Here is a 57671-nt window from a genome sequence, read left to right as displayed (position 1 = left end):
CGCCAGCGGCTTCGATCTTGGCAATTGCTGTCTTGGTAAAGCCATTGGCTTTTACAGTAAGAGCCTTAGAAAGTTCGCCGTTGCCGAGAATGCGCACCCCGTCATAGACGTTTTTTAGAACGCCAGTTTCTACTAAAACAACTGGATCAATGACTGTGTCCGCATCAAAACGGTCCAGGGTTGATACATTCACTTCAGCAAATTTTAAAGCATGAATATTTTTAAAGCCCCGTTTTGGGAGTCTTAAATACAAAGGTTTCTGACCACCTTCAAAGCCAGGACGAGTACCGCCGCCGCTCCGAGAGTTTTGGCCTTTATGACCTTTCCCGCTGGTTTTACCAAGACCGCTGCCGAGTCCACGCCCAACACGGGTACGACTTTTCTTTGATCCTGGTGCAGGAGATAATTCATGTAATTTCATCAGTAACACCTCCTTAAAACTAGTCTTGTGATTCTTCTACCGTTACAAGATGCTCCACTTTATGAATCATGCCTTTAATGGCCGGAGAATCTTCTTGAATAACGGACTGATGCATTTTTGTCAGTCCCAAAGCTTTAACAGTAGCTCTTTGGTCCACAGGTCTGCCGATAAGGCTTCGGGAAAGAGTAATTTTCAGCTTAGCCACTTTTTTATTCCTCCTTAACCCAAAAGTTCCTGAACGGTTTTTCCACGAAGTTCAGCTACTTTCTCAGCACGCTTTAATTGTTCCAAGCCGCTAAGAGTTGCACGAACCATATTATTAGCATTTGAAGAACCGAGCGATTTTGTCAAGATGTCACGAATACCGGCAAGTTCAAGAACGGCACGGACAGGACCTCCTGCAATAACTCCAGTACCTTCAGAAGCCGGTTTCATTAAAACTCTACCTGCACCAAATTCGCCAATAATTTCATGAGGAATGGTGGTTTTTACAATTGGAACTTCGATAAGATTCTTCTTGGCATCTTCAATTCCTTTACGAATGGCTTCAGGCACTTCGCCGGCTTTACCAAGACCCATACCAACATGACCGTTTTCGTCTCCAACAACAACTAATGCACTAAATGAAAAACGACGACCGCCTTTTACTACTTTGGCAACACGGTTAATAAAAACGACTTTTTCTTTTAAGTCAAGACTGGCGTATTCTATTCTGGCCACTTGTATCCCTCCTTTTCTTAGAACTGAAGCCCTGCTTCACGAGCACCTTCAGCAACAGCTGCAATCCGACCATGATAAATATAACCGCCACGGTCAAACACAACTTTCTCAATACCCTTTGCTAGTGCACGTTTCGCTACTTCTTTACCGATCAATTTAGCTGCTTCAATATTTCCGCCCTTTTCGATAGTCGCACGCAATTCTTTATCAAGTGTACTAGCCGAAACGAGAGTCATACTTGTTTCATCATTGATGATCTGAGCATAAATATTATTTAAACTGCGGAAAACATTTAGGCGCGGTCTTTCAGCCGTACCAACAACATCTTTACGCATTCTGTAATGACGCTTTAAACGGGCATCATTTTTCTTGTGTTTACGAAGCAAGGTAGTCACTCCTTTCTGTATCGCAATTACTTCTTACCTTTACCGCCGGCTTTACCAATCTTACGGCGGATATGTTCACCTTCGTACTTAATGCCTTTACCTTTATAAGGTTCAGGTTCACGGAAAGAACGAATATTAGCAGCAATAGCGCCAACCGTTTCCTTATTAATACCTGAAACAATAATCTTATTCGGAGCAGGAACATCAAGCGTAATACCTGCGGGGGGCTCAACGACAACAGGATGAGAAAAACCTAATGTAAGATTTAAATTTTTTCCTGCTTTTGCTGCTCTATAACCCACACCGGCAATTTCTAAAGTCTTTTTATATCCTTCAGTAACACCTATGACCATATTTGAAATCAAAGTCCGTGTCAAACCATGTAAGGATCTGTGTTGCTTATTTTCACTGGGACGCTCTACAACGATGGTGTTATCTTCCATTTTGATAATCATATCAGGATGGAGAGTACGGGTAAGTTCGCCTTTCGGCCCTTTAACCGTCACCACATTGTCTTCCATCTTCACGGTTACACCGCTGGGAATGGCAATAGGCATGCGACCAATTCTAGACATATTTGCACCTCCTAGTCAAAAAAATGATTACCAGACATAAGCGATAACTTCGCCGCCAAGTTTTTCTTTCCGGGCTTGTTTATCCGTCATAATCCCTTTGGATGTTGAAATAACGGCAATACCCAAACCACCTAATACACGAGGCAGATGGTCATTTTTTGCATATACACGCATACCGGGTTTGGAAATACGTTTAATACCGTTAATTACCTTTTCCCGGTTAGGACCATATTTTAAGCTGACACGCAAAATTCCTTGTTTACTATCAGTAATCATTTCAACTTCTTTAATAAAGCCTTCGGATTTCAAAATTTGCGCGATAGACTGTTTAATATTTGAAGCCGGAATTTCAACCTTTTCATGATAAACCGAGTTAGCATTGCGGATACGGGTTAATAAATCGGCAATAGGGTCGGTCATAACCATTTCACATTACCTCCTTTCGTAACTATTTACCAGCTAGCCTTGGTGACTCCAGGAATGGCACCTTTATAGCTTAATTCTCTGAAGCAGATACGGCACATTTCAAATTTGCGGATATAGCCGTGGGGCCGGCCACAAATTTTGCATCTATTGTATTTCCGAACACTGAATTTCGGCTCACGCTTCCATTTTTCAATCAATGCCTTTTTGGCCACGAGTGACCCTCCTTCTTTTGTTATGCGCTAAATGGCATACCCATCAGTTTCAAGAGCTCGCGAGCTTCCTCGTCGGTTTTGGCAGTTGTCACAATGATGATATCCATTCCGCGAATTTTATCGATTTTATCATACTCGATTTCCGGGAAAATCAGTTGTTCCTTGACGCCCAGCGTATAGTTGCCACGGCCATCAAAAGCACGAGGACTGATTCCGCGGAAGTCACGTACACGAGGAAGTGAAACATTAATCAGTTTATCTAAAAACTCATACATTCTACTTCCACGAAGCGTAACTTTCGTTCCAATCGGCATACCTTGACGAATCTTAAATGCAGCAATAGACTTTTTCGCCTTAGTAATGACGGGTTTCTGACCAGTAATTTGTGCAAGATCACCCACAGCATTATCTAATACTTTCGGATTAGCTACAGCTTCACCAACACCCATGTTAATAACAACTTTGTCAACAACCGGAATTTCCATTACGTTTTTATAACCAAATTTCTTTACTAATTCTTGCGTAACTTCATTTACATACTTATCTTTCAGGCGGGTCATGTGTCGTACCTCCTTTCCGCGTTATTTATCTTGATCAATAATTTCATTGCACTTCTTGCAAGTCCGGGCAAGTACGCCATTTGCAAGAGCCGTCTTTTTAATACGAGTAGGTTCTTTACATGATGGACAAACGAGCATTACTTTTGCGGAATGAAAAGCGGCTTCTTTTACTACGATACCGCCTTGAGGCATTTTCGCACTTGGTTTGGTGTGGCGTTTTACTTTATTGACGCCTTCCACAACAATTTTGCCTTTTTTCGGCAGTGCTTGAATGACTTTTCCTTCTTTACCTTTATCTTTACCAGACAATACTTTTACTGTATCGCCCTTTTTTACATGCATTTTAACGGTCTCGGACAAAGCAGGACACCTCCTATACTAGTACTAGATTACTTCTGGTGCCAGGGAGATGATTTTCATGAAATCTTTATCACGAAGCTCTCTGGCTACTGGTCCGAAGATACGCGTGCCTCTTGGGCTCTTATCATCTTTAATGAGCACAGCGGCATTTTCATCAAAACGGATATAAGAACCATCTGGACGACGCAGACCTTTTCTGGTACGAACGACAACAGCCTTCACGACCTCGCCTTTCTTTGCCGTTCCGCCTGGCGACGAGTCTTTTACAGCAGCGACGATAACATCACCAATGTTGGCATATTTACGATAAGAACCGCCTAAAACGCGGATACACATAATTTGTTTCGCGCCCGTGTTGTCAGCTACATTTAACATACTCTGTTGTTGGATCATCGTTATCCCTCCTTATCCACGATTTACCGATTATTTAAGATTATTTCGCTTTTTCCAGAATCTCAACGACTCTCCAACGTTTATCTTTAGATAATGGGCGGGTTTCCATGATTTTTACTGTATCGCCAATATGGCTCTCATTATTTTCATCATGGGCTTTAAACCGAGTTGTTTGTTTTACGGATTTTTTGTAAAGCGGATGCTGTACAAGACGCTCAACTGTTACAACAACAGTTTTTTCCATCTTATCGCTCACGACTTTACCAATTCTTACTTTACGGTCACTGCGTTTATCTAACACATTATTTTCATCCAACACGTGTTATAATCCCCTTTCCTTAAATATCTTTATCTGATGGCCAACGTTTTCGGGGCCTAACTAAGCTAGGATTACGCTTGCGATGCGTTTAATTCGCGTTCACGTTGGATTGTTTTTATGCGGGCGATCGTCTTTTTGATCTCACGAATACGAACTGGGTTTTCTAGTTGTCCAGTTGCATGTTGAAATCTAAGGTTAAAAAGCTCGTCTTTTAGCCCAGCTAATTTCTGTTCCAATTCAGTTGCGCTGAATTCGCGGATGTCTTTAACCTTCATTATTCGTCACCACCCACTTCTTGTTCCGGGGCCACTGTATCTTCACGTTTAACAAATTTTGTCTTGATCGGCAATTTATGTGCTGCAAGCCGCATTGCTTCACGTGCAATTTCTTCAGACACGCCAGCCATTTCAAACATGACGCGACCTGGTTTTACAACAGCTACCCAATATTCCGGCGATCCTTTGCCGCTACCCATACGAGTTTCAGCTGGTTTGGCCGTAACTGGTTTATCCGGAAATATTTTAATCCAAACTTTACCGCCACGATTGATATAACGAGTCATTGCAATACGGGCAGCTTCAATTTGACGATTTGTAATCCAAGACGGTTCAAGTGCAACAAGACCGAACTCGCCATGGCTTACTGTGTTACCACGCATAGCGCGGCCTTTCATCCGTCCGCGAAACTGCTTACGATGTTTTACTCTTTTCGGGATTAGCATTAATTTTCGCTCCCTTCTTGAGCAACAGGGGCTACTTTTTTCGCTTCAGGCAAAATCTCGCCTTTATAGATCCAGACCTTAACGCCAATACGACCATAGGTAGTATGAGCTTCGGCAGTTCCATAGTCGATATCAGCACGAAGTGTATGAAGTGGAATACTCCCTTCACGGGTACTTTCGCTGCGAGCAATTTCTGCTCCGCCCAAGCGACCACCACACATGATTTTAATGCCTTTGGCACCCATTCTCATTGTCCGGCCGATGGATTGTTTCATAGCCCGTCTGAAAGCAATACGTCTTTCCAACTGGGAAGCGATGTTTTCAGCAACTAAAGTAGCACTCAGTTCAGCATGCTTAATTTCAGCAATGTTGACATCAATCGATTTGCCTGTTAAAGCTTTTAAGTTTTTGCGGAGCTCTTCAATGCCGCTGCCGCCACGACCAATAACCATACCTGGTTTGGCTGTATGAATCGTTACTTTCGTCCGATTGGCTGCCCGCTCAGTTTCGATTTGGGAAACACCGGATGCATAAAGTTTCTGTTTAATAAATTTACGAATTTTTAAATCTTCATGGAGATTAGTAGCATAGTCTTTGTTGGCATACCATTTCGCATCCCACGTTTTGATGACACCAAGGCGAAGACCATGCGGATTAACTTTTTGACCCACTTTTATTCCCTCCCTCGCCTGTTATCTTTCTTTGACTACGATGCTCACGTGACTAGTGTGTTTCAAAATTTTAAACGCCTGTCCACGAGAACGCGGATGGATCCGCTTCAAAGTCGGGCCTTGATCAACATAGGCCTCTGAAATATAAAGATTATCAGCATTCATATCACAATTATGTTCTGCATTTGCAACTGCTGATTTGAGTACTTTTTCTAAAACTTCCGATCCAACTTTCGGCACATGCTTTAAAATTGCGAAGGCTTCGCCTACATTCTTACCGCGAATTAAATTCATTACGATGCGAATTTTGCGAGGAGCAATTCGGATGTGCTTTGCCAGTGCTTTGGCTTCCATAGTTTAACCCCCTCTCGCTCTTTACTTCAAGCCTGATGTTTTTTCGCTGCCGGCATGGCCCTTAAACGTACGGGTTGGTGCGAATTCACCAAGTTTATGACCTACCATATCTTCCGTTACGTAGACTGGCACATGTTTACGTCCATCATGAACGGCAATGGTATGCCCCACGAAAGCCGGGAGAATAGTTGAACTGCGTGACCACGTTTTAACAACTTTCTTTTCGTTGTTTTCATTCATGACGCTGATCTTTTTCATCAAGCTTTCTTGAACGAAAGGTCCTTTTTTTATCGATCTGGACACCGCTTTGGCCTCCCTTCTCTACTGTCTATTTCGTACGTCTCTTCACAATCAAGCGATCAGACGCCTTTTTAACACGTGTTCTAGCACCATAAGCATCTTTACCCCAAGGAGTAACTGGATGTTTACGACCAACAGGCGAACGTCCTTCACCACCACCATGTGGATGGTCACAAGGATTCATGGCTACACCGCGGTTAGCCGGACGAATGCCAAGCCAGCGTGAACGGCCAGCTTTACCACTTGTAATGTTCTCATGTTCCAAATGGCCAACTTGGCCAATGGTTGCACGGCAATTCACATGAACTTTGCGGATTTCACCAGAAGGTAAACGAAGCATGGCATAGTCGCCTTCTTTGGCCATAAGCTGTGCTACAGAGCCAGCACTACGAACAAGTTGTGCACCTTTACCAATTTTAAGTTCCACATTATGCACGGAAGTACCAACAGGAATATTTTTTAGTGGCAAGCAATTGCCTATTTTAATATCGGACTCTGGGCCACTTGTAATAATATCACCCATTTTTAAGCCGTTTGGTGCAATAATATAACGTTTTTCACCGTCTGCATAATTTAAAAGAGCAATACGGGAAGAACGGTTTGGATCATATTCTATCGTAGCCACTTTGGCTGGAATATTGTCTTTCGTACGTTTGAAGTCGATCAATCGGTACAATCTTTTGTGTCCACCGCCTTGATGACGAACAGTAAGACGTCCTTGATTGTTACGACCAGCATGTTGAGCAAGCCGTTCAAGTAATGACCGTTCTGGCTTATCTGTTGTAATCTCAGAAAAATCAGCAACTGTCATAAATCTTCTGGCTGGAGTATAAGGTCTAAAACTTTTAACTGACATAAGTGTCCCTCCTTTACATCAAATTGTTACTTACAGAACACCTTCGAAGAATGGAATGGTTTCGCCTGGTGCCAAAGTAATAATCGCTTTTTTATAATCAGCGCGTTTTCCTTGGGTTTTGCCCATGCGTTTCACTTTACCAAGTACACGAACCGTATTCACTTTAAGAACTCTTACTTTAAATATTTCTTCAACCGCCTGGCGGATTTCAACTTTGTTTGCTGTCAGTCTGACAACAAAAGTAAATTTGTTATCCTGCATCAAGCTCGTCGTTTTTTCCGTAATTAACGGGCGAACGATAATATCACGTGCGTTGGACATTATGCGAGCACCTCCTCAATCTTGGCGACTGCACTTTTCGTGACAAACACCTTATCATGATATAAGAGGTCAACTACGTTAAGGCCCATCGATGTAATCGTTTTAACTCCTGGAATGTTGCGTGAAGACTTTTCGACATTGTCATTCTGGTCAGCCGTAATAATCAGGGATTTTTTCTCTGATTTTAGGTTTTTCAGCATAGCAACTGCGTTTTGAGTCTTTGGTTCAGCAAATTCAATTTCTTCGAGAACAGTAAGTTCCCCATCTTGCAGTTTGGCTGTAAGAGCACCTTTAATTGCAAGACGACGTGCTTTTTTCGGCATCGAAAAAGCATAGCTTCTCGGATGGGGGCCAAAAACCGTACCGCCGCCAACCCAAATCGGTGAGCGCGTACTTCCTGAACGAGCCCGGCCAGTTCCCTTTTGCTTCCAAGGTTTTCTGCCGCCACCACGTACAAATCCTCTTGTTTTCGTTGAAGCATTGCCTTGACGTTGGTTTGCTTGCTGCATCATCACGGCTTGGTGAAGAACAGCGTCAAGAACTTCTACGTTAAATACATTATCATTTAATTCTAACTCACCGGTCTGTTCGCCGGCGATATTATATACTGCTACTTTCGGCATGTAGTTCATCCTCCTTTCTTACAACTGGCAGTTATTTTAACGGTTTCACTGTATTGCGAATGACAACGAAACTGCCTTTAGGACCTGGAATTGCACCTTTAATGAGAATCAAATTACGTGCATCATCAACGCGTTGAACAGTCAAACGCTGAATAGTCACTTGTTGACCGCCCATATGACCTGGCAGCTTTTTACCTTTAAATACATGACCGCCGCCGCCACTTGTCATTGGACCTGTTGAACCAGGTTCACGATGAGACTTGGAACCATGACCCATGGGTCCACGACTGAAATTATGACGCTTAATTGTACCAGCAAAGCCTTTACCTTTGGCTGTGCCTGTTACATCAATGACTTCACCTTCGGCAAAAGTATCCACACCAATTGTTTGGCCTACTGAATATTCCGAAGGACCTGCTAAACGCATTTCACGAATGAACTTAACGGGTTTTACACCGGCTTTATCAAAGTGACCTTTCATGGGCTGCGTCACATGTTTATCTTTAGCAGCGCCAAAACCTAGCTGCACTGCATTATAGCCATCGTTTTCAATTGTTCTATTTTGAAGTACAACGGTATTTCCTGCTTCCACAACTGTAACAGGAACGACTTTACCTTCTGCAGTAAAGATTTGCGTCATACCAAGCTTCTTACCTAAAATTGCTTTAGCCATCCCTAACACCTCCTCCTACAGCTTGATTTCAATGTCCACACCGGCTGGAAGATCCAAACGCATTAACGCGTCAACAGTTTTCGCTGTTGGTTCCAGTATGTCAATAAGACGTTTGTGCGTGCGCATTTCGAATTGCTCACGAGAATCCTTATTAACATGAGGTGAACGTAAAATCGTGAAAATATTTTTTTCTGTCGGAAGAGGAATAGGACCTGATACAAGTGCTCCACTTCTCTTTGCAGTATCGACAATTTTGACTGCACTTTGATCTAATGCCTTGTGATCATATGCTTTTAAGCGAATTCGAATCTTTTGCTGTTTCGCCATTTTTTATTGCCTCCTTATCGCCCAGTTTCATTGAACGGACAGTTCTCAGTGGAAATTCCCCTGTTTCCAGCAACCTTCCACCTCATCGCCTTGATCCCAAGAGGTCTAACAATAAGGGTGCCCCAGCACCCTTATTTGCCTCGGTTGTAATTTCCTTATGCATTAATTGCTGAAACAACGCCGGCGCCTACAGTACGGCCACCTTCACGAATTGCAAAACGAAGTCCTTCTTCCATTGCAATCGGTGTAATAAGCTCAATATCCATGCGAATATTGTCGCCAGGCATTACCATTTCTACGCCTTCTGGAAGCGTCGTCACACCCGTTACGTCTGTTGTACGGAAGTAGAACTGCGGACGATAGCCATTAAAGAACGGCGTATGACGGCCTCCTTCTTCTTTCGTCAGTACATAAACTTGTGCCGAAAATTTCGTGTGAGGTTTAATTGAAGCTGGTTTTGCAAGTACTTGACCACGTTCAATTTCTTTTCTTTCAACACCACGCAGCAGTACGCCAATGTTGTCTCCTGCTACAGCGCTGTCTAACAGTTTTCTGAACATTTCAAGACCTGTTACAACCGTTGCTTTTGGTTTTTCTGTCATTCCGACGATTTCAATAGTATCACTTACTTTGATTTCGCCTCTTTCTACACGACCTGTAGCAACTGTGCCACGACCGGTAATTGTGAAGACATCTTCTACTGGCATCAAGAACGGTTTGTCCGTGTCGCGCGTAGGTGTTGGAATGTATTCATCAACAGCATCCATTAATTCATGTATCTTACCGCACCATTCGCATTCGCGTTTACCGCAGCCACATTCAAGTGCTTTAACAGCGGATCCTGTAATAATTGGAATATCATCACCAGGGAATTCATAGCTTGATAACAATTCACGTACTTCCATTTCTACCAATTCAATCAGTTCAGGATCATCAACAAGGTCCATCTTGTTTAAGAATACGACCATTGCTGGTACGCCAACCTGACGGGACAGCAGAATGTGTTCACGAGTCTGAGGCATTGGGCCGTCAGCAGCGCTACAAACAAGGATAGCACCATCCATCTGTGCAGCACCTGTGATCATGTTTTTTACATAGTCAGCATGGCCTGGGCAGTCAACATGGGCATAGTGACGTTTCTCTGTTTCATATTCCACATGTGCCGTATTAATCGTAATTCCACGTTCTCTTTCTTCTGGAGCCTTATCAATCATGTCATACGCCATGAATTCTGCACCGCCTGCTTTTGCCAGTGTCATGGTAATTGCAGCCGTTAAAGAAGTCTTGCCATGATCGACGTGACCGATGGTGCCAATATTAACATGGGGTTTGTTTCTTTCAAACTTTTTCTTAGCCATTGTTATTTTTGCCTCCTAATATCTTTAATTTGTAAGTCTAGTGAATTTATTCATATTTGAGCAACTCAATGCTTAAGCATGACCCTTGACTTTGGTAACAATTGCCTCAGCAATATTCTTTGGAACATCTTCATAATGGTCAAATTCCATGGAATAATTGCCGCGACCCTGTGTTCTAGACCGAAGGTCTGTTGCATAACCAAACATTTCAGCAAGTGGGACAAAGGCTCGAATGTCTTGAGCACCATTACGTGACTCCATACCTTCAATTCGTCCACGGCGAGAGTTCAAATCGCCAATAACATCACCCATGTAGTCTTCAGGAACAACAACTTCAACCTTCATGTACGGTTCAAGAATGGTTGGGCTGGCTTTTGCAGCACCTGCTTTAAAGCCCATGGAACCAGCAATCTTAAATGCCATTTCTGAAGAGTCAACATCATGATAAGAACCATCATAGACAATGACTTTAACGTCAACCATGGGATATCCGGCTACAACACCATTTTGCATGGCCTCTTTAACACCGGCTTCAATTGGAGAAATATATTCACGTGGAATGGCCCCGCCAACGACTTTATTTTCAAAGCTGAAGCCAGTTCCTGGTTCTTGTGGAACCAATTCTAACCAGCAATGACCATATTGACCACGGCCACCAGATTGACGAACAAATTTACCTTCTGCCTTGACTTGCTTACGAATCGTTTCGCGGTAAGCAACCTGCGGTTTACCAACAGTACAATCTACTTTGAATTCACGCAGCATCCGGTCAACGATGATGTCTAAATGAAGCTCACCCATACCAGAAATAATTGTTTGACCTGTTTCCTGGTCAGTACGCATTCTGAAGGTTGGATCTTCCTCAGCCAGACGAGCGAGAGCAACGCCCATTTTTTCTTGGTCAGCCTTTGTTTTCGGTTCAACAGCTACTGAAATAACTGGTTCAGGGAAAACCATGGATTCCAAAATAATGGGGTGCTTTTCATCACAAAGCGTATCCCCTGTCGTCGTATCTTTCAAGCCAACAGCAGCAGCAATATCGCCTGTATAGACAATTTCAATTTCCTCACGATGATTGGCATGCATTTGCAAAATACGGCCAATACGTTCTCTTTTACCCTTCGTCGAGTTAAAGACATAAGAGCCTGATGCAAGCTGACCGGAATAAACGCGGAAGAAAGCGAGCTTACCAACATAAGGATCAGCCATAATCTTAAAGGCCAATGCCGAAAACGGTTTGCTATCATCAGAAGGACGTTCGTCCTCTTCGTTTGTATCAGGGTTTACACCTTTAATTGCCGGTACGTCAATTGGAGCTGGCATAAAATCAACCACTGCATCCAAGAGCGGCTGCACACCCTTGTTCTTATAGGAAGAACCACAGAGAACAGGAGTCATTTTACAAGCAATCGTTGCTTTACGGATGGTGCTTTTGATTTCATCTACCGTAAGTTCTTCGCCCTCAAGGTATTTCATCATTAACTCATCGTCATTTTCAGCAACAATGTCCAATAAATTCTGGCGGTATTTATCAGCCAATTCCTTCATGTCAGCAGGAATTTCTTCTGAATCACTTGTTTTGCCAAGGTCATCATGATAAACAACGGCTTTCATTTCAATCAAATCAATTAGACCGATATAAGTATCTTCGAAACCAATCGGCAATTGAATGGGAACAGGATGGGCACCCAACCGTTCTTTCATCATGTCGATAACCCGATAAAAATCTGCACCAGTAATATCCATTTTGTTTACATACGCAATACGAGGAACATTGTATTTGTCAGCTTGACGCCATACAGTTTCCGATTGAGGCTCTACACCGCCTTTTGCACAAAAGACAGCTACTGAACCATCAAGTACGCGCAGTGAACGTTCTACTTCAACTGTAAAGTCCACGTGTCCTGGTGTGTCAATAATATTAACGCGATGACCTTTCCATTGGGCCGTAGTGGCTGCTGAGGTAATGGTAATACCCCGCTCTTGTTCTTGCACCATCCAGTCCATTGTTGCAGCGCCATCATGAACTTCACCGATTTTGTGTACCTTGCCTGTATAGAAGAGAATACGTTCTGTTGTCGTGGTTTTACCAGCGTCGATATGGGCCATGATGCCGATATTACGAGTGTTTTCAAGACTAAACTGTCTGGCCACTATCTCTCACTCCTCACTGTTTTACCACCGATAATGAGCAAATGCCTTATTGGCTTCCGCCATTTTATGGGTATCATCTTTTTTCTTTACAGCTGATCCTGTATTATTTGCTGCATCCATTAATTCAGCAGCAAGTCTTTCGTGCATGGTTTTTTCACCGCGTTCACGGCTATATTTTACCATCCAACGAATTCCAAGTGTCAGACGACGATCTGGACGAACTTCGATTGGCACCTGATAGTTTGCACCACCTACACGGCGAGCTTTTACTTCTAAAACAGGCATTACATTTTTCATGGCCTGTTCAAATACTTCTAATGGATCCTTGCCAGTTTTGGCTCTCATAATTTCAAAAGCATTATAAACAATGCTTTCTGCTATGCCTTTTTTACCATCTAGCATAACTTTATTGATGAATCGAGTAACAATTTTAGAATTGTATACTGGATCTGGCAGCACGTCACGCTTTGGTACAGCACCTTTTCTCGGCATGAAAATTTCCCTCCTTCATACAAAACTCTTTGCGATGATTGACGTCTTATTTCTTAGCACGTTTGGCACCGTATTTTGATCTACTTTGATTACGTTTCTGCACACCTGCGGTGTCAAGAGCACCACGGATAATGTGATAACGAACACCTGGTAAGTCTTTTACCCTGCCACCACGAATTAGAACAACACTATGTTCTTGCAAGTTATGGCCAATACCAGGGATGTAAGCAGTCACTTCAATACCATTCGTTAAACGTACCCTCGCTACTTTACGTAAAGCGGAGTTTGGTTTTTTAGGAGTTGTTGTATATACTCTCGTACAAACACCACGCTTTTGCGGGCTTTCTTTCAGTGCTGGCGCAGTGGATTTTTTCTCCATTGTCTGTCTGCCTTTGCGTACTAACTGGTTAATTGTTGGCATAATCGCACCTCCTTCCCATAAATCAGATTGATACTTATAAAAAATTTCACCAAATAATAATATGGTAAAATGTTTTAACAACGAAACTACCCAAGAATAGCTACTGCAGCTGCACCCACTTCAATCCCACAGGTTTTTCCTAATTCAGCCATGGAAGGTGCCTGTTCTACTACAATATTTTTATCTTTGCACAACAACTTTAGCGGATCTGTAATCCGTTGATCTGCATCTTTCGCAATAATGACGCGGATTGCCAAACCTTTTTCTACAGCTTTTGTGACTTGTTTGGTGCCGATGACCTTTTTCACATCTTTAAGTCCTTCAGACATCTCACCACTCCCTATACTAAGCAAAAATCCTGGAAATCTTTTGTTTTGCAGTTGAACACTTTGATATTTTATCACTCTCTACCACAGATGTCAACAATTCTTCTAATAAAATCAATACTTTTTATGCACACGGTGTCGTGTGTGTCACAAGTAAGAAATTGAGCGCATAAAATCTGCGCTCAATCCTTGTTTTCAGTTATTCGCTGACTGGATTAACAGCTTTTTTAATTTTAATGTTGCTATAGCGGCTCATACCTGTACCAGCTGGAACAAGCTTGCCAATAATAACATTTTCCTTGAGACCTAAGAGCGGATCAATTTTGCCCTTAATAGCGGCTTCTGTCAAAACACGTGTTGTTTCCTGGAAAGAAGCGGCCGACAAGAAAGAATCCGTAGCAAGAGATGCCTTCGTAATACCAAGAAGAATAGGTTTAGCAACAGCCTGTTGCCTATCTGTCTCAATAGCCTTAGCATTCTCTTCTTCAAGAGCATTGACGTCAATATAATCACCAGGCAGAAGATCTGTATCACCCGCTTCTTCTATCTTCGCCTTATGAAGCATTTGACGAACAATGACTTCAATATGCTTATCATTGATTTCAACACCCTGTGATTTATAAACTTTTTGTACTTCATGAACAAGATAGGCCTGCGTAGCTCTTAGACCACTAACACGCAAGATATCATGCGGATTCACAGCACCTTCTGTTAATCTGTCCCCGGCTGCAATAGTCATGCCATCTTTGGCAATCATACGAGAACCATAAGGAATAGCATAAGCATGTTCTTCACCACCGCCTGTCGGCGTGACAATGACCTTATGTAAACCCTTGACATCCTTCACTTCAACAGTACCATCGACTTCTGTAATCACAGCTTGCCGTTTTGGTTTGCGTGCTTCAAACAGTTCTTCAACACGCGGCAAACCTTGTGTAATATCGTCACCAGCAACACCGCCGGTGTGGAAGGTACGCATGGTCAGCTGAGTACCTGGTTCACCAATAGACTGAGCTGCAATAATACCAACAGCTTCACCCACATCCACTGTATGTCCTGTAGCCAAGTTACGGCCATAGCACTTGATGCAAACACCATAACGGGATTTACAAGTAAGGACAGAACGAATTTTGACCTTTTTGCAGACCTTCCCGATTTTTGCTGCCATGGCTTCTTTAATCGTCCCATTAAGAGGTACAAGAACTTCCCCTGTATTTGGATCGATAATGTCTTCCGCAGCAGTTCGGCCAACAATACGGTCTTGTAAACCTTCAATTACACTCTTACCTTCTGTAATATCGGCTACTTCAATACCGCGAATATCATCATTGCGCACACGTACCTCGCGGACATCGCTGGCAAGAACAGCTTCAATATGTTCTTCAGTAAGCGGTGTATTGGCAGGCACAATTTCTTCGCCAGCACTATTTACAACAGCTACCGTAGTATTTTTGCCAAGCATTTCACGAACCATCGACTCTTTTAAATGCTTGCGTACATGTTCTTCTGGTTCGCCTAAGCTGATCGTTTCCACATCAGCCGAATTTTTCATATCTTCGGCGTCTTCTTCACGACCACGCAGTTTTATTTCGGCGACAGAGTGATCACCCATAAGCTGCAGATGGCTTTCGCTAAGCACGGTATCATGAGCAGCAATTAAGCTGTCATCTTTAGGACTGACGATATCTTCAGCAACAACGCGTCCTAAAAGGGCCTCCCGCAAGAACTGAATAGCACCTGCGCTTGTTTGAGCCAAGCGGGCTCTCTCTCTGACTAAATTAATGCCAATGACATCACAATCTTCTTCTCTGACAATAACATCTTGTGCCACATCAACTAAGCGACGCGTAAGATAACCAGAGTCAGCTGTCCGAAGAGCCGTGTCAGCCAAACCTTTTCGAGCACCATGAGTAGAAATGAAATACTCCAGTACTGTTAAACCTTCCCGGAAATTAGCTTTAATTGGCAAGTCAATAATTCGACCTGATGGATCAGCCATAAGACCACGCATACCAGCAAGCTGACGAATCTGTTGAATATTACCACGAGCGCCTGACGTGGCCATCATGTAAACTGGATTAAATTCATCAAGTGAATTCATCAGCGCATGTGTAACATCATCGGTAGCCTTGGTCCACAAGGTAATGACCTTTTTATAACGCTCATCCTCGGTAATCAGTCCGCGACGGAACTGCTTATCAATCACATTAACATCCTGATCCGCTTTTTCAATAATCTCCGTTTTGGCTTTCGGCACAATAATATCGGAAATAGCAATCGTCATCCCTGCCCGACAAGCAAAAGAATAACCCAGGCGCTTCACATTATCAATGACATCGGCTGTTCTTGTATTGCCATTGCCAAAAATGCGATAACATTCAGCAACAAGTTTACCTAATTGTTTCTTATCCATCAAGATACCGAGATGAGTCTCGCCATTTTCTTCACGATAATAACGTAATTCTTCTGGCAAAGCTTCATTGAAAATCAGTCGACCAATAGTGGTATGGACAAGCCCATGACCAGGCATACGTACCTGAACCGGTGCTTGTAAATGCGTTGTTTTTTGATCGTAAGCAAGCATCGCCTCGACAGAGTTGGAGAAAATCCCACCTTCACCTTTGGCACCATGCTTAACAATCGTTAAATAATAGGCGCCTAAGACCATATCTTGTGTCGGTGTAACAACGGGACGACCATCTTTCGTTGATAGAATGTTATTGGCAGCAAGCATTAATAGACGCGCTTCAGACTGTGCTTCTGCTGATAAAGGTACATGGACGGCCATTTGGTCACCGTCAAAGTCAGCATTATAAGCTGTACAAGCCAGAGGATGCAGTTTAATTGCCCGTCCTTCTGATAAAACAGGTTCAAATGCCTGAATACCTAACCGATGCAATGTTGGTGCACGATTTAAAAGGACAGGATGTTCTTTAATAACTTCTTCCAGTACATCCCAGACTTCCGGACGCACACGTTCTACCATGCGTTTAGCGCTTTTAATGTTATGAGCATGACCGGCATTAACAAGCTTTTTCATCACAAAAGGTTTAAATAATTCGAGAGCCATTTCTTTCGGCAAACCGCACTGATGAAGCTTTAATTCCGGACCAACAACAATAACACTACGACCAGAATAATCAACACGTTTACCTAGCAGATTCTGTCTGAACCGTCCTTGTTTACCTTTTAGCATGTCACTTAAGGATTTAAGCGGACGATTGCCAGGCCCTGTTACAGGACGGCCGCGGCGACCATTATCAATAAGCGCGTCAACGGCTTCCTGAAGCATCCGTTTTTCATTGCGAACAATAATATCAGGAGCCCCTAAATCAAGCAGACGCTTTAACCGATTGTTCCGGTTAATTACACGGCGATATAGATCATTGAGGTCTGAGGTAGCAAACCGTCCACCATCAAGCTGCACCATTGGCCGAAGTTCCGGCGGAATCACTGGTACAACATCAAGAATCATCCAAGAAGGATGATTGCCTGACTTTCTAAAAGCCTCTGTCACTTCTAAGCGGCGAATGGCACGGATTTTTCTCTGCCCACTCACTTCTTTCAGTTCCTGACGAAGTTCCTGACTCATTTTATCCAAATCAAGTTCTTCTAACAGCTTTTTAATGGCTTCAGCACCCATACCCACTTTGAAAGTACTACCGTATTTATCCCGGTATTCACGGTATTCACTTTCAGTAAGCAATTGCCGTTTCATTAGCGGTGTATCACCGGGATCTAACACAATATAAGAAGCAAAATACAAAACTTTTTCTAATGAACGAGGCGAAATATCAAGAATCAACCCCATACGACTAGGAATTCCTTTAAAATACCAAATATGCGATACAGGGGCAGCCAATTCAATATGGCCCATTCTTTCCCGACGCACTTTGGAACGCGTTACTTCGACACCGCAGCGGTCACAAATGATCCCTTTATAGCGAATCCTTTTGTATTTGCCGCAGTGACATTCCCAATCCCGAGTTGGTCCAAAGATTCTTTCGCAGAACAAGCCATCCCGCTCAGGCTTTAAGGTACGGTAATTGATGGTTTCCGGCTTTTTTACTTCACCGTGAGACCAGTTGCGAATTTGATCAGGTGAGGCCAATCCAATACGCATTGAATCAAAATTGTTTACATCCAACAAGGAGGATCGCTCCCTTCATAGCTTACTCGAAGTCGTCAAGATCATATAAATTATCTTTAACTAAACTCATTATTTATCCAAATCATCTTTATCATTTGAGTCATCAATGGATGAATCCAAATCATGTTCATGACCCATCTCGCCGATTTCAGCAATAATATCTAATTCTTCCTCAAGAGGTGCCACATGATCTCCTTGTTCCAATTCATCAGGAGGAGAAGATTCAGGCTGTGCTTCTTTGTGGTGATCATGAGGCGAGCGTGTTACATCTTCGCCGATAATATTGAGCTCTAATTCTTGGGCTGTTTCGTGAATATCATCATCTGTATCACGTATTTGGATTTCCTGCGCGTCTTCTGTAAGTATCTTCACATCAAGACCAATACTTTGCAATTCCTTAATAAGAACTTTAAATGATTCAGGAACACCTGGCTCAGGCACGTTCTCACCTTTGACAATGGCCTCATACGTCTTCACGCGGCCCACAACATCATCGGATTTCACTGTTAGAAGTTCTTGAAGTGTATAAGCAGCACCATAAGCTTCCAGAGCCCAAACTTCCATTTCTCCAAAACGCTGACCGCCAAATTGAGCTTTACCACCGAGGGGCTGCTGCGTAACAAGCGAATAAGGACCTGTTGACCGGGCATGAATCTTATCATCAACTAAATGATGTAATTTCAGCATATATACATAACCAACAGTGACTTTATTATCAAACGGCTCACCGGTGCGGCCATCATAAAGCACGGTCTTGCCATCTTCCGATTGGCTGGCAACGCGAATGGTATTTTGAATATCTGCTTCTGTTGCACCATCAAAGACCGGTGTAGCCAAGCGAATACCGGCTTCTGTTGTTTCAGGCAACCCGTATTTTTCCACATCATAGTGGACTTCTTTAAGCCGTTCAGCAATATGAAGATCGCCCGCTTTAATTTGCAGTCCCATGACATGGGAAGCCCAGCCGAGATGAGTTTCTAAGACCTGCCCGATATTCATACGAGAAGGTACGCCAAGTGGATTGAGTACAATCTGTACGGGTGTCCCATCTGGCAAGAAAGGCATATCTTCTTCCCGCATAATCCGGGACACAACACCTTTATTACCATGACGACCGGCCATTTTATCGCCTTCGGAAATTTTCCGTTTTTGCGCGATATAGACGCGAACAAGTTCATTCACACCTGGTGGTAATTCATCACCATTTTCACGAGTAAATACTTTAACATCAACAATTTTACCTGCTTCACCATGAGGAACGCGTAACGATGTATCACGAACTTCACGTGCTTTTTCACCAAAAATGGCGCGAAGCAAACGTTCTTCGGCTGTCAGCTCGGTTTCACCTTTCGGTGTAACCTTACCAACAAGAATGTCGCCTGGACGAACTTCAGCCCCCACCATAATAATCCCACGATCATCGAGATCCCGTAGAACTTCCTCAGCAACATTCGGAATATCACGCGTAATCTCTTCGGGTCCGAGTTTCGTATCACGGGCATCACATTCATATTCTTCCACATGAATGGAGGTAAAGACATCTTCTTTCACAAGCTTTTCACTTAACAGAATAGCATCTTCATAGTTATAACCTTCCCATGGCATAAAAGCCACAAGCACATTATAACCTAAGGCAAGTTCGCCCTTCGCTGTAGATGGACCATCTGCTAAAACCTCGCCCTTTTCAACACGGTCGCCTTTAAAAACTATCGGCCTTTGATTAATACATGTGCCTTGATTAGAACGAAGATATTTTAATAATTTATAAGTATCAAGGGCACCACTGTCGGTACGAACCTGAATTTCCTTGGCTGTGACGCGTTCTAAAACGCCCGCGTTTTTCGCCAATACACACACGCCTGAGTCATGAGCAGCCTTATATTCCATTCCTGTACCAACAAGAGGAGCTTGCGTTCTTAAGAGCGGCACAGCCTGTCGTTGCATGTTCGCACCCATTAAGGCTCGATTAGCATCATCGTTTTCAAGGAAAGGAATCATAGCCGTTGCAATGGAAACAACCTGTTTCGGCGAAACGTCCATATAGTCTACTTTTTCTGCAGGTACAGCAAGCGTATCTTCATTATGACGGCAAATGACTCGTTCTTCTTTAAACCAGCCATCGTCATTTAAATGTTCATTAGCCTGAGCAACAATCATTTCGTCTTCTTCATCAGCTGTCAAGTAAACGACATCATCTGTTACACGATGATTGACTTTATCCACTTTACGATAAGGCGTTTCAATAAAACCAAACTCGTTAATTCGTGCAAACGTCGACAGAGAACCAATCAGACCAATATTCGGACCTTCAGGTGTCTCTATTGGGCACATACGGCCATAATGAGAGTGATGGACGTCACGCACTTCAAAACCAGCTCGTTCACGACTGAGTCCACCAGGTCCCAATGCGCTCAAACGTCGTTTATGTGTAAGTTCTGCCAAAGGATTCGTTTGATCCATAAACTGAGATAACTGACTGGAACCGAAAAATTCTTTAATAGCAGCAACTACAGGCCGAATATTAATGAGCGCCTGCGGCGTAATGACATCCACATCTTGGATGGTCATTCTTTCTTTGACAACCCGTTCCATTCTTGATAAGCCAATCCGGAATTGATTTTGAAGAAGTTCGCCTACACTGCGCAGACGGCGATTGCCTAAATGGTCAATATCATCGGTTGATCCAACGCCTTCCGCTAAATTCAACAAATAATTAATCGAAGAGAAAATATCTTCTCGCGTAATTGTCCGATGATGGTAAGGAAGCACGGTGTTACAAATAACCTTGAGTGGTGTACCATCTTTTTGCTTGGTATGAACTTCCACAAGTTGTTGTTCAGCAAAGATACCGCTTTCATCCAAAATATTCAGTTGCTGTTCATCCATCACCGTATCAGCGGGAAGAATAATTTCACCACTCGTTTTATCAACAATTGCTGAAAATAATGTTTTACCATAGAGCCGACGGCGCCATCCCAACTTTTTCGTCAGTTTATAACGTCCAACTGTTGCCAGATCATAACGCTTGGGATCGAAAAATAAAGATTCCAGCAGTTGCGTCGCATTTTCTACTGTTGGCGGCTCCCCCGGACGAAGACGCTTGTAAATTTCTACGAGCGCTTCCTCTTTCGAATCCGAACTATCTTTATCAAGTGTTGCCCGAATACGAATGTCATTATCAAATAGGTCAGATATCGCTTGACTTGAAGCAATGCCTAACGCCCGCACTAAAATGGTAGCAGGCAATTTACGTGTCCGATCGACACGGACAGAAAGAATATCATTGGCATCTGTTTCAAATTCAAGCCATGCACCACGATTTGGAATGACTGTCGCGTTATACAATTTTTTCCCCGTCGTGTCAATCGTTTCACCGTAATATACTCCTGGTGAACGGACTAACTGACTGACAATGACACGCTCAGCACCATTAATAATAAAGGTCCCTGTGTCTGTCATGAGTGGAAAATCACCCATAAATACTTCTTGTTCCTTAATTTCGCCCGTATCACGGTTAATGAGCCGCACATTCACTCTTAGTGGTGCGGAGTAGGTCACATCCCGTTCTTTGCATTCTTCCACTTCATATTTCGGTTCGCCTAAATTGAAAGTCTCGAAAGACAACACGAGATTTCCTGTAAAATCTTGAATTGGCGAAACATCATGAAATATTTCTTGCAGCCCTTCACGCAAGAACCATTGGTAAGAATTTTTCTGAAGCTCGATCAGGTTGGGCATGTCCAGCACTTCATCAATTTTTGCATAACTATATCTTACCCTTTTGCCCACCGGAACAGGTTTGAACATGAAATCCTTCACCCCTTAGCCCTTTTTGACTAACTAAAGTACTCTAAACATTCATTGCAGGCTAGATCAGAATTACATCCGGCACTGCCAGCAGGGAATACGCAAAATAAGCAAGGTTCAATTGTTCCATTTCGGACCTTGCTTTTTTCTGACCGATGAAATGACAAATTCATCCTCCACTATATTACTATTTCCTGCCAATATCGAATTTATACCTTCTGACACACATTGTGTGTTTTCAGACGAAATTATGTATCGCAATTTAAAATGTTATCATATCATAATAAATAAGTCAAGTGTTATAAAACTTTTTTTTGAAAAATAAAAGAGGGCAACTCAAACTACCCGAGCGCCCTCTTTTATCACTCTGCAATTAATTATTTTACTTCGGCAGTTGCGCCTGCTTCAGTTAATTTAGCAAGGATTGCATCAGCATCAGCTTTAGAAATCTTTTCTTTAACTGGTTTAGGAGCTCCATCAACTAATTCCTTTGCTTCTTTCAGACCAAGACCAGTAATCTCGCGAACAACTTTAATTACGCCAATCTTGGATGAACCAGCGCCAGTCAGAACAACATCAAATTCAGTTTTCTCTTCAGCAGCAGCAGCGCCACCAGCAGCAGGAGCAGCTACAGCTACAGGAGCTGCTGCAGATACGCCAAATTTTTCTTCCAAAGCTTTTACAAGCTCCGATAATTCCAATACAGTCATTGATTCAATTGCTTGCATAATTTCTTCTTTAGTCATTATAAAAAACCTCCGTTTTTTTGTTTTAATTTTTAATGGTTAATTTGTAACTCAAGCGGATTCCTTTTGTTGGCGAACAGCTTCAAGCGTATAAACCAAATTGCGAATATTGCCTTGAAGTACATTGACAAAACCAGCGATTGGCGACTGCATACCAGCAAGTACACGCGACACCAATACTTCGCGAGAAGGAAGATCTGCTAAGGCTTTCACCTTTGCTTCGTCAATAACCTGTCCCTCGAGGATACCCGATTTAATAGAAATGACTTTGGCTTCTTTCATAAACTCTGAAATAATTTTAGCTGGAATAACAGGATCACTTACAGACAAGGCAATAGCGCTTGGGCCTTCCAAAACAGGCTCTAAACCTTCAATACCTGCTTGTGCTGCGGCTAAACGAATCATCGTATTTTTTGCTACGAAATAATCGACGCCTGCTTCACGAAATATCCGACGAAGTTTCGTATCCTGTGCAACAGTAATGCCGCGATAGTTGATTAATACGGCACCTTGGGCTGCAGCTAATTTTTCTTTGAGTTCAGATACAACTACTTTCTTTTCATTTGTAACTGCCATTGTTTCTTACACCTCCTTCAACATAATCAATGCAACTAAAAAGACCCCACGGCATAAACCGGAGGTCGTAACTGTCATTACGGTTTCCAGCCTCGGCAGGCAAGCATTGCTTTTATCCCAATAAACGGGACCTGCGGTCTATAGCCAAAATAAAACTATTCTTTTTTGCCGGAAACAACTTTGAGTGGGTTGACTTTTACGCCAGGTCCCATGGTTGTGCTAAGCGTAATGGACTTCAGGTACTGTCCTTTAGCAGAAGCAGGTTTCACTTTATTCAGTGTATCAACAAGTGTCGTAAAGTTTTCAATCAGTTTTCCCTGTTCAAAAGAAACTTTACCAATTGGAGCATGAATATTGCCTGCTTTATCAGTACGATACTCAATCTTACCCGCTTTAATTTCATGAATGGCTTTGGTTACATCCAGTGTAACTGTTCCAACCTTTGGATTTGGCATCAAACCTTTAGGTCCGAGAATTTTACCAAGTCGACCGACTGTACCCATCATATCAGGGGTAGCAACAGCCACATCGAATTCAGTCCAGCCACCTTGAATTTTTGCTACAAGATCTTCAGCACCAACAAAATCAGCGCCAGCAGCTTCAGCAGCTTTGGCTTTTTCACCTTTAGCAAAAACAAGTACAGATTTGCTCTTACCTGTTCCGTTCGGCAATACAACAGCGCCGCGAACTTGCTGGTCAGCATATTTCACATCGACACCTAATTTAATGGCAACTTCAACAGTTTCATCAAATTTCGCTGTAGCCGTTTTTTTCACTAAATCAATGGCTTCTTCAACTTCATACAGTTGTTTGTCATCAACAAGCTTAGCAGCTTCTTGATATTTTTTACCAACTTTTGGCATATGTTATTCCTCCTTGTGGTTTAGCGGAAAAATCCTCCCACCTAATTAAGCATTAGTCGACAACATCAATTCCCATGCTGCGCGCCGTGCCTTCAATCATCCGCATTGCTGCTTCTACATTAGCGGCATTTAAGTCAGCCATTTTACTTTCAGCGATTTCGCGAACTTTCGTACGAGAAACCTTGGCTACTTTTTTCTTATTTGGCTCACCGGAAGCCTTTTCAATACCTGCTGCTTTTTTCAAAAGTACAGGAGCCGGTGGAGTTTTAGTGACAAAAGTAAAGGATCTATCTTCAAAAACAGTAATCTCTACCGGAATAATCAGTCCGACTTGTTTAGCTGTTCTTTCATTGAAATCCTTAACAAACGCCATAATGTTGACGCCAGCTTGACCAAGAGCAGGGCCTACTGGAGGCGCCGGAGTTGCTTTCGCTGCTGGAACTTGTAATTTAACCAATTTAATTACTTTTTTAGCCATGGTTACACCTCCTTACCTAACTAACTGTGGTTGACGGACTAGAAGTCCTCCCACTTAAAGGCAGTTTTACTGCACTCTATTTATATCTTTTCTACTTGTGTATAATCCAATTCGACCGGTGTTTCTCGTCCAAACATATCGACAAGAACTTTCAGTTTAGCCTGTTCCGGATGAACCTCTATCACTGTGGCTGACCAATTTTCAAAGGCCCCTGCTGTGATGCGCACAAGTTGATTTAACTCGATATCAAGTTTGGGTTTGACATCTTCCATTCCCATCGATTTAAGGATGTGCTTCACTTCGGCAGTACTAAGCGGAATAGGTTTGGTACCGGAACCGACAAAACCTGTAACACCCGGCGTATTGCGCACCACATACCACGAACGATCTGTCACGATCATTTCCACAAGCACATAGCCTGGGAATACTTTTTTCTTCGATATTTTTTTTTGACCGTCCTTGATCTCTACTTCGTCTTCCATGGGAACAACAATATTAAATATTTCGTTCTCCATAGCCATGGAATGCACTTTACGTTCCAGGTTGGCCATAACCTTGTTCTCATACCCTGAATAGGTATGTATGACATACCAGTGTTTTTCTGATTCCATCGTTACCAAGGGACTTTTCCGTCCCCCACCCCCTACTTAAGTATCAGTCGTAACGCCTCGTTAAATACACTGTCAACTACCCAAATCAAAGCGGCAATAAATATTACCGAAACAAAAACAACTCCTGTGTAAGAAATAAGTTCCTGCTTATTGGGCCATGACACCTTTTTGAGTTCGGCCTTAACTTCCCGGAAGAATTTTTTAAACCGCGGCGTTCCTTGCGGCATTGCCGTTTCTTGAGTAGCCATGTTTCTTACTCACACCCCGTCTTCTGCCAGGTTCCATAACTTTTTACACACTGGCAGGGGCAGAAGGACTTGAACCCTCAACCAACGGTTTTGGAGACCGCTACTCTACCAATTGAGCTATGCCCCTACTAAGTATAACACTTAACTATTATAAGTTATTTTGTTTCCTTGTGTAAAGTCTCTTTTTTACAGAACTTGCAGTATTTGTTGAGTTCTAATCTATCCGGATCATTTTTCTTGTTCTTATTGGTCTGATAATTGCGTTGTTTGCATTCCGTACAGGCCAATGTTACTGCGTTGCGCATCTTTTACACCCCTCTAAGCTAATAAATGTGACAAGTCTTTAAAATGTCGCTAATATAATTTATCATAATTAATTTGCTATGTCAATAGCCCACGAGCCCTGGTGTGCCATATCTCGCAAAAAACGGTCTAATTTACGCGCAAAGACACAAAGAAGTCTCTTCTTCTTTGTGTCTCCCCCGCACTATGTAGACAAAATTAATTTTTACGATTATGCATTAATTGCTGAAACAACACCGGCGCCTACAGTACGGCCACCTTCACGAATTGCAAAACGAAGTCCTTCTTCCATTGCAATCGGTGTAATAAGCTCAATATCCATGCGAATATTGTCGCCAGGCATTACCATTTCTACGCCTTCTGGAAGCGTCGTCACACCCGTTACGTCTGTTGTACGGAAGTAGAACTGCGGACGATAGCCATTAAAGAACGGCGTATGACGGCCTCCTTCTTCTTTCGTCAGTACATAAACTTGTGCCGAAAATTTCGTGTGAGGTTTAATTGAAGCTGGTTTTGCAAGTACTTGACCACGTTCAATTTCTTTTCTTTCAACACCACGCAGCAGTACGCCAATGTTGTCTCCTGCTACAGCGCTGTCTAACAGTTTTCTGAACATTTCAAGACCTGTTACAACCGTTGCTTTTGGTTTTTCTGTCATTCCGACGATTTCAATAGTATCACTTACTTTGATTTCGCCTCTTTCTACACGACCTGTAGCAACTGTGCCACGACCGGTAATTGTGAAGACATCTTCTACTGGCATCAAGAACGGTTTGTCCGTGTCGCGCGTAGGTGTTGGAATGTATTCATCAACAGCATCCATTAATTCATGTATCTTACCGCACCATTCGCATTCGCGTTTACCGCAGCCACATTCAAGTGCTTTAACAGCGGATCCTGTAATAATTGGAATATCATCACCAGGGAATTCATAGCTTGATAACAATTCACGTACTTCCATTTCTACCAATTCAATCAGTTCAGGATCATCAACAAGGTCCATCTTGTTTAAGAATACGACCATTGCTGGTACGCCAACCTGACGGGACAGCAGAATGTGTTCACGAGTCTGAGGCATTGGGCCGTCAGCAGCGCTACAAACAAGGATAGCACCATCCATCTGTGCAGCACCTGTGATCATGTTTTTTACATAGTCAGCATGGCCTGGGCAGTCAACATGGGCATAGTGACGTTTCTCTGTTTCATATTCCACATGTGCCGTATTAATCGTAATTCCACGTTCTCTTTCTTCTGGAGCCTTATCAATCATGTCATACGCCATGAATTCTGCACCGCCTGCTTTTGCCAGTGTCATGGTAATTGCAGCCGTTAAAGAAGTCTTGCCATGATCAACGTGACCGATGGTGCCAATATTCACATGAGGTTTGTTTCTTTCAAATTTTTTCTTAGCCATTCTATCTCATGTCCTCCCTAAAAAAGTAATACTGATCATTTCTAGCAACAATGTTAAAATCCTGCATTCTTTTCACAATAGCGGTAATTTATCGCTTTGTTTTCATTATAAGTAAATAAAGCCCCGCAATATGCGAGGCTTTTTTGTAGTTTCACTTGGTGGCGGCGCAGGGATTTGAACCCCGGACACTGCGGGTATGAACCGCATGCTCTAGCCAACTGAGCTACGCCGCCATATTATATATATGTGGAGCTAATGACCGGGATTGAACCGGTGACCTTATCCTTACCAAGGATACGCTCTACCGACTGAGCTACATCAGCAATAAATACATGGTTGCGGGGACAGGACTTGAACCTGTGACCTTCGGGTTATGAGCCCGACGAGCTGCCAGCTGCTCCACCCCGCGACATTCAAACCTTACTATAAAATTAATGAAAATGGTGGGCAGGGATGGATTCGAACCATCGTATCCGTTAAGAGGCAGATTTACAGTCTGCTGCCTTTAGCCACTCGGCCACCTACCCATTTAAATTTTTAAAACTGGAGCTGGCGAGAAGAATCGAACTCCCAACCTGCTGATTACAAGTCAGCTGCTCTACCAATTGAGCTACGCCAGCATGTTATTTTTAACTCCGCCACAAGGGCTTCGTTCTTAGCGACAAGATTTATTATACATCTTTCAATGCGCTGTGTCAACAACTTTTTTTGTTTTTCTTTATTCCTAAAATTTCATTTCAAAGTCATTAAGAACGATGGATCGACATAAATATCCTTGACAGGAACTAATGATACCACAAGAATTTATCCTTGTAAACACTTATTTAGCATCTTTTCAATAATAAAAATATCCAATTGATAAGAACGCCAGAACAAATCAATAGTAAGCAAAAGCCGCTAAAGTGAAACGATTCAAAAAACGCATCAACCAAACAATTGTCGCGCCAAAGAAATAGGCAAAAAATCCGTTAGTCCTTCAATAATGCCCAACAGACTAGCAGCAAGTTAATCTGCCATACACTTCTCTCCCTACTTATTTAATAAGCGGCTGAATTTTTTCTTGCTCACTCTTAAGCATATCTAATACAATCTGATCGGTAGGAAATGCCAACGGCGGCACTTCATGAAGTGCGAAATAGCCCACTTCGCTTAAATCATCGCCAGCCTCAAGGCAACCACTAACTATTTCACTTTCAAACCAAATTCCCACAGTATGAACAAGGGGATTATGAAAATTAGAAAGAACTGCAAAAACTTTTTTTACAACAATTTCTAGTCCCGTTTCTTCGTAAAATTCTCGACAAACAGCCTGCCTCACTTCTTCATCATATTCCACATAGCCGCAGGGTATGCACCAAAGTCCGGCATAAGAAGCCGTCTCACTTCGCTTGCCAAGCAAAATCTTACCTTCCGCATTTCGCACAACGGCAGCGACTCCCACAATTGGGTTCTCATATAAAATACGCCCACAGCTTTGACAAGTCAAACGAGGCCGCTCGGCTTTTCTTTCAACATAAAGTTTTCCGCCGCAATAGGGGCAAAATTGATAACGTTGTTGCATAAAAACAGTTCCTTTCGTTTGTATAATTGTATAATAGAGAAATTCACACAGTAAGATTATTTTGAGTCATCGTTGCGAAAAAATTTCTCGCATATCTAAAAAACAAGAGATAAAAGCTATCTCTTGTTTCAAAAACAAACTTTATATTGCTACAGTCCACTTATAAAAAAAGTTATAACTCAATAATCCGAATCCCCTTCGCATCATAAGTATGACTGTCTAATTTCCAATCCTGAAAAATCAGCTTACCATCTTCATATTTACCCGGCCAAGCTACAACAAGTGAATACTTTCGACTTAATTGCTTAAGCAAATTGAGTGGCTCTAAACACAGTACAGGCCTAAAAAACAGTTCAATACGATCTAACAGAAAAGTTTCCGCTGAAAATCCGCTCAATACCTCATCCATAATGCCTGGTGCTTGCTGTTGTCGCACCTTGGGAACTAAATCAATGAGATCATCCGTAATTAAGAACTTACAATCCAGATAGCGACAACCTTTCACATCTGCCAATTCCCGTAAGATTTTGCTTTTTCCGGCGCCGGCTTTCCCAACAATCAAAACAAGCTTATTGGGCATGTGTTCCACTTCACGTAAGCACTCCACTACTCTTAACGCGGCTGACATGGACTCCACCTCACCTTTTTTATTCTTGGGTCTTCGTTCCTCCTCTTTCGGCAATAAATAAAAAATTCCTTCATAACATGATAAAAATAAAAAGACACCCCCATAGGGATGTCAGTTATGCTTGTCATTTGAAGAATTATAGTCAGCCAACTCAACCTGAAGTTCTTTATTTAGTCCGGCTAAACCTTTATACATACCACGTACTTCAGCATCATCGCTACGATTATCCAAATATCGTTCCAATTTTCGTTTGACTCGTTGCAAAGCATTATCAATCGACTTCACGTGACGATCAAGCTCAACGGCAATCTCCTGATATGATTTTCCGTCTAAATAACTCATTAATACTTTCCATTCCAAATCACTCAGAATCTCGCACATTTTTCCTTCAATGTCAATAAATTCTTCACGACTGATCACCAATTCTTCGGGATCAGAAATTTTCGAACCTGATAAAACATCGAGAAGCGTACGATCAGAATCTTCATCATAAATTGGTTTATTTAACGAGACATACGAGTTTAAAGGAATATGTTTCTGCCTCGTAGCCGTTTTAATCGCCGTAATAATTTGGCGGGTTACGCAAAGTTCGGCAAAGGCCCGAAAAGAAGAAAGCTTATCATTACGAAAATCCCGAATAGCCTTATAAAGACCGATCATTCCTTCTTGAATAATATCTTCCCGTTCCGCACCGATTAAAAAGTACGATCTAGCTTTGGCTCGAACGAAATTACGGTATTTATTAATAAGATACTCCAGAGCGACTGTGTTGTCATTATCTTTGACATCGGCAACAATTTCTTCATCCATCATATTCTCAAAACAACCGTACAGATCGCGTTGAGTATTTGCCCGCATTCGATCGCCCCCATTCTTCCTGATGACCTACAAAAATAAAATGCACTAATCCTTAGTGCCTTCACTAATAAGTACATGCTACTTCACGAAAATTATACCTTAGTAAAGCCATTTTAGTCAAGCATTCTTTGTGAAGAGGCCTACCTTCTCATGCGGAGTTTATTGAGTTTTTCAAGAACATTTGGATTGATGCGTCCTTCAATTTCATTGCGCTCTGTCTGTCTATCGCCTTCGGTTAATCGCCGGGGCATATTTCTCATGGTAACCATCATATCGCGTCTTAGTTCGCGCGCCGATATACGAAAAGCACCTACGCCAAGAATAATCTGCTGTTCTGCTGCGTCCGAGGTAGCAACATAAACGTCCCGACCCGCTCGTGCCAACCTGTAAGATGCCTTTTCAATAAAGCTATCCGCTGTTTCACCTTCCTGCGTAAAAATCACCGTTACATGGCCATGCACCAATAAGGACCGTTCTTTAAAGCCCGTTACAGCTGGAGCATCAAAGATGATCATTACCTCATAGCCCTTGTATTCACCATAACTGGCCAGCCAATCGGTAAGACGATCTCTAGCATGATCAAGATGATCCAGCATCTCTTTCAATTCCGGCCAATCATGAATGACATTATAACCATCGACGAGTAAATAGTCGCGACGTATTTTCCCCATTTTCTTCTCCCATTTTACTCCATTATCATATCCCCGTCTAAAATACATTTTTCACTTTAGACGGGAATAAAATTTTCATTGCTTACTCATCGCCTAGTAAGTACTTTTCAAAGAAAAATCGGGCATTTTTGTACCGAATTTGACAACTGTATTTTCGGGAAGATATTTGTCTGTTGCAATAATTTCACGTTTTATTGTACTACCATCCTGCTCAACGACGCGGACTGTCGTCACCTCATAACCTGGTTTCCCCTGTTTATCCAGCTCTGTTTCGCCAAGCAGCAAAGCATTATCTTGTTTTCTCACAATAGCGGGTGAAATAACCTGCTGATTCTCAGTCACAATTTTTACGGTTTCACTGGTCGGCTTCGTTGTCCCGAACAAGCCGATACATAATTCATTATCCTGCACTTCTGCAACAATCATGACAGGGAAAGGAAAATCATTGGTAAATTTAAAGTCTAACGTTCCATAAGCAACCGTAGCATCCCTGCCAAGTCCTACATAGCCGAGGGGTTTTGAATGGTTATAACGTTCAACAATAGACAGGTTTGCCAATAGCGCTACATTATAGAGAGTAGAAGAAACTTGACAAATTCCCCCGCCAATACCAGGAACATAGGCATTGTCCACAATTTCCATGGCTTCTTTAAACCCGTGCTCTTTATCTCTCGGTCCTACAGCATCGTTAAAAGAAAAAGTTTCATGAGCATAAATAATATGTCCGTTAATTTTGTTAGCTGCAATGCCAATATTCATAGAACGATTACGGTCATCAGCATTAAATGTTGTTGTGAAAGTGGCAAGTAACTCTTTTAATCCTGTTTGTGCAAGTTCACCCGTCGTTAACTCAGGATAAAGAGGAGTAACAGGAAGGGCTAACGTCTTGGGTCCAGACGATTGATTGAGTGCCTGGACAATCAGGGTCTTTAATGAACTCGTTTCAAGTTTATGCCCCGTTTCTTCGTGAATCATGCCGCCGTGCAAAATACTAAAACCAGCATTTCGAGGCGCCTTATCTATGCTTTCGCGCCAATTCTCAATAAGGTTCTCTAATTTTTGTTCGCTATAATGACTGCGCAGTGAAACAGAATGACCACGCAGCTCTGCTTGACAAATGTACTGAACACGCTCGAATAAACTTCCCTTTCGCCCCCAACGCATCACCTCATCGGCTGTCGCGTCGACATCCACGTCATAGTCCACAGTTTGAGGGGCAAGAGGAAAAACTTTTTCACCATAATATACACTAAAGGGTTGCTGTGTTGCTTGTTCATCGCGCCATAGGCAGAGCAGATTTTTCACCTCGTCTATAGTAAGACCACTCATTGCCACACCCTCTACTGTGACACCAGCATATACTTTGCCTGCCACAAGGGGCCAAACAAAAATAAATCCACCCGTAAATAACAAGAGCACCAACGCTACACTAACATAACAGCATCGTTTCAATATTATTTCAACTCCCGTTGTCTGCATACTTCATAGAGCAGTAATGAACAGGCAACTGATGCATTAAGCGAAGTCATGTGTCCTTTCATGGGTATTTTTACCAAAATGTCGCAATTTTCTTTTATTAGGCGGCTGAGTCCCTGACCCTCGTTGCCAACAACAACAACAATGGGCCCCGTCAAATCAGCATCATAGTAGTTTTTTTCACCGTCCATATCCGCGCCGACTACCCACACGCCTTGCTTTTTCAGCGATTTAATTGTTTGCGACACATTGCCAATCTGGGCAATAGGTACATACTCCACAGCCCCAGATGATATCTTAGCTACTGTAGACGAAATAGGGGCTGTCCGCCGCTTAGGTAGAAGTAAGCCATGGCAACCCGCTCCATCGGCAGTTCGAATAATGGCACCAACATTATGAGGATCCTCCAATTCATCAAGGAGAACCAAAAAAGCCTGTTCCCCTTTGTTTGCAGCATTCTGTAGCATTTGTGCCACATCAACAAACTGAATGGGTGCCGCATAAGCAATAATGCCCTGATGATTCTGGCCTTCCGCAAGGGAGTCGAGCTTGGCGTGATCCACTTCTTGGACTAGTAGCCCCTTCTTTAACGCCTGACCTACAATTTGTTTGAGAGAGCCTTGTCTATCCCCTTTGGCTACAAGAACCTTGTTTATGGAGCGACCGCTTTTAATGACTTCAGCCACACTATTTCGGCCAATAATAACTTCTTCTGACACAGGAATTCCTCCTCAGTTACCTGACGATACTTAATAGTTTTGCCCGGCTTCTCACAAGCTATGTATTTCATTCAAATGATTGGCACGCAGTTTTTCCAGCCTGCCGCAAGTCATGTTTCCTTCACTGCAGTAATCATCAGTCTCACAAGCGGGTCCGGCTTTTTTAAATAACAGCGGTGCAACCTTTCTAACTTCGTCCCGCATGAGATAGGCTAACTGCCTAATCTCCCATTGCGCCCTGCTGCAACAGCGAAGCTGAAAAAAGTGCATCAAAGACCTTGCATTCATTGTGACAACAATTTTTGTTTCCGTTCCATTGGCTAGCACATACCTAGCGTCTTCTTGATGAACACCTAGTTCAACAAGTTCATTATAGGTCTCACGAATGGTGTTCATCAATGTTTCATACCGTTTCAACGCAAGATCATTGGCAGCAATGGACGGGGGAATAATATATTCGAAATCATGCTCCTTTACATACCGCTGTGACTGTTGGGAATAGGAAGCGATTCTGTGTCTCACAAGTTGATGACTGAGCACTCTGGAAACGCCTTCAATAGCAAAAGTAAAGCTAACATGTTCAATTGTCGACAAATGACCGAGATCCGCAATTTTATTCACTAAGTTTGTCACTTGTTTATCTGTCATGTTTTCAGCTAGTTCGGCTGCGCCAATCGGCGAATAACAAAGCCTTGCAGCCATGGCTACGGTTTTTTCCGGTTGTGGCGTATAGCCACAAAGTGTTACTTTCATCTTTTTACCCCTCATTTTCTTTTCAAATTATTTATTTCATGATTTTGCTTTTTCTGCTATTGCTCGGGAAATAACGACAAATGCTGTTTCGGAAATTTCGTTTAATCGCTCAATATTTTCGGTCAAATACAGATATCCTAATAATGCTTCAAAACCCGTGCTTATTCGATAATCACGGACAGTGGCACTCTTAGGAACATTCGACTTGGCATTACGCCCCCGCCTCACTATGGACTTTTCTTCCTCTGTCAAATTGTCTTCCATTTCTTGAAAAGCCAGTGACTGCATGGTAGCCGACACGATGACGGCATCATAATCATGAAGAATACGCACCTTGCTTTGTTCAAAATCAAGCAGACGAATACGAATAAACAGATCAAAGAAAGCATCCCCAACATAGGCTAGAACAAGGGGAGACAGCATTTTCACGTCACACTTGTCATACTTTTTTTGCGGATTTCCATTGGAGTCCAGAATCAAAGCTTGTTTCTTCAAATGACGAAACTGTGCGAAATTCACTGTTTTTTCCACCTAGCTCCCTGAGGCGAATCTTCCACGATAATATTTAATTGACCAAGGGCATCACGAATTTTGTCAGCTGTCGCCCAGTCTTTCTTTTGGCGTGCTTCAGCCCGTATCGACAAAATGAGATCCATCAGCCCCTGAGTAAGCTCAGCATCAGCACCTACTGTCGTGTTTGACACAAATGCTTCTTTCAATCCCAAAACATCAGCAAGGCGCGCATAACAGGTCATAACAGTCTCTACAGCCCGGGCATCATTACCTGACTTTTCCGAGACCACCTTACTATGATAAATATTTATCTCTTTGGCCAAATTAAAAAGCGCACTGACAGCCAGTGATGTATTAAAATCATCATTCATAGCTTCAATAAAATCAGCTTCAGCCTGTTTAGCAGCTGCCACAAAGGCCGCCGAATCTGCACTTGGACCATCATGGGATAAAGTTTTCAAATAAGTAAGCGTCTCATAAGCAGCTGTGAGACGTTCCAAACCACGTGCCTCCTCGCTCAGCCGTTCATCACTAAAATCAAGAGGACTACGGTAATGCGTGGCAATAAGGAAAAACCGCAAAACAGCTGGCGAATAATGCTTGGTAATATCCTGCACAAGGAAAAAATTTCCTAACGATTTGCTCATTTTTTCCTCATTGACTGTAATAAAACCATTGTGCAGCCAATAGTGCACAAAAGGCTTTCCTGTATAGGCCTCAGACTGAGCAATTTCATTTTCATGATGAGGGAAAATCAAATCACTGCCACCGCCATGAAAATCAAATGTTTCGCCTAAATATTTAATCGACATGGCAGAGCATTCAATATGCCAGCCCGGTCTTCCCTGTCCCCACGGACTCTCCCAAGCAGGTTCACCTGGTTTAGCACTCTTCCATAAAGCAAAGTCCATGGGATTCTCCTTCCGATCATCAATATCTACGCGTGCACCTGCCTGCATATCATCGAGAGACCGCCCACTTAAATGTCCGTAATCGTCAAAAGCCGTTATTTTATAATAAACATCGCCATCAATTACGTAGGCAAACCCCTTATCAATCAATTTCTGTACAACATCAATAATCTCCGGAATATGTTCAGAAACACGCGGATAAACGTCCGCCCGCTTTACCCCAAGGGAATCCATAATCTCAAAATATGAGGCAATATAGCGATTGGCAATGACATCCCAACTCACATTTTCTGTGTTGGCTGCATTAATAATTTTGTCATCAACATCCGTAAAATTTTGTACATACTGTACATCATAGCCCAGGTAGACGAAGTACCGACGAATAACATCCCACGTCACAAAAGGTCGGGCATTACCAATGTGCGGATGATTGTAAGGTGTTACACCGCAAACATAAATTTTCACCTTACCAGGCTCTACAGGTACAAAGGTTTCTTTTTGTCTTGTCAGCGTATTATATACTTTCATTGTCATGCTTGATCAGCTCCTCTTTGTGCTCTACTTGCTCCAGCCGCGCTTCTAATCGGTTAATATGCCGCTGCATACACATCATCATTTCTGTGATAGGATCAGGCAAATCACCATGCTCTAAGTCATCGCCCACATCTTCCTCATCAATGTCATCTACATCATCAGACTCATGAGGATCACGCAATTGTTCAATCTTTTTCCCATAACGGCAAACAACCGTGCCAGGAATCCCCACGACAGTCGAATAAGGCGGCACTTCTTTCAATACAACAGAACCCGCCCCAATTTTAGAATAATCACCGACAAAAAAAGATCCGAGTACCTTAGCTCCGCTTGCAACAACAACATGATTGCCAATGGTCGGATGGCGCTTCCCCTTTTCCTTTCCTGTACCGCCAAGCGTGACACCTTGATAAAGTGTCACATTATTGCCGACTTCCGCTGTTTCACCAATGACAACGCCAGTGCCATGGTCAATAAAAAATCCTTCTCCAATTGTCGCGCCTGGATGAATCTCAATACCTGTCAAAAAACGGCTGAAATTAGAAATAAGACGTGGTACCAAAATCCATCCCTTTAAATATAAAAAATGGCTAATACGGTGAAACCAGATCGCATGGAGACCAGGATAACAAAATAACACTTCCAAAACACTTCTAGCAGCGGGATCGCGAGCAAAAACAACGCGAATATCTCGTTTCAATCGCTTAAACATAGTAATCCTCCTTCATGATCATAGAAAAAGACCACCCTCTCATACAGAGACGGTGGTCCGTGGTCCCACTCTGTTTGGTTCATAACGAACCCACTAGACAGCCGATAACGAGGCCGAATCGTAAAAGCCTACTAGATTTTAGTTCAGCTTTCAAGCTTCCAGGTGCACTTGGGCGCATTTCTTCCGAAGCAACTTTCAGCCTGGGTCGCTTCTCTCTGTAGAAATACCTGCACTTACTTTCCTGTTCATAGCTAATAACAATTATTAAAGTTATTATACTGATTCGTAGTTCACTGTGTCAAATATATTTCGCTAAAGTCTGTTTTATGCGTGTGAGTGTCCGCTCGACCCCTAAAAGTGGAATGATCTCAATCAATTCCGGTCCATGCATCTTGCCTGTAAGAGCAACACGAATCGGCATGTAGACATATTTTCCGCCCAACTTCAGTTCCTTTGTTAAGGATTTCATAATGCCTTTGACAGCTGCCTCATCGACAACTTCCAAAGCTGTCAGTTTTTCTTCAAAAAGTTGTATAACCTTAGGAACGCTTTCATGTTGAAGTACCGCTTTAGCTTCTTCTGTTTCCAGAGTAAATTCATCTTCAAAAAATAAGGCCATATGGTCAGCAAGCTCAGCACCGTAGCTGATATAGCCCTTGAGAGCGGTTGTCACTTTCACTAGCCAAGCTCGTTTATCTTCCGTCACGTCGTCATCAACATATCCTGCTTTTACAAGATGAGGCCAAGCAAGTTCCAATACCCGTTCTGACGTGGCCTGCCGAATATAATGAGCATTAATCCAATTTAATTTATCAATATCAAAAACAGCTGGATTTTTCGCAACATGTTCCATCGAAAATTGTTTGGTAATTTCTTCCAAAGAAAAAATCTCCTGTTCGCCAGAAGGAGCCCAGCCGAGAAGTGCTAAAAAATTATCAATGGCTTCAGGTAAATACCCCAGATCTTTATACTGCTGCACAGATGTAGCGCCATGGCGCTTGCTCATTTTTGTACGATCTTTTCCTAATATAAGCGAAATATGTCCAAATTTCGGTATCGGCAAACCAAGTGCCTGATAAAGTACAATTTGTCGCGGCGTATTTGATAAATGTTCTTCAGCACGAATAACATGAGTAATCTTCATTAAGCTATCATCAAGAACAACAGCAAAATTATAGACAGGGATACCATCTGATTTTACAATAACAAAATCTCCTACTCCATTTGACTCAAATGACACGAGACCACGTACAAGATCCTGTAAAACAATTTGTTGATCTAGAGGTACATGGAAACGAATGGTTGGTTTGCGACCCTCCGCAACTAACTTCGCTTTTTCCTGTTCTGACAAATGACGGCATTTACCAGAGTAAATAGGCATTTCCCCTTTTGCAAGCTTAGCTTGCCGTTCCGCTTCCAGTTCTTCATCTGTACAATAACAATAATAAGCCTGTCCTGATGCAAGTAACTTTTCGGCATATTCTTTATAAATGGGGAACCGCTCTGTCTGACGGTAAGGGCCATAAGGCCCCCCTACATCAATTCCCTCATCCCACGACAAACCAAGCCAATGCAGAGCTTCTTTAATATTTTCCTCTGACTCACGCGACGAACGCACAAGATCTGTATCTTCAATTCTAAGCACGAAAGTGCCGCCTAATTTTTTTGCCAGTAACCAGTTAAATAAAGCCGAACGTGCTCCACCGATATGAAAGGGACCGGTCGGACTTGGGGCAAATCGCACCCGAATAGGTTGTTGTTCCATCACTTTTTGAACCTCCATTTTCTTCATAAACTATTTAATTTCGAGATTTTTTAGCAACCTCCTGCTGCTAAGCAATAAACAACACAAAAGAAAAGCGCTAATTTATGGCCTTTCTATCTGGCCACAAGCATTAGCGCTGAAAAATAAATAAGATTATTCGCTAATGATAAATTTTTAGTAAAAAAAAGCCATGACTAAGATCAGGAGCAACAAAAACCGTATTATTCTCCCCATGACCGGTTACCATTTCAGCTCCATCGGCAAGCACCGTCAACCGCCAAATGACATGATCATTATACCAAAGCTCCCCTGACGTTGTTCCATCATTTTGCCTTACGAAACTAACGTTGAGCTTGAAATTGGCTTGTTCAGCCTGCACAGGCGTAGTATAGAATAACGTCGATAATACAACAAGCAAAAATGCCACAATGAGTTCCCTTTTCATCGGAAATCCTCCTTCAATGCCAGCTTTGCTCATAATATATGTAGCTTTAGTTTCTTTATACATGCCATGTAATTAACTTACAGTTTGGATACATGAACCGGTGCATTTCAACCTCTATTTATCACAGACACGATGGCATAAGCGGCTATACCTTCCTTTTTACCTGCAAATCCTAAGCCCTCTGTTGTCGTTGCTTTTACATTGACTTGTTTAAAGCTTATGTTCAGTTGTTTGGCTATATTTTGATTCATTCGACTGATAAAAGGAGCCAACTTAGGCTGCTCAGCAACAATGGTTGCATCAATATTATAGACCTCATAAGCCTGGTCCTCAAGTAATGCATAAGCCCTGCCAAGCAGAACTAAACTAGATATTCCCTTATAAGCGGCATCCGAATCAGGAAAATGTTGACCAATATCGCCCATTCCCACAGCGCCTAGCAAAGCATCTGTAATAGCATGAAGCAAAACATCGGCATCAGAATGGCCTGCAAGCCCTGCATGATCGGGGATCGTTACACCGCCTAATATCAGCTTTCTAGCTTGGGAAAACGCATGAACATCATAACCAAAACCAACGCGCGGCGGAAGGGTTGGCGGAGCCAGCAAGGCTCTGGCCACTGTCATATCGCTCGGTGTCGTAATTTTAATATTTTCATACTTTCCTTCTACCATTACTACATTCACTCCCAATCTTTCCACGAGCGAAGCATCATCTGTACCTAAATATTGCTGTTCATCAGCCGTTCGGTAAGCAGCCTTAAGCAGTTTGGCTTCAAATACCTGTGGTGTTTGCACAGCCCATAGCTGCTTTCTGTCTGGCGTATGAACAATCCTGCCGTTTTGTACGCACTTAATTGTGTCTTTTACAGGAACACCCACAATAGCAGCCTGACACATTTCGGCAGTTTTGATTACTTTTTCAATTGTTTCCTCATCAATGAGAGGACGTGCACCATCATGAATGAATAATAATCCACTATCAGGAGCTACAGTTAAAGCATGAGCAATAGAATACTGTCTTTCACTGCCGCCAGCCACGACCTGACAAGGTTTGGTAAGTCTACATTGGCCTAAAATTTGCTCAATTTCTACTTTATCTTTAGGATCTGCTACAACGATCAGCTGATGAATCCATAACGAACGAGCTAATGTCTTTATGGTTTGGACAATAATGGAATCATGAAAAAGAGGAACAAATAACTTGTTCCTCTTTAAGCCCATTCGTTTTCCCTGACCGGCAGCAGCAATAATTGCTGTTACCATTTCAGTTCTCCTTTATCATGACTTGAATTACAGAGCTTTTTCAAAGGCTTTCATTTTCGCAAAAATCATTCGTCCTGCAGCAGTCTGAAGAACCGATGTGACTAACACTCCAATGGTATCGCCAATATGTTTTTTACCACCATCAACAACAATCATCGTTCCATCATCCAAATAAGCAACGCCTTGACCGTTTTCCTTGCCGTCTTTGACGATATGAACCACCATCTCTTCTCCAGGCAGTACAACCGGTTTCACAGCATTAGAGAGTTCGTTAATATTTAAAACTGACACACCTTGTAATTCCGCTACCTTATTCAAGTTATAATCATTCGTAATGACCTTGGCATGCAATAACTGACCTAACTTGACTAATTTAGCATCAACTTCCGTAACATCATCGAAATCATGATCATCAATTTGTACAAATAAACCCAGTTCTTTTTGCATGCGGTTCAAAATATCCAGTCCACGCCTACCACGATTCCGCTTCAATAAATCAGATGAATCAGCAATATGTTGTAATTCCTCAAGCACAAAATTCGGAATGAGCAGCGTACCTTCTATAAAACCGCTCTTACAAATATCCGCGATACGCCCATCAATAATGACACTCGTATCAAGTATTTTATAAGGATAGGAATCAGCTGTCTTTTCTTTTGATTTTTCACGGTTTACCCACGGAATACTCATAAATACAGCAACAAACTCATCGCGTTTACGAATGGCTATATTAATGCCCAAATAACCGAAAATAATACTTAACAAACCCGGTAAATATTTTCCAACAATCGGTAAAGGTAATAAGGCCGCTCCCAATAAATTGGAGATAATAAGGCCAATCGCTAATCCAATTGAGCCAGCTAATACATCATAGATAGGCATTTTATTCAACCGAGCTTCTACCCAATAAGTAAATTTCCAAAGATGTTTCATAAAATAGGGGGAAAGTAAAAATCCAATCATACCAAACAGTAAACCGCCGACAACAAATGTTAACAAAGTTGCTAAAGTAATCCCAAAAAAACCGTAATTCAAAAATTCCACATGAATCATACCCTGGAAAGATGGATACATCCGGTCTGTTAGTACTAAGCCACCCAATGCTGCGAGCACAGTAAAGGAAACCCGCAAAATTTTATCTAGCAAACATGAACACCTCCTTTCGACTACAAAACTTTTATTAGTCATTCCATTGGTATTATACCCCAAAAATGAGTCCTACATACAGTGAAAAACTAAAAAAGTCCCTAAAATATAGTGTATTCAGTATAGCAAAATAGATTTTTATTGTCAAATTCATCTATTGTAGCATAGGATTAAATTATTGTCAATTTTTTGCTTGCACGGGTGTTTATTGACAATTACCCTCTCACATCGATATAATAGATTTCAAAGTGAGGTGCACATGTTATGCCTGAAGATTGTTGCTTAGACTTCCAGTCTATTGTTGATGAATCTCTCGTCCGTCACCGTAGTGTCATTGATGTCATGACCAAGTATCAGGAAGCAACCACACGTATCAATCGAGCTTTAGCAAAAGCAGTAACTGAATGTGGTTGTATTTCGATCTCGGCACACAAACAACAGGTACCTGCCAATACGGAATTTAAAGATCTTAAAAATCATATGTTGACCCATCTGTCCGGTGAACCTTGTCCGGCCTGTAAAGAAATACTAGCCAAAGAAGTGGGTCACAGCTTGTTCTATTTGGCGGCCTTCTGCAATTTGACGGGACTTAAACTAGATGAAGTTATTCAACAAGAATGCAATAACATCAAAACATTGGGTGTCTATCATTTAACGTAATGGCATCTCGAATGGGTAAGCAATAAAAAGGCGACTTTTGTCGTCTTTTTTTATTTTTACATCAAAAACTCATTTTTTGGATTTTACATAAAGCAATAATCTATCGGATACGCTATCTTCTATACACAAGAAGTCTAAGTCGGTGGTGACAACATAAATGATAATGAAACTGTTCCTATTGTTTTTATCGCTGAATATCATAGCTATATTTCCGATAGCTATCGGAGCCAGTAACCCTTCAGACCCCGTTGAAGAAACAGATCAATACTTTACCCTCACAGATGAACAGGGGCAAGTGCTATTATTGACGGGTCTTACTGTACGGAAAGGCGATGCTTTTATTACAGAAGACAATCGTTATTATGAAGTCTTTTCCGTCAATGGAACACAAGCCACAGCCAAATATGTTAAAACAGTCCTAAGCGTCCCACCAATTAAGGCAGTAGCCGGAGAAACCAGTTTCACCCAACCACTGATAAGTATTTATCATACCCATACAGATGAATGCTATATTCCAACCGACGGTCAAGCTGCCATTGCTGGAAAAGGCAGCATCATGTCAGTAGGTGACGCATTTCAAACAAAGTTAACGGATCTTCATTACCAAGTTGACCATGATAAAACACTGCATGATCCCCACGATGCCAATGCCTATCAGCGTTCACGGCGCACATTTATGCGTCTTTTACAGCAACAACCTGTAGCACTATTTGATATTCATCGCGATAGCGCTCCCCTTGACATGTACAAATTCAATTTAAACGGCCAAGATTTAACCAAAATTTTATTAGTTGTAGGACGCGAAAATCAGAACATCAATACCACGCTTGATTATGCAAAAAACATTAAAAATGTCGCAGATCATCAATCTAAGGGACTAATCCGGGGAATTTTCATTGCCCACGGGAATTATAATCAGGACTTAAATCCCAAGGCAATGCTTGTTGAAGTGGGGACCCAATATAACAGTCTGGAACAAGCCCAACACTCGATTGCCTTATTCGCTGATCTTATTCCATCCCTTTTCGCCACGACTCCCCCAAGTCCACCGACTCCTCCTGAAACACCCGGCTCATCCGCTAATATTGAGCCTACTCCATTTGCAGATTCCCCCGCTCCACCAGTCATATCCCCCCTGTCATATGGTAAAGATATCCTGATTATGATTATTTTACTTATGCTTGGAATCATGGTTTACCTCTACCTAAGTACAGGCAACATCAAAGAAATGCTCGCTCGAATCCGACAATTTCGCGAAAAAGAATTTCTTAATCTCATGACCCGTCAGAAAAACAAATTACGTAAAAAACAGAAACCTTAAGGGAGAGGAAACTATGAAAAAAAAATACCTCCGATTCCTTATAATAAGTTTGTTCATCGGTGTGGGACTTACAGGAATCTTATTTTATTACACACCCTTAAGTTTTATGTCCGTCAAACAAAAAACCGAACAAGCACCACAAAAACTCTATGACTATTACCTGATTATTGATGAAAAGACCGGCAAAAGTCTCATGTATGTCCCCCTTGTAGTAAGTCCGGGCGATGAAGTCATTACGGAAGAAAATCAGCGGTTTCGAGTCATCAGATTAGAGGAAAATCGAGCCATTGCCCGTTATGTTGAAGATGTGGATTTAACTAAATATAAACAGAAATAAGCAAAGCTTATGAATTAAGTACTTCATCTCGTTTGTGAATATGAACATGCCCATCTGTACCATGTAAATGCAAATGATACCGCGGATCAATCAAATTCGCTGCTAATAAAATTTCACGATTCGTTAAAATGGCTTTGGGCGTATCGCTCGCAATAATCCGATGATTCTCACCTAGTACGACGACGCGATCCGCCAATTCTGGCACTGATTCCAGACAATGCGTCGCCAAAATAATTGTTTTCCCTGCTTGATTTAACTGATTGATTGTATCAATAATCCACCGCTGTGATTTCGGATCCAAGCCATTTGTCGGTTCATCGAAAATCAATACTTCAGGGTTCACAGCAAGAATGGCTGCAATCGCCACCTTCTTTTTTTCCCCACCACTCAGATGATGAGGGGAACAGTGAGAAAGTGACGAGATCCCTGTATAAGAAATCAATTCTTCTGCACGCTGCTTGGCATCAGAAAAGTTCATTCCCATAGCTAAAGGCCCAAACATAATTTCATCAAGTACACTCGTACAAAAGATTTGGACATCGGAATTTTGAAAAACGAACCCCACTTTCCGCCGGAAAGCCGTAGAAAATTGCCTGTCTTTCATCAATTGGAACTGAATTTTTTCTCCAAAAGCAGTCACTATACCTGAAGTGGCAAAGATTAACCCAGCTAATATCTTTTGCAGAGTTGACTTTCCACACCCATTGGGACCAAGCAGCATAACCCTTTCTTGTGCTGCTACTTGTAAGTTAATGTCTTCTAGGGCAATTTTTCCATCCTTATATTGGTAAGTAACATGTTCTAACGCATAAATAAGTGACTCAGACATAAAAAGTTCCTCCATAGGCACAAACACATAGCACCATAACTAAAAATAAAAAACAAATATCGTGCAACTTGAGCGGCACCCTTGGTTCAGCAATATATTCACCTGAATAGCCTCTTGACTGCATGGCATCATTAATTTCCTGACTATACTCCCATATCATGCGCAAAAAAGCCGCAATGGTTCCCCCAATCCAGGAAATCTTCGCTGATTGCGATTCCAATCCAACTAACCGGCTCCGCCGTCCCAGTAAATATTCCATAAATAGTAGCAAAAACATATAAATATACCGATAAGTCAAATCCAACACTGTAACAATTTCGCCAGGTAGCCCCAATTGAACAAAAGCCTTCGTTAAGAGTGACCAACGCGTCGTTTTAATCAATAAAGTAGCCAAACCCAAAGAAGCTCCCGCTCGTAGTAGCACGAAGGCAGCTGCTTTTACACCTTGTTTCGTAATGGCTAAATCATGATAAATAATATAGAGCGGCTCACCAGGTGTAACCCAATTGATGATCCCGGGTAGCACAGCAATACCTGCAAACAAACACGTCGGCAGCCAAATGCGAACACTCACAGCCTGTAATCCAAGACCTGATTGAAGGGCTACTCCGAATATCACTGCATTGAGCAAAAAAAGAAATGCCAAGCTTTTAGTTAAAGAGGCTGCAATCATTAAGGCAAGGAGACCAATAAATTTAACAGGTGCTTGAACACCTTGCAATAACCCCTGAGAACTACTAATCCTTGTAGCACAAGCATCTTCAGCCATAATCCTATTAATATGTTCTAAGGTCTTTTCCAAATAGTCCTTACATGACCAGCTATTTTTGTGTTTTGGCAAATCAGTAGAGGCTGTCTGCTGTAGCCAGATGGGAAGAGTAGCTGTTTTCATTTAAGATACCGGACTGTTTTTCTGATGAATAAGTAGCTTTGTAAAAATCATGCTCACGACATAAATCAACACAGAACCAACAAGTGCCGATAAGATATAACCAGCATATTCGCTCGCTAACCCTTCGCCTAAAAAATTCATATTATAATCAGGAAAAAGGGCTTGCCATATACCAGCTAATTTTTTCATGCCTTGCGGAATATAGCCAACCATATCCTGTAAATCGACGCTTCCCCATTCGCCCCATGCTGTCCCTTTCGTAAGCAGTCCTAGGGGCGAAAGAAAAGCCATAACAATCAAAATCCATCCAACGCATCGTTGCATTACCTTTCACCCTCCTTAGCGGTTTCAGTTGAAGTCATAATCAGATCAGCTGATTGACTGATAATAAATTTTAATGCCACTGCTGTAACAAGCCCCTCAACAACTCCTGCTACAGTAAGATGAGCAATCATCATAGCTGGAATCGTCACGTCAAACCCATAAGGACAATACAAGGGAGTCCCATCAGCCGCTTTAAACAATAAAGGTTGCAAACCAAATTCAATGGCAGCTGCCATTGCCGCAACATTCAAGCCACAATAACCGGCAATCGCACTCGCAAAGAATTGCCGCCTCGAACCGTTTACAGCCTGAGTGCTAAGCAAACGATACACTGCATAACCAATGAATGGAGCAATAAATGCCATATTAAATGTATTGGCACCAATAGCTAAGATACCACCATCCCCAAAAACAAGGGCTTGAATTACGAGGGCCACACTCATAGCAATGACAGCGGCCCAGGGACCTAAAACAATAGCAAGTAAAATAGCCCCTGTAGCATGAGCCGTCGTACCATCCGGTATGGGCACATTAAACATCATAATTAAAAAAGCAAACACAGCCCCCATAGAAATAAGGGGAATACGTGTCACATCCAAGGTTCGTTTCAATTTTGCTGAAGCACGATACCATATAGGAAGCATGACCGCTCCAAGTGTTAAACAAGTAGAAGGACTTAAATATCCATCTGGAATATGCATTTTCGTAAACCTCCTAATATATAACAAAAAAGCCACGTCAAGTCACCCTTATTTATAAGGAGCAACCTTCGTGGCAGCATCTCGCAATATAAAATTCTCCGAGTATCGAACCTAAATTTTGACCTTCTGATCAATTCAATACAAGCTTCATGCTCATATTCACTCTAAATTATAATTCTTCAACCCGTCAAATATTCCTGCTAAAGGAACTCAAAAGTTTTAATCAGCTCCTGTCAATCTAAAGCTGCATCTAAGCCTTCCTGAACCGTTTCCACTCCAACCAGCTTCATCCCTGTTTTAAGCAGCAACCCCTTTAAATTTCCCTGTGGCAAGATCATGCGCTTAAACCCCATTCTTTCTGCTTCCCGTATACGCGGTTCCACTTGCGTAACAGCCCGTACTTCACCTGCAAGACCAATTTCACCAAAGACAGCTGTATTGGCTGACGTTTGACAATTACGAAAGCTCGAAGCCAAAGCAACGGCAAGTCCTAAATCGATGGCAGGTTCATCAACATTAATCCCGCCTGCGACCTTCACATAAACATCAGCCGCACCAATGGACATACCTACCCGTTTTTCCAGCACAGCAAGCAACAATTGAATGCGTTTAATATCGACACCATCAGCCGCCCGGCGCGGCGGCATAAAGGACGAAGAACTGACAAGAGCCTGAACCTCCACTAGCAAGGGACGCGTTCCTTCTATCGTTGGCACAACAATACTGCCTGGCACATCCAAGGGACGTTCGGCGAGAAATATTTTCGACGCGTCAGGCACATCAATTAAGCCTTCATTACGCATCTCAAACAGACCCAATTCATTTGTACTGCCAAAACGATTTTTTATGGCCCGCAGAATACGGTATTGCGCATTGCGATCCCCCTCAAAATACAACACCGTATCCACAATATGTTCAAGTGTTCTCGGACCAGCCAGCGAACCGTCCTTGAGAACATGCCCGACAAGACAAGTCGCAATGAAATGGCTTTTAGCAAGTTTAAGCAATTGAACGGCACACTCTCGTACCTGACTAACGCTTCCGGGAGCACTGGATAGCTCTGGTTGAAAGATCGTTTGAATGGAATCAATGACAAGCAAACTGGGCTGTAATTTTAAAGCCTGCTGCTCAATGACTTCCAGATTCGTTTCACTCAGTACATATAAATGTTCATGAATTGCGCTGAGACGATCGGCCCGAAGTTTAATCTGCTGGGTACTTTCCTCCCCTGTAACATATAAAACTTTTCCGCCCTGCGCAGCTACATTCGAGCAGACCTTAATAGTCATACTCGACTTTCCAACGCCAGGATCTCCCACGATCATCGTTAAAGAACCAGGTAAAAGCCCCCCGCCAAGAACACGATTTAATTCGCCTGAACCCGTACTAAAGCGCGGTGTTTCTTCAACATTCACTTCCCCGATAGGCACGGGATTTTGACCACTTGATAACCCCAGTGACAACCCCCTGCGTGCAGCTGTTTCATGCTGAACAATCTCTTCTACCATACTATTCCAGGCACTACAGGCCGGACACTTTCCCAACCACTTTAACGACTCATGACCACACTCTTGACATACATAAACTGTTTTATTTTTAGCCAATGACTTTCTCTCCCTGCACAGTAAAACAAGCACTCTTCTTTTAGAGTGCTTGTTCGCTACTAAGTTGCTTCATTCCTGCTCTGATATTTGTTTTGCAAAAGTCAATTTGTTTTTTTTATCTATACCTACCTGCACTGTATCACCTTGTACGACAGTACGTTTTAACATCAATTCAGCTATTTCATCTTCAACCAGTTTTTGAATTGCACGTCGAAGCGGTCTGGCTCCATAGGCATCATCTTGCCCTTCTTTGACAAGTTTTTCTTTAGCATCAACACTTACAGCAAGCTTTAATCCATTGGGCTCTAGCCGTTTTTCAACATCTACAAGCATAATATCAACAATTTTCCCTAAATCTTCATTTGTCAGACGGTTAAAGACAATCAGCTCGTCGACTCTGTTCAAAAATTCCGGACGAAAAACACGTTTTACTTCTTCCAAAACCTGATTTTTCGTATGATCGTCTGCCTTTTGGGCTTCTTTGTTAGACGTAAATCCAAGCTGAGAATTTTCTTTGCGAAGATACTTAGCACCCACATTGGACGTCATAATAATCACGGTATTTTTAAAATCAACTGTACGCCCCTGACTGTCTGTAAGCCTTCCATCTTCAAGAACTTGTAATAAGATGTTAAATACATCATAATGCGCTTTTTCAATTTCATCAAGCAAAATCACTGCATAAGGCTTACGCCGAATTGCATCTGTCAGCTGACCGCCTTCCTCATAGCCTACATAACCAGGAGGCGCTCCAACTAAACGTGACACAGTATGTTTCTCCATGTACTCTGACATATCGAGACGAATCATGGCGTTTTCATCACCAAACATGGCTTCAGCCAAAGCCCTGGCAAGTTCTGTTTTCCCCACACCTGTGGGACCTAAGAAAATAAAGGAACCGATGGGGCGTTTGGGATCTTTGAGTCCGGCCCGCGCTCGTCGAACGGCTTTAGCCACAGCAGAAACAGCACTCTCTTGTCCAATCAGCCTTTTATGGATAAATTCTTCTAATTTGAGCAACCGTTCTGATTCAGCCTCAGCCAATTTACGAACAGGCACCCCTGTCCAGCTTGCCACAACTTCCGCAATATGATCGTCTGTTACTTCAATCAACTCGCTGCCTTGCTGTTTCCATACCTTTTGCTTTTCCTCTAATTCTTTGGCTAATTTTTTCTCTTCATCGCGTAGTCGCGCGGCTTGCTCAAATTCCTGGCCCGAAATAGCTGCTTCCTTTTCCATACGAATTCTTGCCATCTTTTTTTCAATCAGCGACAAATCAGGTGGCATCGATAACGACTGAATTCTAACGCGTGATGCCGCTTCATCCATTAAATCAATGGCTTTATCAGGCAAAAAACGGTCCGATATATACCGATCCGACAATTTCACAGCTGCCTCAATAGCCTCATCCGTAATTTTCGCTCGATGAAAAGCCTCATATTTATCACGAATACCCTTTAAGATTAAAATAGCGTCTTCCATCGTAGGTTCGCCGACTTGAATAGGCTGAAACCGCCGCTCAAGGGCTGCATCTTTCTCAATGTGCTTTTTATACTCATCAAGCGTAGTGGCACCAATAGCTTGTAATTCTCCCCGCGCTAACGCCGGTTTTAAAATATTCGCCGCATCAATAGCCCCTTCGGCAGCTCCAGCGCCAATTAAGGTATGCATTTCATCAATGAACAAAATAATATTACCTGCCTGATGAATTTCCTCAATCACCTTTTTGAGGCGTTCCTCAAATTCACCACGATATTTAGAACCTGCTACAAGGGAGGCCATATTAAGAGAAATGACGCGCTTCTCCTTCAACAGCTCAGGCACTTTGCCTTCCACAATTCTCCCGGCCAATCCTTCAGCAATGGCTGTCTTGCCTACACCAGGCTCACCAATCAAGACAGGATTATTCTTGGTACGACGACTTAGAATCTGGATGACACGCTCAATCTCTTTATCACGACCAATGACAGGATCGATTTTTCCGGCCTGAACAAGCTTGTTTAAATCGCGGCCAAACTCGTCTAAAGACGGTGTCGCACTATTTTGACTGCCATCTGTTCCTTTCACCCCTGCTCCTTGACTACCTGAGCCATATCCGCCTAATAACTTTAACACTTGCTCACGCACTACACCAAGATCAGCGCCCATACTCATAAGTACCTGAGCGGCAATACCTTCGCTTTCACGGATGAGTCCTAAAAGTAAATGTTCCGTACCTATATAGTTATGTTGAAGCCCTTGGGCTTCAGCGATAGAAAGTTCCAGTACATGCATAGCTCTAGGCGTATAACTCACTTCTTCATCATGACTGTCTCCCGTACCAATAGCCATAGCAATTTGCTGACGAATCATATCCGCCTGAATATCTAGCGATACAAGTACCTTTGCTGCAATACCTGAGCCTTCATCAATAAGCCCTAAGAGCAAATGCTCCGTACCCACATAATCATGACCAAAATTCTGTGCTTCTTTTTGCGCCAAAAGCAATACTTGTTTAGCCCGTTCTGTAAAGCGATTTAACATCATTCATCTCCTCCTTGTTCTCTGTACGTAAGTTTTTCCCGAATAATTTTCGCCCGAACTGTATCGCGTGTCACTGCATCCATGTCCTTTGTCCCCGCAAGATTTGCCATATAATGAGGACGCGTTGTAACAAGCAGTTCATTATAGATTTCAGGAGCTAAGCCCGTAATAATACCCAAATCAATTCCCAGGCGAACCTCACTGAGCCTACCTAGAGCTTCCTGTCCAGACATAGTCTGAGCATAACGCAAGACACCGTAAGATCGCCAAATACGATCAGCCACAGCCACCTTGGATTGCTCAACAAGCAACTTGCGCGCTGCCCTTTCTTGCTCAACAAATTGCAGTACCACACCATTTAGACTATCGACAATCTCTTCTTCTGTATAACCTAGCGTCAGCTGATTGGATATTTGAAAAACATTTCCGATGGCCTCTGTCCCTTCACCATAAAAACCACGCACAGCCAATCCAAGTTGCGTAGCAGCACTAATAATCCGGCTAATTTGTTTAGTAATCACTAAGGCGGGTAAATGAAGCATACAGGAAGCACGCATTCCTGTACCCACATTCGTTGGACAAGCTGTTAAATAACCCAGCTGCTCACTAAAAGCAAATGTTAAACTTTCTTCTAACAAGTCGTCAATCTTATTGGCGCTGCTAAGAGCTGACTTTAAATCCAGACCGGATTCCAGGCATTGAATACGTAGATGATCCTCTTCATTAACCATAATGCTCACAGCACCATCTTGCCTGACAAACACAGCGCGATGAAGGGCATTATTTACTAAATTGGGACTAATCAAATGTTTCTCAACAAGCACACTTTGTTCTAGTTGGGATAACTCATCCATTTCAATTAAGTCATAATGCTGCCCTACAACTTCAAACGCTGGCTGAACCTGACGAATTTTTTCCACTACTGACGATAACTCTTTTCCGTAATTACGATTTGGAAAAGGAACGCCTTCAAGATTACGAGCCAGTCGCACGCGACTGGAAAGAATAATATCTCCTTCCGGACCGCCGCCTCTCATCCACGGTTGAAGAGGATCAGAAAACAGTTTATTCACCCTTATCATCCCCTTTCTGCTTTACTTTCACTTTTTCTAAAGAACGAATTTCATCCCGTATTTTAGCAGCATTCTCATATTCTTCTTTTTCTATTGCCTTTTCCAGCAACTGTCTCAGCCGTTTCAACTGTTGCTTAGCTTCAAGTACTTCACCACTGCGGTGCGGTACCTTCCCTGTATGAGCACTCGTACCATGAATACGCCGAATAACTGTTTCCAGTTCGGATGAAAATGTTTTATAACAAGTACTGCAGCCAATTTTTCCACTACGACTAAAATCTTGATAAGTCATCCCACAATCAGGACAAGCTACTGTCGTTGGAGGTTCTTCATGCGAAATATGATGAAACATACCCTTTAAAAAATCCTGCACAGTAAATGATTGGGGATTCACTGCAAAAACCATTAAGCCTGCCGAATTGGCACAAACTTCACATAAATTTTGTTCAATTTTTTGGTTATTCATAATTTTAATGACATGCACTGTTGCCTGTCGTTTTTTACACTCATCACATAACATAGTGTCACTCCCTATCTGCTAAGACTGCTTGGCCAGCACAAGTAATACCGAACGAAGTAGTTCTACTCGATCTTCCGGCCGGACCGTTTCATAAAAAATCGAAAAAAAGTATTCAATAAGGGCCGCTTCACGCTGCGTAATAAAGCGCTGCTCTTTCAATCGTTCCACTAAACCGAGTGCTTCCTCATAAGTACAGCCTTCTTCATCTGTTTCATCTGTTTGGTGATGAACAATTTCTTCTAGTGGTAAGCGAGCAATACGGACAAAACCACCTGAACCGCGCCGGGATTCTACGATAAAACCACGTTCAATAGTAAAACGGGTACTTAAGACATAACTTACTTGAGACGGAGCGCATTCGATCCAACCGGCAAGTTCATTTCGACGTAAAATCAATATATCATCTTTTTGGCTAGACAATTTCTTCAAGATAAATTGCTCAATCATGTCGGCCACATTTCCCACAAAAACCACCCCCACTCCGCCAAAGTGTAGTTTGACCTTTACTGACCTTTTCTCTTATTTTATTTGACCTTTTGACTTTTAACAACAGGCCATTTCCTTGAAAATAGCCTGTTAGGTAGTATAAAAGATGTTTTTACAACTTTATGCCTATGAAAGATAGAAAATCGACGAATATCAGCTATTGACGTTTTAAAACACCTGTACAGCTAAAAATTTCAAGTAATGAGTCTCAGGAATAGCAGGTAAAATCGGATGATCTTTAGCCTGCGTACGATATTCCACTTCACGAATGGTGCGATGGGCGTCGCAAGCAGCCACTAAAACAATGTCACGAAACAGCTCGCGATCCATGTGAAAGGAACAAGAACAAGTAATAAGAAAACCGCCAGGCTTAACAAGTTTCAAGCCTTGTAAATTAATTTCCTTATAGCCGCGAATAGCCCCTTCAATAGCACTTTTACTTTTCGTAAAAGCTGGTGGATCAAGAATAACAACATCATAACTTTGCGCCTTAGCCGAAGGGGAGCGCAAATAATCAAAAGCATTAGCGACCATAAACGTACAGGACTCTTCTACCTGATTAAGGACAGCATTATGGCGAGCTAAGCCAATGGCCTCTTCTGAAATATCAATACTCGTAACATGGCTTGCACCATATTTTGCAGCATGTATAGCAAAAGAACCGGTATTACAAAAACAGTCCAAAACATTTTTGCCCTGAACAATATTTTTTAAAACTGTTCGATTTTCTCGCTGATCATAAAAAAATCCTGTCTTTTGACCTGTGACCACATTGGTCTCAAATAAAAAACCATTTTCTTTGACAATCAAAACTGGATCAAAATTTCCTTTGAGATAGCCTGTAGTAAGTGGCAATCCTTCCAATTTACGAACAGAAACATCATTGCGTTCATAAATACCGATAGGATGAAACAATTCCTCTAAAATAGCCACAATAGTTGCTTTATGTATATCCATGCCTAAAGCAAGTGTCTGCAATACAAAAATATCACCAAACTTATCAATAATAAGTCCAGGTAGAAAGTCGGCTTCGCTATAAACCAAACGACAATATTCAGGTTCCTGTAAAAATTGCTGACGATAATTCCACGCCGTAAGGATACGCTGTTTAAAAAACTCGGCATCAATCTTCTCAGCCTTCCTTGTAAGAATCCTGACAATAATCTGTGACTTGGGGTTAATATAACCGCGCCCAACAAAAACGTGCCGCGCTGTATAAACATCTACAATATCACCAGGCTCAAACTCACTGTCGATATAATCAATTTCATTTTGAAATATCCAAGCATGTCCCTCTTCTACCCGGTGCGTCCCACCCTTGCGAAGAACAACACGGGGAATCTTCATACCTTCTTCATCATCAGTCGAAACCATCACAGGAACTTCATTTATTTCACTTTTTTTCTTCTTACCCATGCGGGCCTCCTTCTATTACCTACCCATTTTAGTTTACCCGATAACAAGCTTCCGCATTCACCCGCGTAAGCGTGAAACAAGGGGCTTGCCAGCCCCTTGTTTCATTGATTAATATTCTGCTAGGATTTTCTTACCAAAGGCTACACCATAATCAAAGCATTTTTGCAATTCACTTTTATCAGCTTTCCACTTAATAAATAAACTTGAATCATGTAAGTCGAACTGAGTCTTTTTCAGCAGGTCCTCAATATCAGATTGAGCACCGCCGGCCCAACCATAAGTACCAAAAGCACCAGCCAAACGCTTACCAAGGGGATTCAAGCCTTTCAGATAAATCAACATGGATCCCACTAAAGGAATGACACTGTTATTTAGCGTCGATGAACCAATAAGAACTCCCTTTGCTTCTAAAATATCCCTCGCCATATCACTGCGCTCCGATGTGGCTGTCCGATAAAGCTTGACAGTCACTCCAGTAGAAGCAATCCCATCCAGAATCTGCCTAGCCATACTATCTGTTGCACCCCACATAGTGTCATAAATAATAACAACCTTGTTCTCCGTATGGCCCTTACCCCACTTTTCATAATTCGCTAAAATCTCCGCTTGATGCGTACGCCACACGACACCGTGACTTGGCGCAATGAGCTTAATGTCTAAACTGCGCACAGCCTCAACAGCCCTGCCAACGAGTTTACTATAAGGCATTAAAATATTGGCATAATACTTGCTCGCTTCATAAAGGACTGTAGCAATATCGTTTTCATCGTCAAATAACTTTGATGAACAATAATGCTGACCAAAAGCGTCATTAGAAAACAGAATTTTTTCACCATCTAAATAGCTAGCCATGGAATCAGGCCAATGCAGCATAGGAAGGGGAACAAAATGCAGCTTGTTTTTTCCCAAATCCAACACATCACCTTGTTTGACAACCTGAAAATTATACTCTGTCTGGTAATGTTTTAACACTTCTGCTTTTCCCTGAGCTGTTAAAATAATTTTTGCCTTCGTCGCCAATTTCATAATTTCCGGCAAAGAACCAGAATGGTCCGGTTCCACATGATTCGTCACAACATAATCAATATCAGCAATATTGACAATCTCAGAAATTCTTTCGATCAATTCTGCCGCATAAGGCGCCTTCACCGTATCAATAAGACAAATTTTTTCATCAACAATCAAATAAGCATTGTAAGTAACACCACCTGGTGTCGTATAACCATGAAAATCGCGCAAATTCCAATCAACAGAACCAACAGAATAAACTCCTGGTGCTAGTTTTACTTGATTCACAATAAACCACTCCCTACCAAAATTAACATATTATCCTGGACAACTTATTACTATCTTACAACAAATTACCTGCACCTGCCAACACTTCTTTTGCTTCTTCCATCAGATTCTTGACAATCTGATCAGCCGGTTCAATCTTTTTAAGTCCCAACAAACTTTGTCCGGCTTGCATCATGCCATTTACTACATCACCGTCAACAGCTGCGAGACGATTCGTTCCTGTTGCAAGCTTTTCCAGATCCTCTTGGAGCGCATGAGTCTTTTCTAAAGCTATAAATTTTTCTGTAAAGGGATTTTTTAGCCCCCGCACAGAATGACCGATAGAATAACCCGTAATGACACTGTCAGTATCAACAGCTTCAATAAGCTTTTGTTTCATATTGTCATGAGCAGCACATTCTGCTGCAAGTAAAAATCTTGTCCCAATTTGAACACCTGCTGCCCCCATAACAAGCGCTGCAGCTACTCCACGTCCATCAGCAATCCCTCCCGCTACAATAACAGGAATACGGACAAGCGGAATAATTTGTGTCATTAATGCCATCGTGGTAATACTACCGATATGTCCACCTGCTTCCATTCCTTCAATAACCATAGCATCCGCACCTTCATCCTCAACGCGCTTCGCTAATTTTGCATTAGGCACTACAGGAATCTTTAAAATACCTGCCTGCTGAAAAGATTTAAAATATGGAATGGGGTTGCCGGCGCCAAGCGTAACAAAAACCACCTTTTCCTCACAAATGACTGCCACTAATTCATCTTTATTCGGTGCCATAAGTTGAACATTGACACCAAAAGGTTTATTAGTCAAGCTCTTAGCCAAACGAATTTGATCTTTTACCCACTGGGCATTTCGGCCCCCTGTGGCAATAATTCCAGCTCCGCCAGCTTCTGACACCGCCGCCGCCAACTTTCCATCGGATATCCAGGCCATAGCCCCTTGTAATATTGGATAATGGATACTCAGAATTTCCATTAATTTTGTTTGCATGATGAAACACCCCTTTTTAGTTCCTTCGTACATATTGTACTATTTTAGACAAAACTAATCAATAAATATTATTTGTTAGTAAAAAATAGTTTTAAAATTGTACTTTATGTAAATAAGCACCATCCTTTCAATAGAACTTTACAATTGCCTTGTGAAGCCCTATAATGAAGTATTATATACTACAATAGTTTCACAGAATCATCAAGCCCTGCTTTTATATTCTCGCGTTGGAATGTAAAATATCCATAAAAATACTTGTAAAGGGGCGATTGCAGTTGAAATCAATCGGAAAACACATTACCGTAGATATGTATGGCTGTAGTTATTCCAGCTTAAATAATATGGATTTTATAAAAAATGCCATGATAGCAGCCATAAAGGACGCTAATATGACACTTCTCAATTTATCCTATCATAAATTCGAACCACAAGGTGTAACGGCGCTAGCTTTATTAGGTGAAAGTCATATGAGTATTCACACCTATCCAGAACTCGGTTATGCAGCTATTGATGTATTTACCTGCGGTGAATACAGTTGTCCTGACAAAGCCGTACGCACTTTAAAAAAATATTTGCATCCAGATAAAATGAAAACAACAAATATCAAGCGTGGCGATTTTGGCTCTGAACACGATATGAAGCCAAAAATCAAAGTCACCATTGCTCCTTTACGTCGCGTACGCAACACGGGAGCTAAGATGCTAAATATTTTTTCCAAAGCAAAATAAAGTAATTAAAATTTAAATGTCTATTCCTCCGCGCAGTAACTCATTTGTTACAGCTCCAGCGCGAAGGATTTTTTTTTAGAATTTCTTGTAAAGTAGACATTGATTTGCTATCCTGAGCAAGCTGAATCACACTGAACGGTCTTCTCCATAAATTGCACTTATATGCGCACATAAAACAAAAACAGCACTCACAAGTGAGTGCTATTTTCTAAACTGGCAACTATCTATCCTCCCAGGCCTTACCGAGCGCTTTGCCATCCATGGCGCGCTCGGCACTAGGCCATCCGTGGCCGTCGCAAGTACTTTCGGCGTATGCGGGCTTAACTTCTGTGTTCGGTAGTGGAACAGGTGGATTCCCTTAGCATAGCCCCGGTTGTTTCGGCCAGCTCATCTGCGTCACTTCCACTTCACGCTTCGCTTCTTTATTCGCGTACATCCAGTACGCTCATTGCAGTCGCTCGTTTCCGCCTAGCATCTGAACTACCCGAAACAACCTCTCCTATAAAGTTTATTTTGATTTCACTATAACGCAAAAAGGCCACTTCATTACGAAGTGGTCTTTTTATTAAATCAGCAACTCCCTATCCTCCCAGGCCGTTTCCAACCAAGTACTTTCGGCGTATGCGGGCTTAACTTCTGTGTTCGGTATGGGAACAGGTGGAACCCCGCAGCTATCGTCACTAAATTAGAGAAAGTCTTGCTCTCTCAAAACTATACAGAAGAAGAAGTTTTACTTAATGTACTTTAGAATCTTATCATTTCGGCTTTTTTAAGTCAAGCCCTCGGCCTATTAGTACCAGTCAGCTCCAGCAATCACTCGCCTTCCACACCTGGCCTATCAACCT

Annotated in this window: 66 protein-coding genes, 6 tRNA genes, 1 rRNA gene and 2 other annotated features (1 of these 75 running past the window's edge); of the genes, 4 read left to right on the top strand and 69 right to left on the bottom strand. The window is 42.2% G+C overall.

All coding sequences use genetic code 11. From position 1 onward, the window contains the following. The 56 genes from rplO to Ga0466249_RS13110 form a co-directional block, all read right to left on the bottom strand. Positions 1–421, bottom strand: partial view of a 50S ribosomal protein L15 gene (gene rplO, locus Ga0466249_RS13385; protein WP_215829961.1) — the 5' portion only. It extends 20 nt beyond the left edge of the window; only the first 421 of its 441 coding nucleotides appear in the window; its start codon is at positions 419–421; its stop codon lies off the left edge, out of view. A gap of 19 nt (positions 422–440) precedes the next feature. Then, positions 441–626 carry a 50S ribosomal protein L30 gene (rpmD, locus tag Ga0466249_RS13380; protein ID WP_215829960.1) on the bottom strand — a complete coding sequence of 62 codons (186 nt, stop codon included), beginning with the start codon at positions 624–626 and terminating at the stop codon, positions 441–443. Positions 627–640: 14 nt separating this feature from the next. Continuing rightward, positions 641–1141, bottom strand: coding sequence for a 30S ribosomal protein S5 (gene rpsE / locus Ga0466249_RS13375; protein WP_215829959.1), 501 nt, complete (start codon positions 1139–1141; stop codon positions 641–643). A gap of 17 nt (positions 1142–1158) precedes the next feature. After that, positions 1159–1527, bottom strand: coding sequence for a 50S ribosomal protein L18 (rplR, locus tag Ga0466249_RS13370; RefSeq protein ID WP_215829958.1), 369 nt, complete (start codon positions 1525–1527; stop codon positions 1159–1161). A gap of 26 nt (positions 1528–1553) precedes the next feature. Then, a complete protein-coding gene (rplF, locus tag Ga0466249_RS13365) occupies positions 1554–2102 on the bottom strand; it encodes a 50S ribosomal protein L6 (RefSeq protein WP_215829957.1) in 549 nt (182 codons plus the stop codon). A 27-nt stretch (positions 2103–2129) separates the two neighbouring features. After that, a complete protein-coding gene (gene rpsH / locus Ga0466249_RS13360; protein WP_215829956.1) occupies positions 2130–2528 on the bottom strand; it encodes a 30S ribosomal protein S8 in 399 nt (132 codons plus the stop codon). Positions 2529–2554: 26 nt separating this feature from the next. Beyond that, positions 2555–2740, bottom strand: a complete 186-nt coding sequence (locus Ga0466249_RS13355; protein ID WP_215829955.1) for a type Z 30S ribosomal protein S14 — start codon at positions 2738–2740, stop codon at positions 2555–2557. 20 nt (positions 2741–2760) lie between these two features. After that, positions 2761–3300: a 50S ribosomal protein L5 gene (gene rplE / locus Ga0466249_RS13350; RefSeq protein WP_215829954.1), complete on the bottom strand. Its 540-nt coding sequence runs from the start codon at positions 3298–3300 to the stop codon at positions 2761–2763. Positions 3301–3321: 21 nt separating this feature from the next. Beyond that, complete coding sequence (gene rplX, locus Ga0466249_RS13345) at positions 3322–3660, bottom strand: 50S ribosomal protein L24 (protein ID WP_215829953.1); 339 nt, start codon at positions 3658–3660, stop codon at positions 3322–3324. Between the two features lie 24 nt (positions 3661–3684). After that, a complete protein-coding gene (gene rplN, locus Ga0466249_RS13340; protein WP_215829952.1) occupies positions 3685–4053 on the bottom strand; it encodes a 50S ribosomal protein L14 in 369 nt (122 codons plus the stop codon). 40 nt (positions 4054–4093) lie between these two features. After that, entirely contained in the window at positions 4094–4369 is a 276-nt protein-coding gene (rpsQ, locus tag Ga0466249_RS13335; RefSeq protein ID WP_281422647.1) for a 30S ribosomal protein S17, read from the bottom strand. 74 nt (positions 4370–4443) lie between these two features. Continuing rightward, positions 4444–4647, bottom strand: a complete 204-nt coding sequence (gene rpmC, locus Ga0466249_RS13330; protein ID WP_215829951.1) for a 50S ribosomal protein L29 — start codon at positions 4645–4647, stop codon at positions 4444–4446. Beyond that, the gene (gene rplP / locus Ga0466249_RS13325; protein ID WP_215829950.1) at positions 4647–5093 is read right to left on the bottom strand and encodes a 50S ribosomal protein L16; all 447 of its coding nucleotides are present in this window, start codon (positions 5091–5093) and stop codon (positions 4647–4649) included. The genes rpmC and rplP overlap by 1 nt, the downstream gene beginning before the upstream one ends. Then, entirely contained in the window at positions 5093–5764 is a 672-nt protein-coding gene (gene rpsC, locus Ga0466249_RS13320; protein ID WP_215829949.1) for a 30S ribosomal protein S3, read from the bottom strand. Before rpsC ends, rplP begins: the two co-directional genes overlap by 1 nt. Before the next feature lie 21 nt (positions 5765–5785). Continuing rightward, positions 5786–6118: a 50S ribosomal protein L22 gene (gene rplV, locus Ga0466249_RS13315; RefSeq protein ID WP_215829948.1), complete on the bottom strand. Its 333-nt coding sequence runs from the start codon at positions 6116–6118 to the stop codon at positions 5786–5788. A 21-nt stretch (positions 6119–6139) separates the two neighbouring features. Next, complete coding sequence (gene rpsS / locus Ga0466249_RS13310; protein ID WP_215829947.1) at positions 6140–6421, bottom strand: 30S ribosomal protein S19; 282 nt, start codon at positions 6419–6421, stop codon at positions 6140–6142. Positions 6422–6446: 25 nt separating this feature from the next. After that, the gene (gene rplB / locus Ga0466249_RS13305) at positions 6447–7274 is read right to left on the bottom strand and encodes a 50S ribosomal protein L2 (RefSeq protein WP_215829946.1); all 828 of its coding nucleotides are present in this window, start codon (positions 7272–7274) and stop codon (positions 6447–6449) included. 30 nt (positions 7275–7304) lie between these two features. Then, positions 7305–7595: a 50S ribosomal protein L23 gene (gene rplW / locus Ga0466249_RS13300; protein WP_215829945.1), complete on the bottom strand. Its 291-nt coding sequence runs from the start codon at positions 7593–7595 to the stop codon at positions 7305–7307. Then, on the bottom strand, positions 7595–8218 hold the full coding sequence (rplD, locus tag Ga0466249_RS13295) for a 50S ribosomal protein L4 (protein ID WP_215829944.1): 624 nt from the start codon (positions 8216–8218) through the stop codon (positions 7595–7597). The genes rplW and rplD overlap by 1 nt, the downstream gene beginning before the upstream one ends. Positions 8219–8249: 31 nt before the next feature. Beyond that, on the bottom strand, positions 8250–8891 hold the full coding sequence (gene rplC, locus Ga0466249_RS13290; protein ID WP_215829943.1) for a 50S ribosomal protein L3: 642 nt from the start codon (positions 8889–8891) through the stop codon (positions 8250–8252). A 15-nt stretch (positions 8892–8906) separates the two neighbouring features. Continuing rightward, complete coding sequence (gene rpsJ / locus Ga0466249_RS13285) at positions 8907–9218, bottom strand: 30S ribosomal protein S10 (RefSeq protein ID WP_215829942.1); 312 nt, start codon at positions 9216–9218, stop codon at positions 8907–8909. A 155-nt stretch (positions 9219–9373) separates the two neighbouring features. After that, positions 9374–10576 carry an elongation factor Tu gene (gene tuf / locus Ga0466249_RS13280; RefSeq protein WP_215829929.1) on the bottom strand — a complete coding sequence of 401 codons (1203 nt, stop codon included), beginning with the start codon at positions 10574–10576 and terminating at the stop codon, positions 9374–9376. A 72-nt stretch (positions 10577–10648) separates the two neighbouring features. Then, complete coding sequence (gene fusA, locus Ga0466249_RS13275) at positions 10649–12730, bottom strand: elongation factor G (RefSeq protein ID WP_215829941.1); 2082 nt, start codon at positions 12728–12730, stop codon at positions 10649–10651. A 21-nt stretch (positions 12731–12751) separates the two neighbouring features. After that, entirely contained in the window at positions 12752–13222 is a 471-nt protein-coding gene (gene rpsG / locus Ga0466249_RS13270) for a 30S ribosomal protein S7 (protein ID WP_215829940.1), read from the bottom strand. A 46-nt stretch (positions 13223–13268) separates the two neighbouring features. Beyond that, positions 13269–13643: a 30S ribosomal protein S12 gene (gene rpsL, locus Ga0466249_RS13265; protein WP_215829939.1), complete on the bottom strand. Its 375-nt coding sequence runs from the start codon at positions 13641–13643 to the stop codon at positions 13269–13271. A gap of 86 nt (positions 13644–13729) precedes the next feature. Further along, positions 13730–13972 (bottom strand): ribosomal L7Ae/L30e/S12e/Gadd45 family protein, encoded by a 243-nt coding sequence (locus Ga0466249_RS13260; protein WP_215829938.1) that lies wholly within the window; start codon positions 13970–13972, stop codon positions 13730–13732. 196 nt (positions 13973–14168) lie between these two features. Next, the gene (rpoC, locus tag Ga0466249_RS13255) at positions 14169–18119 is read right to left on the bottom strand and encodes a DNA-directed RNA polymerase subunit beta' (protein ID WP_215829937.1); all 3951 of its coding nucleotides are present in this window, start codon (positions 18117–18119) and stop codon (positions 14169–14171) included. A 69-nt stretch (positions 18120–18188) separates the two neighbouring features. After that, the gene (gene rpoB, locus Ga0466249_RS13250) at positions 18189–21926 is read right to left on the bottom strand and encodes a DNA-directed RNA polymerase subunit beta (RefSeq protein ID WP_215829936.1); all 3738 of its coding nucleotides are present in this window, start codon (positions 21924–21926) and stop codon (positions 18189–18191) included. 377 nt (positions 21927–22303) lie between these two features. Further along, a complete protein-coding gene (gene rplL / locus Ga0466249_RS13245; RefSeq protein WP_215829935.1) occupies positions 22304–22672 on the bottom strand; it encodes a 50S ribosomal protein L7/L12 in 369 nt (122 codons plus the stop codon). A 51-nt stretch (positions 22673–22723) separates the two neighbouring features. Further along, positions 22724–23248 (bottom strand): 50S ribosomal protein L10, encoded by a 525-nt coding sequence (rplJ, locus tag Ga0466249_RS13240; protein WP_215829934.1) that lies wholly within the window; start codon positions 23246–23248, stop codon positions 22724–22726. Positions 23249–23275: 27 nt separating this feature from the next. Then, positions 23276–23410 (bottom strand) — a sequence feature (ribosomal protein L10 leader region). Beyond that, the gene (rplA, locus tag Ga0466249_RS13235; protein ID WP_215829933.1) at positions 23404–24111 is read right to left on the bottom strand and encodes a 50S ribosomal protein L1; all 708 of its coding nucleotides are present in this window, start codon (positions 24109–24111) and stop codon (positions 23404–23406) included. Its footprint overlaps the feature before it by 7 nt. Positions 24112–24163: 52 nt before the next feature. Beyond that, positions 24164–24589 carry a 50S ribosomal protein L11 gene (gene rplK, locus Ga0466249_RS13230; RefSeq protein ID WP_215829932.1) on the bottom strand — a complete coding sequence of 142 codons (426 nt, stop codon included), beginning with the start codon at positions 24587–24589 and terminating at the stop codon, positions 24164–24166. Positions 24590–24669: 80 nt separating this feature from the next. Beyond that, entirely contained in the window at positions 24670–25200 is a 531-nt protein-coding gene (nusG, locus tag Ga0466249_RS13225) for a transcription termination/antitermination protein NusG (protein ID WP_215830079.1), read from the bottom strand. A 32-nt stretch (positions 25201–25232) separates the two neighbouring features. Further along, a complete protein-coding gene (gene secE / locus Ga0466249_RS13220; protein WP_215829931.1) occupies positions 25233–25448 on the bottom strand; it encodes a preprotein translocase subunit SecE in 216 nt (71 codons plus the stop codon). 51 nt (positions 25449–25499) lie between these two features. After that, positions 25500–25575: transfer RNA gene (locus Ga0466249_RS13215), tRNA-Trp, on the bottom strand. Between the two features lie 28 nt (positions 25576–25603). After that, positions 25604–25753 carry a 50S ribosomal protein L33 gene (rpmG, locus tag Ga0466249_RS13210; RefSeq protein ID WP_215829930.1) on the bottom strand — a complete coding sequence of 50 codons (150 nt, stop codon included), beginning with the start codon at positions 25751–25753 and terminating at the stop codon, positions 25604–25606. Positions 25754–25962: 209 nt separating this feature from the next. Beyond that, on the bottom strand, positions 25963–27165 hold the full coding sequence (gene tuf / locus Ga0466249_RS13205) for an elongation factor Tu (protein WP_215829929.1): 1203 nt from the start codon (positions 27163–27165) through the stop codon (positions 25963–25965). 156 nt (positions 27166–27321) lie between these two features. Then, a tRNA-Met gene (locus Ga0466249_RS13200) sits at positions 27322–27398 on the bottom strand. 14 nt (positions 27399–27412) lie between these two features. Further along, positions 27413–27488, bottom strand: a tRNA-Thr gene (locus Ga0466249_RS13195). 10 nt (positions 27489–27498) lie between these two features. Then, positions 27499–27574: transfer RNA gene (locus Ga0466249_RS13190), tRNA-Met, on the bottom strand. A gap of 32 nt (positions 27575–27606) precedes the next feature. Further along, positions 27607–27692, bottom strand: a tRNA-Tyr gene (locus Ga0466249_RS13185). Positions 27693–27709: 17 nt separating this feature from the next. After that, a tRNA-Thr gene (locus Ga0466249_RS13180) sits at positions 27710–27785 on the bottom strand. Between the two features lie 413 nt (positions 27786–28198). Further along, positions 28199–28726 carry an NUDIX hydrolase gene (locus Ga0466249_RS13175; RefSeq protein WP_215829928.1) on the bottom strand — a complete coding sequence of 176 codons (528 nt, stop codon included), beginning with the start codon at positions 28724–28726 and terminating at the stop codon, positions 28199–28201. A gap of 172 nt (positions 28727–28898) precedes the next feature. Then, a complete protein-coding gene (brxF, locus tag Ga0466249_RS13170; protein ID WP_215829927.1) occupies positions 28899–29354 on the bottom strand; it encodes a BREX-3 system P-loop-containing protein BrxF in 456 nt (151 codons plus the stop codon). Between the two features lie 111 nt (positions 29355–29465). After that, on the bottom strand, positions 29466–30212 hold the full coding sequence (gene sigH / locus Ga0466249_RS13165) for an RNA polymerase sporulation sigma factor SigH (RefSeq protein WP_215829926.1): 747 nt from the start codon (positions 30210–30212) through the stop codon (positions 29466–29468). A gap of 140 nt (positions 30213–30352) precedes the next feature. After that, complete coding sequence (locus Ga0466249_RS13160) at positions 30353–30883, bottom strand: NYN domain-containing protein (RefSeq protein ID WP_215829925.1); 531 nt, start codon at positions 30881–30883, stop codon at positions 30353–30355. A gap of 93 nt (positions 30884–30976) precedes the next feature. Next, a complete protein-coding gene (locus tag Ga0466249_RS13155) occupies positions 30977–32335 on the bottom strand; it encodes a VanW family protein (RefSeq protein WP_215829924.1) in 1359 nt (452 codons plus the stop codon). Positions 32336–32337: 2 nt separating this feature from the next. Further along, positions 32338–33078 carry a 23S rRNA (guanosine(2251)-2'-O)-methyltransferase RlmB gene (gene rlmB, locus Ga0466249_RS13150; RefSeq protein ID WP_376769302.1) on the bottom strand — a complete coding sequence of 247 codons (741 nt, stop codon included), beginning with the start codon at positions 33076–33078 and terminating at the stop codon, positions 32338–32340. 51 nt (positions 33079–33129) lie between these two features. Continuing rightward, positions 33130–33831, bottom strand: coding sequence for an FAD-dependent thymidylate synthase (gene thyX / locus Ga0466249_RS13145; RefSeq protein WP_215829923.1), 702 nt, complete (start codon positions 33829–33831; stop codon positions 33130–33132). Between the two features lie 36 nt (positions 33832–33867). Then, positions 33868–34350 carry a Mini-ribonuclease 3 gene (locus tag Ga0466249_RS13140; protein ID WP_312889774.1) on the bottom strand — a complete coding sequence of 161 codons (483 nt, stop codon included), beginning with the start codon at positions 34348–34350 and terminating at the stop codon, positions 33868–33870. Further along, on the bottom strand, positions 34347–35789 hold the full coding sequence (gene cysS / locus Ga0466249_RS13135; protein ID WP_215829922.1) for a cysteine--tRNA ligase: 1443 nt from the start codon (positions 35787–35789) through the stop codon (positions 34347–34349). The genes Ga0466249_RS13140 and cysS overlap by 4 nt, the downstream gene beginning before the upstream one ends. Next, complete coding sequence (gene cysE, locus Ga0466249_RS13130) at positions 35770–36501, bottom strand: serine O-acetyltransferase (protein ID WP_215829921.1); 732 nt, start codon at positions 36499–36501, stop codon at positions 35770–35772. Before cysE ends, cysS begins: the two co-directional genes overlap by 20 nt. A 42-nt stretch (positions 36502–36543) precedes the next feature. Continuing rightward, positions 36544–36759, bottom strand: a binding site (T-box leader). A gap of 40 nt (positions 36760–36799) precedes the next feature. Continuing rightward, entirely contained in the window at positions 36800–38266 is a 1467-nt protein-coding gene (gltX, locus tag Ga0466249_RS13125) for a glutamate--tRNA ligase (RefSeq protein WP_215830076.1), read from the bottom strand. A 160-nt stretch (positions 38267–38426) separates the two neighbouring features. After that, complete coding sequence (locus tag Ga0466249_RS13120) at positions 38427–38711, bottom strand: hypothetical protein (RefSeq protein WP_215829920.1); 285 nt, start codon at positions 38709–38711, stop codon at positions 38427–38429. A gap of 107 nt (positions 38712–38818) precedes the next feature. Continuing rightward, positions 38819–39976 (bottom strand): 2-C-methyl-D-erythritol 4-phosphate cytidylyltransferase, encoded by a 1158-nt coding sequence (gene ispD, locus Ga0466249_RS27205; RefSeq protein WP_215829919.1) that lies wholly within the window; start codon positions 39974–39976, stop codon positions 38819–38821. A 27-nt stretch (positions 39977–40003) separates the two neighbouring features. After that, positions 40004–41122 carry a PIN/TRAM domain-containing protein gene (locus tag Ga0466249_RS13110; protein ID WP_246588712.1) on the bottom strand — a complete coding sequence of 373 codons (1119 nt, stop codon included), beginning with the start codon at positions 41120–41122 and terminating at the stop codon, positions 40004–40006. A gap of 264 nt (positions 41123–41386) precedes the next feature. On the opposite strand from Ga0466249_RS13110, the gene Ga0466249_RS13105 reads away from it, so the two are divergent. From Ga0466249_RS13105 to Ga0466249_RS13095, 3 genes are all read left to right on the top strand, one after another. Further along, positions 41387–41782: a nucleoside triphosphate pyrophosphohydrolase family protein gene (locus Ga0466249_RS13105; protein WP_215829917.1), complete on the top strand. Its 396-nt coding sequence runs from the start codon at positions 41387–41389 to the stop codon at positions 41780–41782. A 157-nt stretch (positions 41783–41939) separates the two neighbouring features. Continuing rightward, positions 41940–43103, top strand: coding sequence for a stage II sporulation protein P (gene spoIIP, locus Ga0466249_RS13100; protein WP_246588711.1), 1164 nt, complete (start codon positions 41940–41942; stop codon positions 43101–43103). A gap of 13 nt (positions 43104–43116) precedes the next feature. After that, positions 43117–43440, top strand: a complete 324-nt coding sequence (locus Ga0466249_RS13095; protein WP_215829916.1) for a stage II sporulation protein P — start codon at positions 43117–43119, stop codon at positions 43438–43440. A gap of 7 nt (positions 43441–43447) precedes the next feature. On the opposite strand, the gene Ga0466249_RS13090 is transcribed toward Ga0466249_RS13095, so the two are convergent. The 12 genes from Ga0466249_RS13090 to Ga0466249_RS13035 all read right to left on the bottom strand — a co-directional run bounded on the left by Ga0466249_RS13090 (position 43448) and on the right by Ga0466249_RS13035 (position 56098). Continuing rightward, positions 43448–44269 (bottom strand): energy-coupling factor ABC transporter ATP-binding protein, encoded by an 822-nt coding sequence (locus Ga0466249_RS13090; RefSeq protein ID WP_215829915.1) that lies wholly within the window; start codon positions 44267–44269, stop codon positions 43448–43450. After that, a complete protein-coding gene (locus Ga0466249_RS13085; protein WP_215829914.1) occupies positions 44262–45161 on the bottom strand; it encodes an energy-coupling factor transporter transmembrane component T family protein in 900 nt (299 codons plus the stop codon). Before Ga0466249_RS13085 ends, Ga0466249_RS13090 begins: the two co-directional genes overlap by 8 nt. Then, positions 45162–45485, bottom strand: a complete 324-nt coding sequence (locus Ga0466249_RS13080) for a PDGLE domain-containing protein (RefSeq protein ID WP_215829913.1) — start codon at positions 45483–45485, stop codon at positions 45162–45164. After that, a complete protein-coding gene (cbiM, locus tag Ga0466249_RS13075) occupies positions 45485–46186 on the bottom strand; it encodes a cobalt transporter CbiM (protein WP_215829912.1) in 702 nt (233 codons plus the stop codon). The genes Ga0466249_RS13080 and cbiM overlap by 1 nt, the downstream gene beginning before the upstream one ends. Positions 46187–46419: 233 nt before the next feature. Next, a complete protein-coding gene (gene radA / locus Ga0466249_RS13070) occupies positions 46420–47790 on the bottom strand; it encodes a DNA repair protein RadA (protein ID WP_215829911.1) in 1371 nt (456 codons plus the stop codon). A gap of 69 nt (positions 47791–47859) precedes the next feature. Then, a complete protein-coding gene (locus tag Ga0466249_RS13065; protein WP_215830074.1) occupies positions 47860–50313 on the bottom strand; it encodes an ATP-dependent Clp protease ATP-binding subunit in 2454 nt (817 codons plus the stop codon). Next, complete coding sequence (locus Ga0466249_RS13060) at positions 50313–51395, bottom strand: protein arginine kinase (protein ID WP_215829910.1); 1083 nt, start codon at positions 51393–51395, stop codon at positions 50313–50315. The genes Ga0466249_RS13065 and Ga0466249_RS13060 overlap by 1 nt, the downstream gene beginning before the upstream one ends. Continuing rightward, positions 51379–51906: a UvrB/UvrC motif-containing protein gene (locus Ga0466249_RS13055; protein WP_215829909.1), complete on the bottom strand. Its 528-nt coding sequence runs from the start codon at positions 51904–51906 to the stop codon at positions 51379–51381. The genes Ga0466249_RS13060 and Ga0466249_RS13055 overlap by 17 nt, the downstream gene beginning before the upstream one ends. A gap of 18 nt (positions 51907–51924) precedes the next feature. Then, the gene (locus Ga0466249_RS13050) at positions 51925–52371 is read right to left on the bottom strand and encodes a CtsR family transcriptional regulator (RefSeq protein WP_215829908.1); all 447 of its coding nucleotides are present in this window, start codon (positions 52369–52371) and stop codon (positions 51925–51927) included. 189 nt (positions 52372–52560) lie between these two features. After that, entirely contained in the window at positions 52561–53808 is a 1248-nt protein-coding gene (locus tag Ga0466249_RS13045; RefSeq protein ID WP_246588709.1) for a class I SAM-dependent rRNA methyltransferase, read from the bottom strand. 108 nt (positions 53809–53916) lie between these two features. Next, the gene (locus Ga0466249_RS13040; RefSeq protein ID WP_312889772.1) at positions 53917–55104 is read right to left on the bottom strand and encodes an FprA family A-type flavoprotein; all 1188 of its coding nucleotides are present in this window, start codon (positions 55102–55104) and stop codon (positions 53917–53919) included. Between the two features lie 55 nt (positions 55105–55159). After that, positions 55160–56098, bottom strand: a complete 939-nt coding sequence (locus tag Ga0466249_RS13035) for a nitronate monooxygenase (RefSeq protein ID WP_215829907.1) — start codon at positions 56096–56098, stop codon at positions 55160–55162. A 275-nt stretch (positions 56099–56373) separates the two neighbouring features. Here Ga0466249_RS13035 and speD point away from each other — a divergent pair, with 275 nt between their 5' ends. After that, the gene (gene speD / locus Ga0466249_RS13030; RefSeq protein WP_246588708.1) at positions 56374–56826 is read left to right on the top strand and encodes an adenosylmethionine decarboxylase; all 453 of its coding nucleotides are present in this window, start codon (positions 56374–56376) and stop codon (positions 56824–56826) included. 568 nt (positions 56827–57394) lie between these two features. Here the strand turns inward: speD and rrf are convergent. Beyond that, positions 57395–57511, bottom strand: a 5S ribosomal RNA gene (gene rrf, locus Ga0466249_RS13025). Positions 57512–57671: the final 160 nt, after the last annotated feature.

This window comes from Pelorhabdus rhamnosifermentans (genome assembly GCF_018835585.1).
GTDB classification, from domain to species: Bacteria; Bacillota; Negativicutes; order UMGS1260; family UMGS1260; genus Pelorhabdus; species Pelorhabdus rhamnosifermentans.
The sequence above is the reverse complement of the archived record's forward strand: the minus strand, read 5'-3'. Positions and strand labels throughout refer to the sequence as shown.

What these genes read in the sequence shown, in the direction of transcription:
- rplF (WP_215829957.1), bottom strand. Translation starts at nt 2,102, where the DNA reads ATGTCTAGAATTGGTCGCATGCCTATTGCCATTCCCAGCGGTGTAACC.
- rpsH (WP_215829956.1), bottom strand. Translation starts at nt 2,528, where the DNA reads ATGGTTATGACCGACCCTATTGCCGATTTATTAACCCGTATCCGCAAT.
- rplE (WP_215829954.1), bottom strand. Translation starts at nt 3,300, where the DNA reads ATGACCCGCCTGAAAGATAAGTATGTAAATGAAGTTACGCAAGAATTA.
- rplN (WP_215829952.1), bottom strand. Translation starts at nt 4,053, where the DNA reads ATGATCCAACAACAGAGTATGTTAAATGTAGCTGACAACACGGGCGCG.
- rpmC (WP_215829951.1), bottom strand. Translation starts at nt 4,647, where the DNA reads ATGAAGGTTAAAGACATCCGCGAATTCAGCGCAACTGAATTGGAACAG.
- rplP (WP_215829950.1), bottom strand. Translation starts at nt 5,093, where the DNA reads ATGCTAATCCCGAAAAGAGTAAAACATCGTAAGCAGTTTCGCGGACGG.
- rplV (WP_215829948.1), bottom strand. Translation starts at nt 6,118, where the DNA reads ATGGAAGCCAAAGCACTGGCAAAGCACATCCGAATTGCTCCTCGCAAA.
- rplB (WP_215829946.1), bottom strand. Translation starts at nt 7,274, where the DNA reads ATGTCAGTTAAAAGTTTTAGACCTTATACTCCAGCCAGAAGATTTATG.
- rplW (WP_215829945.1), bottom strand. Translation starts at nt 7,595, where the DNA reads ATGTCCAACGCACGTGATATTATCGTTCGCCCGTTAATTACGGAAAAA.
- rplD (WP_215829944.1), bottom strand. Translation starts at nt 8,218, where the DNA reads ATGCCGAAAGTAGCAGTATATAATATCGCCGGCGAACAGACCGGTGAG.
- rplC (WP_215829943.1), bottom strand. Translation starts at nt 8,891, where the DNA reads ATGGCTAAAGCAATTTTAGGTAAGAAGCTTGGTATGACGCAAATCTTT.
- rpsJ (WP_215829942.1), bottom strand. Translation starts at nt 9,218, where the DNA reads ATGGCGAAACAGCAAAAGATTCGAATTCGCTTAAAAGCATATGATCAC.
- tuf (WP_215829929.1), bottom strand. Translation starts at nt 10,576, where the DNA reads ATGGCTAAGAAAAAGTTTGAAAGAAACAAACCCCATGTTAATATTGGC.
- rpsG (WP_215829940.1), bottom strand. Translation starts at nt 13,222, where the DNA reads ATGCCGAGAAAAGGTGCTGTACCAAAGCGTGACGTGCTGCCAGATCCA.
- rpsL (WP_215829939.1), bottom strand. Translation starts at nt 13,643, where the DNA reads ATGCCAACAATTAACCAGTTAGTACGCAAAGGCAGACAGACAATGGAG.
- Ga0466249_RS13260 (WP_215829938.1), bottom strand. Translation starts at nt 13,972, where the DNA reads ATGTCTGAAGGACTTAAAGATGTGAAAAAGGTCATCGGCACCAAACAA.
- rpoB (WP_215829936.1), bottom strand. Translation starts at nt 21,926, where the DNA reads ATGTTCAAACCTGTTCCGGTGGGCAAAAGGGTAAGATATAGTTATGCA.
- rplL (WP_215829935.1), bottom strand. Translation starts at nt 22,672, where the DNA reads ATGACTAAAGAAGAAATTATGCAAGCAATTGAATCAATGACTGTATTG.
- rplJ (WP_215829934.1), bottom strand. Translation starts at nt 23,248, where the DNA reads ATGGCAGTTACAAATGAAAAGAAAGTAGTTGTATCTGAACTCAAAGAA.
- rplA (WP_215829933.1), bottom strand. Translation starts at nt 24,111, where the DNA reads ATGCCAAAAGTTGGTAAAAAATATCAAGAAGCTGCTAAGCTTGTTGAT.
- rplK (WP_215829932.1), bottom strand. Translation starts at nt 24,589, where the DNA reads ATGGCTAAAAAAGTAATTAAATTGGTTAAATTACAAGTTCCAGCAGCG.
- nusG (WP_215830079.1), bottom strand. Translation starts at nt 25,200, where the DNA reads ATGGAATCAGAAAAACACTGGTATGTCATACATACCTATTCAGGGTAT.
- secE (WP_215829931.1), bottom strand. Translation starts at nt 25,448, where the DNA reads ATGGCTACTCAAGAAACGGCAATGCCGCAAGGAACGCCGCGGTTTAAA.
- rpmG (WP_215829930.1), bottom strand. Translation starts at nt 25,753, where the DNA reads ATGCGCAACGCAGTAACATTGGCCTGTACGGAATGCAAACAACGCAAT.
- tuf (WP_215829929.1), bottom strand. Translation starts at nt 27,165, where the DNA reads ATGGCTAAGAAAAAATTTGAAAGAAACAAACCTCATGTGAATATTGGC.
- Ga0466249_RS13175 (WP_215829928.1), bottom strand. Translation starts at nt 28,726, where the DNA reads ATGCAACAACGTTATCAATTTTGCCCCTATTGCGGCGGAAAACTTTAT.
- brxF (WP_215829927.1), bottom strand. Translation starts at nt 29,354, where the DNA reads ATGTCAGCCGCGTTAAGAGTAGTGGAGTGCTTACGTGAAGTGGAACAC.
- sigH (WP_215829926.1), bottom strand. Translation starts at nt 30,212, where the DNA reads ATGCGGGCAAATACTCAACGCGATCTGTACGGTTGTTTTGAGAATATG.
- Ga0466249_RS13160 (WP_215829925.1), bottom strand. Translation starts at nt 30,883, where the DNA reads ATGGGGAAAATACGTCGCGACTATTTACTCGTCGATGGTTATAATGTC.
- thyX (WP_215829923.1), bottom strand. Translation starts at nt 33,831, where the DNA reads ATGAAAGTAACACTTTGTGGCTATACGCCACAACCGGAAAAAACCGTA.
- cysS (WP_215829922.1), bottom strand. Translation starts at nt 35,789, where the DNA reads ATGACAATGAAAGTATATAATACGCTGACAAGACAAAAAGAAACCTTT.
- cysE (WP_215829921.1), bottom strand. Translation starts at nt 36,501, where the DNA reads ATGTTTAAGCGATTGAAACGAGATATTCGCGTTGTTTTTGCTCGCGAT.
- gltX (WP_215830076.1), bottom strand. Translation starts at nt 38,266, where the DNA reads ATGGAACAACAACCTATTCGGGTGCGATTTGCCCCAAGTCCGACCGGT.
- Ga0466249_RS13120 (WP_215829920.1), bottom strand. Translation starts at nt 38,711, where the DNA reads ATGAAAAGGGAACTCATTGTGGCATTTTTGCTTGTTGTATTATCGACG.
- ispD (WP_215829919.1), bottom strand. Translation starts at nt 39,976, where the DNA reads ATGGTAACAGCAATTATTGCTGCTGCCGGTCAGGGAAAACGAATGGGC.
- Ga0466249_RS13105 (WP_215829917.1), top strand. Translation starts at nt 41,387, where the DNA reads ATGCCTGAAGATTGTTGCTTAGACTTCCAGTCTATTGTTGATGAATCT.
- spoIIP (WP_246588711.1), top strand. Translation starts at nt 41,940, where the DNA reads ATGATAATGAAACTGTTCCTATTGTTTTTATCGCTGAATATCATAGCT.
- Ga0466249_RS13095 (WP_215829916.1), top strand. Translation starts at nt 43,117, where the DNA reads ATGAAAAAAAAATACCTCCGATTCCTTATAATAAGTTTGTTCATCGGT.
- Ga0466249_RS13090 (WP_215829915.1), bottom strand. Translation starts at nt 44,269, where the DNA reads ATGTCTGAGTCACTTATTTATGCGTTAGAACATGTTACTTACCAATAT.
- Ga0466249_RS13085 (WP_215829914.1), bottom strand. Translation starts at nt 45,161, where the DNA reads ATGAAAACAGCTACTCTTCCCATCTGGCTACAGCAGACAGCCTCTACT.
- Ga0466249_RS13080 (WP_215829913.1), bottom strand. Translation starts at nt 45,485, where the DNA reads ATGCAACGATGCGTTGGATGGATTTTGATTGTTATGGCTTTTCTTTCG.
- cbiM (WP_215829912.1), bottom strand. Translation starts at nt 46,186, where the DNA reads ATGCATATTCCAGATGGATATTTAAGTCCTTCTACTTGTTTAACACTT.
- Ga0466249_RS13065 (WP_215830074.1), bottom strand. Translation starts at nt 50,313, where the DNA reads ATGTTAAATCGCTTTACAGAACGGGCTAAACAAGTATTGCTTTTGGCG.
- Ga0466249_RS13060 (WP_215829910.1), bottom strand. Translation starts at nt 51,395, where the DNA reads ATGATAAGGGTGAATAAACTGTTTTCTGATCCTCTTCAACCGTGGATG.
- Ga0466249_RS13055 (WP_215829909.1), bottom strand. Translation starts at nt 51,906, where the DNA reads ATGTTATGTGATGAGTGTAAAAAACGACAGGCAACAGTGCATGTCATT.
- Ga0466249_RS13045 (WP_246588709.1), bottom strand. Translation starts at nt 53,808, where the DNA reads ATGGGTAAGAAGAAAAAAAGTGAAATAAATGAAGTTCCTGTGATGGTT.
- Ga0466249_RS13035 (WP_215829907.1), bottom strand. Translation starts at nt 56,098, where the DNA reads ATGCAAACAAAATTAATGGAAATTCTGAGTATCCATTATCCAATATTA.